Source organism: Pelagibaculum spongiae (assembly GCF_003097315.1).
Classification (GTDB): domain Bacteria; phylum Pseudomonadota; class Gammaproteobacteria; order Enterobacterales; family Pelagibaculaceae; genus Pelagibaculum; species Pelagibaculum spongiae.
In genome coordinates this window covers 1-57,671 of the sequence record NZ_QDDL01000003.1, presented here as the reverse complement: position 1 = coordinate 57,671, position 57,671 = coordinate 1, and the positions used below count along the sequence as shown (strand labels likewise).

Annotated in this window: 52 protein-coding genes and 12 tRNA genes (1 of these 64 running past the window's edge); 40 read left to right on the top strand and 24 right to left on the bottom strand. The window is 43.4% G+C overall.

The genetic code is table 11. The features are described 5' to 3' along the window. Positions 1–277 carry the 5' portion of an AraC family transcriptional regulator gene (locus DC094_RS09130; RefSeq protein ID WP_116686825.1) on the bottom strand. Its footprint begins 755 nt before the window's first position, so only the first 277 of its 1,032 coding nucleotides appear in the window; it begins with the start codon at positions 275–277; its stop codon lies off the left edge, out of view. A 376-nt stretch (positions 278–653) separates the two neighbouring features. On the opposite strand from DC094_RS09130, the gene DC094_RS09125 reads away from it, so the two are divergent. The 9 genes from DC094_RS09125 to DC094_RS09085 all read left to right on the top strand — a co-directional run bounded on the left by DC094_RS09125 (position 654) and on the right by DC094_RS09085 (position 10,506). After that, on the top strand, positions 654–1,544 hold the full coding sequence (locus tag DC094_RS09125; RefSeq protein ID WP_158527274.1) for a MaoC family dehydratase: 891 nt from the start codon (positions 654–656) through the stop codon (positions 1,542–1,544). Between the two features lie 329 nt (positions 1,545–1,873). Further along, on the top strand, positions 1,874–2,182 hold the full coding sequence (locus tag DC094_RS09120; RefSeq protein WP_116686823.1) for a hypothetical protein: 309 nt from the start codon (positions 1,874–1,876) through the stop codon (positions 2,180–2,182). A 356-nt stretch (positions 2,183–2,538) separates the two neighbouring features. Beyond that, positions 2,539–3,756, top strand: coding sequence for a 4-phosphoerythronate dehydrogenase (locus tag DC094_RS09115; RefSeq protein ID WP_116686822.1), 1,218 nt, complete (start codon positions 2,539–2,541; stop codon positions 3,754–3,756). 2 nt (positions 3,757–3,758) lie between these two features. Continuing rightward, positions 3,759–4,370 carry an elongation factor P hydroxylase gene (locus DC094_RS09110; protein WP_116686821.1) on the top strand — a complete coding sequence of 204 codons (612 nt, stop codon included), beginning with the start codon at positions 3,759–3,761 and terminating at the stop codon, positions 4,368–4,370. Between the two features lie 86 nt (positions 4,371–4,456). Then, a complete protein-coding gene (gene plsB / locus DC094_RS09105; protein WP_116686820.1) occupies positions 4,457–6,940 on the top strand; it encodes a glycerol-3-phosphate 1-O-acyltransferase PlsB in 2,484 nt (827 codons plus the stop codon). A gap of 249 nt (positions 6,941–7,189) precedes the next feature. Beyond that, entirely contained in the window at positions 7,190–7,975 is a 786-nt protein-coding gene (locus DC094_RS09100; RefSeq protein WP_116686819.1) for a substrate-binding periplasmic protein, read from the top strand. A gap of 134 nt (positions 7,976–8,109) precedes the next feature. Further along, positions 8,110–8,586, top strand: a complete 477-nt coding sequence (locus DC094_RS09095; protein WP_116686818.1) for a GNAT family N-acetyltransferase — start codon at positions 8,110–8,112, stop codon at positions 8,584–8,586. Positions 8,587–8,604: 18 nt separating this feature from the next. Beyond that, a complete protein-coding gene (gene cls / locus DC094_RS09090; RefSeq protein ID WP_116686817.1) occupies positions 8,605–10,032 on the top strand; it encodes a cardiolipin synthase in 1,428 nt (475 codons plus the stop codon). Between the two features lie 132 nt (positions 10,033–10,164). Beyond that, complete coding sequence (locus DC094_RS09085; protein ID WP_145959847.1) at positions 10,165–10,506, top strand: hypothetical protein; 342 nt, start codon at positions 10,165–10,167, stop codon at positions 10,504–10,506. Positions 10,507–10,627: 121 nt separating this feature from the next. Here DC094_RS09085 and DC094_RS09080 read toward each other — a convergent pair. The 7 genes from DC094_RS09080 to DC094_RS09050 all read right to left on the bottom strand — a co-directional run bounded on the left by DC094_RS09080 (position 10,628) and on the right by DC094_RS09050 (position 11,378). Further along, a tRNA-Asn gene (locus DC094_RS09080) sits at positions 10,628–10,703 on the bottom strand. Between the two features lie 65 nt (positions 10,704–10,768). Further along, a tRNA-Pro gene (locus tag DC094_RS09075) sits at positions 10,769–10,845 on the bottom strand. 4 nt (positions 10,846–10,849) lie between these two features. Beyond that, a tRNA-Asn gene (locus DC094_RS09070) sits at positions 10,850–10,925 on the bottom strand. Positions 10,926–10,995: 70 nt separating this feature from the next. Next, a tRNA-Pro gene (locus DC094_RS09065) sits at positions 10,996–11,072 on the bottom strand. Between the two features lie 4 nt (positions 11,073–11,076). Further along, positions 11,077–11,152, bottom strand: a tRNA-Asn gene (locus tag DC094_RS09060). Positions 11,153–11,221: 69 nt separating this feature from the next. Further along, positions 11,222–11,298, bottom strand: a tRNA-Pro gene (locus DC094_RS09055). A 4-nt stretch (positions 11,299–11,302) separates the two neighbouring features. Continuing rightward, positions 11,303–11,378: transfer RNA gene (locus DC094_RS09050), tRNA-Asn, on the bottom strand. 293 nt (positions 11,379–11,671) lie between these two features. Here DC094_RS09050 and DC094_RS09045 point away from each other — a divergent pair. Next, a complete protein-coding gene (locus DC094_RS09045; RefSeq protein ID WP_116686815.1) occupies positions 11,672–11,983 on the top strand; it encodes an Rdx family protein in 312 nt (103 codons plus the stop codon). Here DC094_RS09045 and DC094_RS09040 read toward each other — a convergent pair. After that, positions 11,886–12,752, bottom strand: a complete 867-nt coding sequence (locus tag DC094_RS09040; RefSeq protein WP_116686814.1) for an alpha/beta fold hydrolase — start codon at positions 12,750–12,752, stop codon at positions 11,886–11,888. The genes DC094_RS09045 and DC094_RS09040 overlap by 98 nt on opposite strands. A gap of 362 nt (positions 12,753–13,114) precedes the next feature. On the opposite strand from DC094_RS09040, the gene DC094_RS09035 reads away from it, so the two are divergent. Then, entirely contained in the window at positions 13,115–13,867 is a 753-nt protein-coding gene (locus DC094_RS09035) for a hypothetical protein (RefSeq protein WP_116686813.1), read from the top strand. 363 nt (positions 13,868–14,230) lie between these two features. Here DC094_RS09035 and DC094_RS09030 read toward each other — a convergent pair whose 3' ends face one another. After that, entirely contained in the window at positions 14,231–15,604 is a 1,374-nt protein-coding gene (locus tag DC094_RS09030; protein WP_116686812.1) for an MATE family efflux transporter, read from the bottom strand. Positions 15,605–15,927: 323 nt separating this feature from the next. On the opposite strand from DC094_RS09030, the gene DC094_RS09025 reads away from it, so the two are divergent. Together DC094_RS09025 and DC094_RS09020 are read left to right on the top strand one after the other, a co-directional pair. Next, a complete protein-coding gene (locus DC094_RS09025) occupies positions 15,928–19,245 on the top strand; it encodes a mechanosensitive ion channel domain-containing protein (protein ID WP_116686811.1) in 3,318 nt (1,105 codons plus the stop codon). A gap of 101 nt (positions 19,246–19,346) precedes the next feature. Continuing rightward, complete coding sequence (locus tag DC094_RS09020; protein WP_116686810.1) at positions 19,347–19,985, top strand: hypothetical protein; 639 nt, start codon at positions 19,347–19,349, stop codon at positions 19,983–19,985. A 332-nt stretch (positions 19,986–20,317) separates the two neighbouring features. Here the strand turns inward: DC094_RS09020 and DC094_RS09015 are convergent, their stop codons facing one another. The 10 genes from DC094_RS09015 to DC094_RS08970 all read right to left on the bottom strand — a co-directional run bounded on the left by DC094_RS09015 (position 20,318) and on the right by DC094_RS08970 (position 30,725). Beyond that, entirely contained in the window at positions 20,318–20,707 is a 390-nt protein-coding gene (locus tag DC094_RS09015) for a glutaredoxin family protein (protein ID WP_116686809.1), read from the bottom strand. A gap of 57 nt (positions 20,708–20,764) precedes the next feature. After that, positions 20,765–21,622 carry an SDR family NAD(P)-dependent oxidoreductase gene (locus tag DC094_RS09010; RefSeq protein WP_116686808.1) on the bottom strand — a complete coding sequence of 286 codons (858 nt, stop codon included), beginning with the start codon at positions 21,620–21,622 and terminating at the stop codon, positions 20,765–20,767. Between the two features lie 475 nt (positions 21,623–22,097). Then, a complete protein-coding gene (locus DC094_RS09005) occupies positions 22,098–23,210 on the bottom strand; it encodes a glutathione S-transferase family protein (RefSeq protein WP_116686807.1) in 1,113 nt (370 codons plus the stop codon). Between the two features lie 85 nt (positions 23,211–23,295). Next, entirely contained in the window at positions 23,296–24,321 is a 1,026-nt protein-coding gene (locus tag DC094_RS09000) for a TIGR00266 family protein (RefSeq protein WP_116686806.1), read from the bottom strand. A gap of 2 nt (positions 24,322–24,323) precedes the next feature. Further along, positions 24,324–25,007 carry a TIGR00266 family protein gene (locus DC094_RS08995; protein ID WP_116686805.1) on the bottom strand — a complete coding sequence of 228 codons (684 nt, stop codon included), beginning with the start codon at positions 25,005–25,007 and terminating at the stop codon, positions 24,324–24,326. Between the two features lie 18 nt (positions 25,008–25,025). Then, the gene (locus DC094_RS08990; protein ID WP_116686804.1) at positions 25,026–25,685 is read right to left on the bottom strand and encodes a TIGR00266 family protein; all 660 of its coding nucleotides are present in this window, start codon (positions 25,683–25,685) and stop codon (positions 25,026–25,028) included. Positions 25,686–25,742: 57 nt separating this feature from the next. Further along, positions 25,743–26,942: a M48 family metallopeptidase gene (locus tag DC094_RS08985; protein WP_116686803.1), complete on the bottom strand. Its 1,200-nt coding sequence runs from the start codon at positions 26,940–26,942 to the stop codon at positions 25,743–25,745. A gap of 214 nt (positions 26,943–27,156) precedes the next feature. Next, entirely contained in the window at positions 27,157–28,053 is an 897-nt protein-coding gene (locus DC094_RS08980) for a hypothetical protein (protein ID WP_116686802.1), read from the bottom strand. Positions 28,054–28,371: 318 nt separating this feature from the next. Next, on the bottom strand, positions 28,372–28,935 hold the full coding sequence (locus tag DC094_RS08975) for a hypothetical protein (RefSeq protein WP_116686801.1): 564 nt from the start codon (positions 28,933–28,935) through the stop codon (positions 28,372–28,374). Between the two features lie 194 nt (positions 28,936–29,129). After that, positions 29,130–30,725 carry an isocitrate lyase gene (locus tag DC094_RS08970; protein WP_116686800.1) on the bottom strand — a complete coding sequence of 532 codons (1,596 nt, stop codon included), beginning with the start codon at positions 30,723–30,725 and terminating at the stop codon, positions 29,130–29,132. Between the two features lie 1,056 nt (positions 30,726–31,781). Here DC094_RS08970 and DC094_RS22095 point away from each other — a divergent pair. Beyond that, on the top strand, positions 31,782–31,946 hold the full coding sequence (locus tag DC094_RS22095; RefSeq protein WP_158527273.1) for a hypothetical protein: 165 nt from the start codon (positions 31,782–31,784) through the stop codon (positions 31,944–31,946). A 690-nt stretch (positions 31,947–32,636) separates the two neighbouring features. On the opposite strand, the gene DC094_RS08965 is transcribed toward DC094_RS22095, so the two are convergent. Beyond that, a complete protein-coding gene (locus DC094_RS08965; protein ID WP_116686799.1) occupies positions 32,637–32,900 on the bottom strand; it encodes a hypothetical protein in 264 nt (87 codons plus the stop codon). Next, entirely contained in the window at positions 32,887–33,993 is a 1,107-nt protein-coding gene (locus tag DC094_RS08960; RefSeq protein WP_116686798.1) for a DMT family transporter, read from the bottom strand. Before DC094_RS08960 ends, DC094_RS08965 begins: the two co-directional genes overlap by 14 nt. A 1,174-nt stretch (positions 33,994–35,167) precedes the next feature. On the opposite strand from DC094_RS08960, the gene DC094_RS08955 reads away from it, so the two are divergent. The 5 genes from DC094_RS08955 (at position 35,168) to DC094_RS08935 (ending at position 40,398) form a co-directional block, all read left to right on the top strand. Further along, complete coding sequence (locus DC094_RS08955; protein ID WP_439650631.1) at positions 35,168–35,497, top strand: BMC domain-containing protein; 330 nt, start codon at positions 35,168–35,170, stop codon at positions 35,495–35,497. A gap of 3 nt (positions 35,498–35,500) precedes the next feature. Beyond that, entirely contained in the window at positions 35,501–35,806 is a 306-nt protein-coding gene (locus DC094_RS08950) for a BMC domain-containing protein (protein ID WP_116686796.1), read from the top strand. Positions 35,807–36,164: 358 nt separating this feature from the next. Further along, positions 36,165–38,735, top strand: a complete 2,571-nt coding sequence (gene cutC / locus DC094_RS08945; protein WP_206605619.1) for a choline trimethylamine-lyase — start codon at positions 36,165–36,167, stop codon at positions 38,733–38,735. 142 nt (positions 38,736–38,877) lie between these two features. Continuing rightward, on the top strand, positions 38,878–39,822 hold the full coding sequence (cutD, locus tag DC094_RS08940; RefSeq protein ID WP_178030889.1) for a choline TMA-lyase-activating enzyme: 945 nt from the start codon (positions 38,878–38,880) through the stop codon (positions 39,820–39,822). A gap of 288 nt (positions 39,823–40,110) precedes the next feature. Continuing rightward, positions 40,111–40,398, top strand: coding sequence for a BMC domain-containing protein (locus DC094_RS08935; protein ID WP_116686795.1), 288 nt, complete (start codon positions 40,111–40,113; stop codon positions 40,396–40,398). Positions 40,399–40,938: 540 nt separating this feature from the next. Here DC094_RS08935 and DC094_RS08930 read toward each other — a convergent pair. Continuing rightward, a complete protein-coding gene (locus tag DC094_RS08930; RefSeq protein WP_116686794.1) occupies positions 40,939–41,946 on the bottom strand; it encodes a receptor L domain-containing protein in 1,008 nt (335 codons plus the stop codon). Positions 41,947–43,043: 1,097 nt separating this feature from the next. Between DC094_RS08930 and DC094_RS08925 the strand changes: the two genes are divergently transcribed. The 3 genes from DC094_RS08925 (at position 43,044) to DC094_RS08915 (ending at position 44,683) form a co-directional block, all read left to right on the top strand. Further along, complete coding sequence (locus DC094_RS08925; protein WP_116686793.1) at positions 43,044–43,697, top strand: CDP-alcohol phosphatidyltransferase family protein; 654 nt, start codon at positions 43,044–43,046, stop codon at positions 43,695–43,697. An 81-nt stretch (positions 43,698–43,778) separates the two neighbouring features. Continuing rightward, the gene (locus tag DC094_RS08920; RefSeq protein ID WP_116686792.1) at positions 43,779–44,222 is read left to right on the top strand and encodes an FAD synthase family protein; all 444 of its coding nucleotides are present in this window, start codon (positions 43,779–43,781) and stop codon (positions 44,220–44,222) included. 83 nt (positions 44,223–44,305) lie between these two features. Then, positions 44,306–44,683 (top strand): hypothetical protein, encoded by a 378-nt coding sequence (locus DC094_RS08915; protein ID WP_116686791.1) that lies wholly within the window; start codon positions 44,306–44,308, stop codon positions 44,681–44,683. 166 nt (positions 44,684–44,849) lie between these two features. Here the strand turns inward: DC094_RS08915 and DC094_RS08910 are convergent, their stop codons facing one another. Continuing rightward, positions 44,850–45,491, bottom strand: coding sequence for a hypothetical protein (locus DC094_RS08910; protein ID WP_116686790.1), 642 nt, complete (start codon positions 45,489–45,491; stop codon positions 44,850–44,852). A gap of 217 nt (positions 45,492–45,708) precedes the next feature. Here DC094_RS08910 and DC094_RS08905 point away from each other — a divergent pair, with 217 nt between their 5' ends. The 18 genes from DC094_RS08905 to DC094_RS08820 all read left to right on the top strand — a co-directional run bounded on the left by DC094_RS08905 (position 45,709) and on the right by DC094_RS08820 (position 57,363). After that, complete coding sequence (locus DC094_RS08905) at positions 45,709–45,936, top strand: FmdB family zinc ribbon protein (protein WP_116686789.1); 228 nt, start codon at positions 45,709–45,711, stop codon at positions 45,934–45,936. Between the two features lie 56 nt (positions 45,937–45,992). Next, positions 45,993–47,774, top strand: a complete 1,782-nt coding sequence (gene aspS, locus DC094_RS08900) for an aspartate--tRNA ligase (protein ID WP_116686788.1) — start codon at positions 45,993–45,995, stop codon at positions 47,772–47,774. 253 nt (positions 47,775–48,027) lie between these two features. Beyond that, positions 48,028–48,768, top strand: a complete 741-nt coding sequence (locus tag DC094_RS08895) for a YebC/PmpR family DNA-binding transcriptional regulator (protein WP_116686787.1) — start codon at positions 48,028–48,030, stop codon at positions 48,766–48,768. Positions 48,769–48,841: 73 nt separating this feature from the next. Next, positions 48,842–49,396 carry a crossover junction endodeoxyribonuclease RuvC gene (ruvC, locus tag DC094_RS08890; RefSeq protein ID WP_116686786.1) on the top strand — a complete coding sequence of 185 codons (555 nt, stop codon included), beginning with the start codon at positions 48,842–48,844 and terminating at the stop codon, positions 49,394–49,396. After that, positions 49,393–50,031: a Holliday junction branch migration protein RuvA gene (gene ruvA / locus DC094_RS08885; RefSeq protein ID WP_116686785.1), complete on the top strand. Its 639-nt coding sequence runs from the start codon at positions 49,393–49,395 to the stop codon at positions 50,029–50,031. The genes ruvC and ruvA overlap by 4 nt, the downstream gene beginning before the upstream one ends. Position 50,032: 1 nt before the next feature. After that, positions 50,033–51,106, top strand: a complete 1,074-nt coding sequence (ruvB, locus tag DC094_RS08880; protein ID WP_116686784.1) for a Holliday junction branch migration DNA helicase RuvB — start codon at positions 50,033–50,035, stop codon at positions 51,104–51,106. Between the two features lie 2 nt (positions 51,107–51,108). Beyond that, complete coding sequence (gene ybgC / locus DC094_RS08875; RefSeq protein ID WP_116686783.1) at positions 51,109–51,534, top strand: tol-pal system-associated acyl-CoA thioesterase; 426 nt, start codon at positions 51,109–51,111, stop codon at positions 51,532–51,534. After that, positions 51,531–52,223 carry a protein TolQ gene (gene tolQ / locus DC094_RS08870; protein WP_116686782.1) on the top strand — a complete coding sequence of 231 codons (693 nt, stop codon included), beginning with the start codon at positions 51,531–51,533 and terminating at the stop codon, positions 52,221–52,223. The genes ybgC and tolQ overlap by 4 nt, the downstream gene beginning before the upstream one ends. Before the next feature lie 8 nt (positions 52,224–52,231). Then, positions 52,232–52,657 (top strand): protein TolR, encoded by a 426-nt coding sequence (gene tolR, locus DC094_RS08865; protein ID WP_116686781.1) that lies wholly within the window; start codon positions 52,232–52,234, stop codon positions 52,655–52,657. 7 nt (positions 52,658–52,664) lie between these two features. Continuing rightward, complete coding sequence (gene tolA, locus DC094_RS08860) at positions 52,665–53,702, top strand: cell envelope integrity protein TolA (protein ID WP_158527272.1); 1,038 nt, start codon at positions 52,665–52,667, stop codon at positions 53,700–53,702. A gap of 3 nt (positions 53,703–53,705) precedes the next feature. Continuing rightward, complete coding sequence (gene tolB / locus DC094_RS08855) at positions 53,706–55,067, top strand: Tol-Pal system beta propeller repeat protein TolB (protein WP_116686779.1); 1,362 nt, start codon at positions 53,706–53,708, stop codon at positions 55,065–55,067. 38 nt (positions 55,068–55,105) lie between these two features. Continuing rightward, positions 55,106–55,696, top strand: a complete 591-nt coding sequence (gene pal, locus DC094_RS08850; protein WP_116686778.1) for a peptidoglycan-associated lipoprotein Pal — start codon at positions 55,106–55,108, stop codon at positions 55,694–55,696. Beyond that, a complete protein-coding gene (gene ybgF, locus DC094_RS08845) occupies positions 55,696–56,625 on the top strand; it encodes a tol-pal system protein YbgF (protein ID WP_116686777.1) in 930 nt (309 codons plus the stop codon). The genes pal and ybgF overlap by 1 nt, the downstream gene beginning before the upstream one ends. 196 nt (positions 56,626–56,821) lie before the next feature. Beyond that, positions 56,822–56,897, top strand: a tRNA-Lys gene (locus tag DC094_RS08840). A gap of 40 nt (positions 56,898–56,937) precedes the next feature. Next, positions 56,938–57,013 (top strand) — tRNA-Lys (locus DC094_RS08835). A gap of 42 nt (positions 57,014–57,055) precedes the next feature. After that, positions 57,056–57,131: transfer RNA gene (locus DC094_RS08830), tRNA-Lys, on the top strand. A 40-nt stretch (positions 57,132–57,171) separates the two neighbouring features. After that, positions 57,172–57,247 (top strand) — tRNA-Lys (locus DC094_RS08825). A 40-nt stretch (positions 57,248–57,287) separates the two neighbouring features. After that, positions 57,288–57,363 (top strand) — tRNA-Lys (locus tag DC094_RS08820). Positions 57,364–57,671: the final 308 nt, after the last annotated feature.

Here is a 57,671-nt window from a genome sequence, read left to right as displayed (position 1 = left end):
AAGTGGGGCTAGATAGAAACAGGTATTGCAGAACATGACCTTTGTAGGCAGGCATATGCTCCGCCAAGTGCAAGCCAATAAAGGCATCTTGGCTGATTTCTTCTAAGGCTTGCCAGAATTTGCGCTGGGCACCATGAGGTGTGCGTAAATCTTTTTGTTTCAATAAGGCAGGATCAAGTCGACAAGCTTGATAGAGCTGCTCGGTATCTATGTCTAAAGCTGTACTGGCAGATAATGCCAGGCGAAGTAATACACCTGAATCGGTAAGTTCCGACATATGCTACTGACCCAACTGCGCCTGAAAACCCAACTGCACCTGATGACACAACTGCAAGAGAAGAGTCAGGATTGTGCCATATCTGCCGCCGTTGCGACAAACTCTTTTGTTAAGGTCATTGGCTGAGTTGACGGAGCATGTTGATTACACGGCCAATTGCCGCCAAAACCTCAGCCCATACACTTTGATGGTTATCATCAATACTTAATCGATAGCTATCCAAGCTGCATCTACACCTGATTCGAAAGCGTAACCCTATTTTTTGAATCGCCAGTTCAGTCATTTGGCGGTTGTTTACTATCTATCTGGTGACTAGATGTGATCAGATAGTAGATGGGGCGAACAGAGCAGGTTATTAATAATAATGAGGAAACCCATGAATCAAACCAGTTTTCAGGAGTTGGATCAGATCTCCGGCAAGTTACGCATGTATGGCCGAGTGATTACAGCGGGCAAGCGAGGGCTGAGTGAAGACGACTATCTGCCGCGCCTCGGTGTTTCGATTCATAAACAACAAGCAGATATTGCCAAGGCGGGCGATTATGCAAAAGTTTGTGGCTTTGAAGTCGATAGTAGTGCACTTCCGATGAGTTTCCCGCATGTGATGTCTTTTGGTTTGCAAATGGAATTAATGTTGCTGCCAGAATTTCCATTGCCTTTATTGGGTATTGTTCATTTGGGTAACCGAATTCGTAACTATCGAAAAATCCTGCCGCAAGAAAGCCTCGATATTACCGTTGAATTGGTCGGTGATCGGTTGGTTGAAAAAGGCCGGGAAATGGACCTAGAAGCCAAGGTTTATGCATCAGGCCAGCTAGTTTGGGAAGGTTTAAGTACTTACCTTAGCCGCTGCAAAGTTAAGCATGTAAAAGCCAAGGCGAAAAAATTGCCGGTATTTGCCGAGTTTGAAAACAAGCTTGAGTGGAAGTTAGCAGATGATTTGGGGCGTCAGTATGCTGCCGCATCGGGTGATTCCAACCCAATTCACTTATACCCATGGACTGCTAAGCTTTTAGGTTTTAAGCGTCATATTGCACATGGCATGTGGTCAAAAGCTCGAATTATTGCTGAATTACTGCCGAAATTAGAAGGTGATGCAGCAGAAGTTACGGTTGAATTTAAATTACCCATCTTCTTGCCTGGCAAGGTAGTTCTGCACAGTAATCAAGTTACTGCAAAAGGCTGTAATTTCGAGCTGCGCAATGATAAGAATGACAAAATTCATGTAGTGGGAAGTATTAAACCGCTGGTTTCTGTCGCGCATTAGACATTGACTATTTGATGCAATAGGAGCGGCAATCTGAGAAGTTTTGGTTTGCCGTTTTGTTGTCTGTAGGAAATTTGACTGGCTGTGAAGTTGGCTATACCCAAACTAATTCAAGCTGCATATCTTGAGCTGATTTGGGTATATATTTTTGAGCAGTATTTGAGATTGTATGAGTGCCAGTTTTGAAACAGAGAAATGATGTATGATTAATTCATGGCCAAACTACTTCAATTTACGAGTTTCAGGACTTATGAGTGAATTTTGAGGTGCTTTAGGCACAAGCTTCTACCGGTTTTGATCTCTAAATAGACGAGGTTTCAAAGAAAACTATGACGAAAGAAACTGCACCAGAGAACGTTGCACCTGAGACAACCGCTCCAGAGAAAGCCCCTGCAAAGAAGGCTACAGTAAAGAAGGCTGCAGTAAAGAAATCGGCTCCAAAGAAAGCGCCTGCCAAAAAAGCAGTAGTTAAGAAAGATAGAAAAAGACCAGAGTCAGTTCAACTGATGTCGGATTACTTTAGTGAAAATAGAAGTATCATGCCTCAAAACATTGGCGGTCATAGAGAAGAGATTATTGCGCTTATCATGCAAGGTCTTTCTCCAGAAGAAGCATTTTCTCAGTTTGTAAAAACCTAATAGTTGACAATCAAATGCAGTTTTAGCTCTAGCATTTGTTGCTTACACCTGTTTTGTAATTTCCGGCATTGAGGCTGCAGAGATCCCTTTCTGTGAGCTTAGTGTCGGCATTAAGATTAAATTTGGTCTCTTAATGCCTGTATACCCAAGCCACCACAAGATGTGCTGATTTCTGCACCTTGGAAGTGGCTTGGGCGTAATTCTTCCCACTCTCTTCTTTAACGCAAATCTGTGTGACTACTTTTGTCACAGCTAACTAGGAAAAATCATGGCAGGTCAATTTGTTTGACTAGACATGCTAACCCTCGGGGCAGTCATAGGTATAATGGCTGTCTATTGATTGAGCGGAGCCAGAGATGCGGATTGTTGCTGACGAGAATATTCCCTATGTAGAGCACTTTTTCGAAGCGATATGCTACGAAAAAGGGAGTAATGAATATGGCAGTCAGCCTAGCTTACTCGCGCAATCTGAGGCTAAACCGACAACTTTATTGCTACGAAGTGCTGGTCGCAATATGTCGCCTGACTTAGTTACCGATGCCGATTTGCTGTTGGTGCGTTCAATTACCCAAGTCAATCAGGCGTTAGTAGCAGGCTCGTCACTAAAGTTTGTTGGCAGCGCTACTATTGGTACCGATCATATTGACCAACCTTACCTAGCTGAAAACAACATTACTTTTAGCAACGCTCCCGGCTGCAACGCCGATTCAGTGGCTGAATATGTCACCGCGGCTTTGATCCAACTAAAGCAAAACACCGGTTGGGATTGGGTGGGTAAAACCGCATCGGTGATTGGTGTGGGCAATGTAGGCTCTCGAGTAGTGCAGCGACTGGAAGCTTTGGGCTTACGGGTATTGAAAAATGATCCGCCCCGCCAGCAAAAAGAACAGCGGCAAGGTACTTGTGATGACTTCGTTTCGCTAGAACAAGCGCTGAATGCTGATCTGATTTGTCTACATACGCCGCTAACTACAACCGGTGAACATGCGACAGAGGATTTAATTTCACGAGCGCAATTGGCACAAATTGCTGATGGAGCGGTATTGCTTAATGCAGGTCGCGGCCCAGTGATTAATGGCCCAGCGCTAATGCGGCATAAAGATCGACTGAAGTTGATTCTCGACGTTTGGCCAACCGAACCTGAAGTTAATCCAGAGCTATTGGCTAGCTGTTTTATTGCAACGCCACATATCGCAGGTTATAGCCTTGATGGCAAGGTACGTGGAACGGCGATGCTGGCCGATGCTGTTTTTCAGCAATTTGATTTAGGTAATGCGCCGCAATGGCCGCAATTACCTGGTGGTGGTGTGTTAACACCAAAGCCTGAGCAAAGCCCGCAGGATTTTTTGCAACAAGCGATTTTAACCAGTTATCAGCCGTTACATGATGACCAGATAATGCGCGAGGCGCTACAACAACAACCGGGCGCAGAAACTTTTGATTGGCTTCGTAAAAATTACCCAGTCAGAAGAGAATTTCGAGCTTTTTATCTGAACTTGCCGTTAGGGCCTCAATGGCAAGCATTGGCTAAAGTCGCCGCTAAGCTGGGGTTTCAGATTGACTATGAAGGTTGAGCATGAATAGCACAGTTGTAGCGGATGTTGTGGTCGTTGCTCCCAAGAAAAAACACCGACAACATTTGCCACAAGATATTATCGATATTTTTGATTCTTTATTTTCAGAATCAGAAAATACCCGGTTAATTTGCGGTGGCAACGAACCTTTGTATTTGCCTGCTAAAGGCTTATATAAAAACAAGCAAACCAATTACCATCAAGTGATTTTTGCCCATGGCTTTTATGCTAGTGCATTGCATGAAATAGCTCACTGGTTGGTTGCTGGGCCGCAGCGTCGGTTGCAGGAAGATTATGGCTACTGGTATTGCCCAGATGGGCGAACGGTTCAGCAACAAGCTGAATTTGAGAAAGTAGAAATCTACCCTCAGGCATTAGAGGCTATTTTGGCTCATGCTGCCGGGTTCAGGTTTCGAATAAGCGCTGATAACTTGAGTGGTAAGCCAGTAGACCGACCTGCATTTGCTCAAAAGGTGCATCAGCGAGCATGTGATAAATTGCAGCAGGGTTTATCTCCTCGAATGCAATTATTAGTTGATCACCTGCAAGATTTTTATCAAACATCTGAATGTTTCCCTCAGAATCTGAAGAATGCCAATATGGCAGATTGGTAATTTATTTTACTGATAAATCGTCAATTTAATGATTTTGACTGGCCTGCTTTAAGGTATATTGAGCGGGCTAAGGATAGCATTCATCAATGGAGTTGAACGTGCTAGATCAATTGCGTAAATCCCTTATTCGTTTAGTTCGCAAGCCATTAGCCTTTTGGGCTAACAGCCGAATTATGCCGGAAAAACTGCAAAACCTTGAATTGGATACAGACAAACCTGTTTGCTATGTGATGCGAGATGACTCTATCTCGAACCAGTTATTGCTGGAAGATTTCTGTCTGAGCAATAATTTACCATCGCCGCTGGCGCGTGTTTCTGATCAAGCGGGAACGGACGGTGTGCCGCCAATGGAGGCTTGTTTTTGCCTTGGCCAGCGCGGCAAAGGAACCCAGCCGGGTGTGCCAGATGATTTGATTAAGCTACAAGGCTGGTTAAGAGATCACCCAGAGCAAGATATCCAACTGGTTCCGGTTTCAGTGTTGTGGGGGCGAAATCCTGGACATGAAAAATCGATTATTAAATTAATACTGTCAGACCGGGTTGAGATGGGCTGGGGACGACGGCTATTAGTGATGCTGCTGCATATGCGTCAGTGTTTTATGTTTATTGGCAAGCCAGTTTCGTTGCGCTCTCAGCTGACAAGTGAAGATGATCGAAAAATTGCTCATAAGCTTTCCCGAGTTTTTCGGGTTCATTTCCATCGTCAACGCGTTTCAGTTTTAGGCCCAGCAGTGTTACATCGCCCAGCACTGGTAGCATCGGTGGTTCGCTCAGATGCAGTAGAGCAAGCGATTCAGTATGAAATCACCAACAAAAAGATTTCACGGGAAAAAGCCACAGCCAATGCTCGAAAGTATGTTGAAGAAGTTGCGGCTTCATATGAAAACTGGGTAGTTAAATTATTTGACCATTTTCTGCGCTGGTTGTGGAATCGACTTTATTCTGGTGTGAAAGTCGGCAATGTCGATCATTTGCGTGAAAAATCCCAAGGTCATGAGTTGGTTTATGTGCCAACCCACCGTAGTCATATGGACTACTTGTTGTTGTCTTATGTTCTGTTTTATCAAGGTTTAGCAACGCCTTACATTGCAGCCGGTATTAATTTAAATATTTGGCCGGTAGGTGGGTTGCTTCGTCGTGGTGGTGCTTTCTTTATTCGCCGTAGTTTCCGTGGCAATCAGCTGTATACCACGGTATTTAAAGAATATGTTCACACTATGTTGAAGGGTGGCTACGCAATGGAATATTTCATTGAAGGCGGTCGTTCAAGAACCGGTCGTTTATTGCCACCAAAAACTGGCATGCTAGCAATGACGGTACAAAGTTATTTACGAAACTCCCGAAAGCCAATCATGATGGTGCCGGTATATTTTGGTTATGAGCGGGTGGTGGAAGGTCGTACATATATTAAAGAATTATCGGGTGCGGCAAAGCAGCCAGAATCGGTTAAGCAGCTATTAAAAGCCAGTAAAGCGCTTAAAACTTCTTGGGGTGAAGTGCAGGTTAACTTTGGTGATCCGATACCTCTGACAGATTATCTCGAGCAACAGAAACCTGGCTGGAGAAATGAAGATTACGGTAATGACCCACGTCCCGAGTGGCTGTCTAAGGCGACTGATGGCTTGGCCGGTGAAATTATGGAGCGAATTAATGCAGCGGCTGGCATTAATGGGGTTGCGTTATCATCATTGGCTTTATTAGCAACCGACCGTAATGCCATGTCGGAGCATGATTTACTTGCCCAGCTTGGTTTGTACCAGCGCTTTTTAAAGCAGGTTGGTTACAGTGAAATGCAGGTGAATTGTGATGACAGCGAAACAGAGTTACTGGGAGCTTTGATTGCACAGAAAGGGGTGGGGCGTTTCCGTCACCCTCAAGGTGATTTGATTTATCTAGACTCGCAAGCCGCAGTATTAATGACCTATTACCGAAATAATATTTTACATATGTTTGCGGTTCCAGCATTAGTTGCAGCTTGTTTTAGTCATGGTAAGCCAATGAGTCGACAGCAATTGTTGGCGACCAGTAAATCGCTTTATCCATTCTTAAAAGCAGAGTTATTTATTAGTTGGAGTGATGCTCAACTGAAGCAAAAATTGCTACAGATTGCTGATTTCCTAGTGACAGAAAAGCTATTAATTGAACAAGCTGATGGATTGTTGATTGCTCCAGAACAAGAGACGGTTAACTATTACCGTTTGATGGTGCTGGCTCAGGCGTTGGCACCAACATTGGAGCGTTTTTATCTGGTGTTGTTGCTATTGAATCGCTCAGCTGAGGGTAGCGGCTGTAAGCAGCTGGAAGATATCTGTCAGAAGTCGGCACAGAGACTATCGGTTCTAATCGACCTACGTTCACCTGAGTTCTTCGACAAGGCGTTATTCCGCCAGATGTTTAGAACTTTGAGAGAGCAGGGGTACCTCCAAGAAACCGGAGGTCAGATAGTTGCCAGTCACGGGCTTGATGAATTGCATCAATTATTGGCTCAGATGGTCAGTCCAGCTGCTGCTAGAAGTATTCGACAAGTTGCTGCGGTAGGCAGTGAACCGGCTAAACAGCTCGCAGCGTAACCCAAATTAAATTATACCTTTCATAAGTTTATTTAATGACAAAAGGTGGTAGTCAGTGATTATCTGGCTGCCATCTTAGCTCTAAGTCGCTATCTTTATTGGCAATCTATAGCTAAATTGGTTAGGTATCTGGTATTAAGTAGATATCTGCTGTTAACAGATTGCCTGCTCTTATTTGGTATTACCTATTTATTTTTCACAGGCAATTACTGATTAACAAGTTTCTTTGACGTTTGTAGTAGGTTGCTTGTGCATCGTTATTTTGCTTTCTTATTTGTGATTTTATCTAGTCTATTTTCTTCTGCTCAAGCTTTAGAAGTTTGCTACGAAGATCGCCCTAATCCACCTGATTATTATGGTTCTGGAGCCAAAGTTCCTGAGCATCCGGGTGCCAATATTGAATTAATGCAGCAGTTAGGGCAGCAGCTTAATTTAAACATTAAGTTTCGCCGATTGCCTTGGCGCCGTTGTATGTTGCTACTCAAGCAGGGGCGAGTCGATGTTATTCCTGGTATGGGTTATTTAGAATCACGTGAAAATTTTGCGGTTTATCCAATGCAAGGATCTGGGATAGATGCAAGCTATAGGCTAGGCAATGGTGCTTTTTATTTTTACCGTCGCAAAAATAGCCAAGTAGAATGGAATGGTCGAAAATTAAAAAAATTGAAAGGCAAGGTTGGTTTTGTTTCGGGTTATTCTGTTGAAAAGGCTTTAAATAATGATGACTTAGCAGCAGAAGGCGCCCGTCATCAGCAGCAAAATTTGGAAAAGCTATTACGTGGCCATATAGGCTTAATGGTGGGTTACAACAGTATGGTTGATGTTGTTATGCGTCAAAAGCCTGAATTAATGGATCAAATTGAAAAAGTATATCCCGCTTATCAAACTTATAATTACTACCTCGTCTTTTCTCACCAATATGCTTCAGCAAAGCCTTTGATGCATAAGAAAATTTGGGCTGCATTGGAAAAAATTAGAGAATCTACTCGTCATCAGTCGATTTTGCATCAATACCAAACTGGGGTGCTGCCTTAGTGCTTCTTAATTAGCTAGAAAGTCTAAAGCGAGTCAGTTAAAAGTCATTTTCAATTCTATCCTTTGGTGTTTGATTTCACCTGCACCGCTTTAACGTTAATATTAAACCTTCTGTGCTTATTTGTAGTTTTGATATGACGCCTGAAACTTCCCTCCTTCAATGGCCTGAAACCGGTTTGTTTGAACGTTTTCTAAAGGCTAATGGTCAGTCTGAATCTTGTGGTCGTAAGGAAAAACACTTGGTGCTTCGCCTTGATAGTGAGCGTCTCAAAGGTGAAATAGTTGCCGGTTTTCGTCTCTGTCCTTTTGCCAATAGAAATCCAGATGGATCGATTGAATCGTCATGCTGGTTAATTCGTAATATGTTGGTAGCTGAGGCTCACCGAGGTTCTGGTTACGGACATTTGCTGTTGCAGCATCTTATCAAGCAGCAAACTACCTTGTTAGAAAATCAAGCTTGCTATGCCTTTCCTTGGCAGTGGTTGCATGATTTTTATGGACAAAACCGATTTGTTGATTGCCAAACTGTACCCAAGCCATTGCAGCAAGTATGGAAAGGGCTGCAGAATGCCTCTAAGCAAGTTGATGCGATGATGTTATTGACTGATTAACTCATATGAGAAAACACTGTGGCTGAGTGGTTGGGTTGGATAGGTGGTGCGCTGTCTCTAGTCTATCTGGGGGCATTTTTTGCTATTTATGATGCTTTGATGACTAACCGAACCTCCCAAGGCACCATTGCTTGGGTAATCATGTTGGTGATGTTTCCATTGGCGACTTTACCGGTGTATTTGGTTTTAGGGCGGCAGAGATTTGTTGGTTATGTTAGGGCGCGCCGCAAGGGTGAGCGTCGAATCAATCTGGTTTCTCAGCAGTTAGAGCAAGGCTTGCGACCTTATCGGTTGGATGAAAACTGCCAACTAGCTGCAGGCAGTGAAGTATTGCAGCAGTTAGTCAGAATGCCGTTTACTCGTTGTAATAAGGCGTCATTACTGATTGATGGTGAAGCAACATTTTCTGAAATCTTTCGGGTAATCGACAGTGCCAGCGATTATTTGCTGCTGCAGTTTTATATTGTTCGTGCCGATGCGATTGGCCAGCTACTGCAGCAAAAATTAATTGCAGCCGCTGAAAGAGGGGTTCGGGTGATGTTCCTCTACGATGCTTTCGGTAGCTTTTCTACGCCAGACACCTATTGGTCGACCATGAAACAACAGGGTGTAGATGTTGTGCCCTTTAGTAGTGGCCGAAAACACCGCTTTCAGATTAATTTCCGTAATCATCGAAAGTTGGTGTTGGCAGATGGTTGTCAGGCTTTAGTGGGAGGACATAATTTCGGTGATGAGTATCTAGGCAAAGATCCTAACATTGGCCGCTGGCGTGATACCCATTTGTTGCTAGAAGGGCCGTCAGTGCAAAGTCTTCAGTTAGCGTTTGTCGAAGATTGGTTGTATGCCGAAGGAAAAGTGGTGCAGTTGAACTGGCAGCCTCAAGCCGCTTGTGATGCGAATCAACAAATTCTGGTGTTGCCGACAGGCCCTGCCGATGAACTGGAAACTTGTGGCCTATTCTTTTTGCAATTAATTAATGGTGCAAAAAAACGCTTGTGGATTTCCAGCCCCTATTTCGTTCCGGATGATCAAATTGTTTCGGCGCTTCAGTTGGCAGCCTTACGTGGGGTTGATGTCAGAATTCTTTTGCCACAGCGCCCAGACCACTGGCTAGTTTATTTATCCAGTTTTGCTTATTTGAAAGATGCTTTAAAGGCAGGGATCAATGTTTATCGCTACTTGCCAGGGTTTTTGCATCAAAAAGCGATTCTGGTGGATGATCAATTAGCAGCAGTCGGTACGGCCAATTTAGATAACCGTTCCTTTAGACTGAATTTTGAAGTGATGGTGTTAGTCGAAAATCACAGTTTTGCTGAAGAAGTGTCGCAAATGCTCACTCAAGATTTTTCTAATAGTCGCAAGGTTAAACTCACCGATTTATATCATCGTCCGCTGTGGTTTCGAATTGCAGTGCGCCTTTCTCGGCTTTTATCACCGGTTCAATAGTTTTTACTGGTGACCATTCTTGTTTTTCAGATTAAATTTAGCTTCTGTGATCCAGCGTCAATACCAATCCGTGTTTCCCGTCTAGTCGGCTTCTATAGTGTTAATAACTAAAGGATAAAAGGGTTTTATCTTATGAAGTTCCGATTGATGCGTTGGCTAGCCTTGTGGCCGCTGATTATCATGTCAGGTTCAGTGGCTGCAGCACCGGCCAATTATGACGCCTTGCCAGGCATTGCATATTTATCGACATTCAAAGCACCACCCAAAGATTTTTGTGAGCTGCGAGACTGGTATGCCAAAGCGCAATGGAGTTTACGCAGAGCGCATAAGGTGAGGGTGCAGGCCTGCATTAGTAAGCACATGTTTATTCGATCTGCTGGCAAGAAACATTGTAAGCAACTGGTTAGTGATGATTATCAGTTTGCTCGACAAATGCTAGATCAGCGTTGTGTGATTGGAGAAGAGAATCAGTAGGCTTCTGAGCCTTGATTTGATTTCGAATGTTTACTTTCGAACAATAAACTTTAGACACAAAAAAAGCCGCATTTAGCGGCTTTTTCGGTCACAACGAGCAAAACTCAAATTGTGATCTGTTTGGCTCCTCGAACTGGACTCGAACCAGTGACCCAATGATTAACAGTCATTTGCTCTACCAACTGAGCTATCAAGGAATAAAACTTTTACTTGATTTGATCAAGTAATAAAAAAGAGCGCAAAAAGCGATCTCTTTATGAATTGGTCGGGGTAGAGAGATTCGAACTCCCGACATCCTGCTCCCAAAGCAGGCGCGCTACCAGGCTGCGCTATACCCCGTAATTGGCTCCCCGAACTGGACTCGAACCAGTGACCCAATGATTAACAGTCATTTGCTCTACCAACTGAGCTATCAGGGAACGAAACTTGCTTTTGCCCGATCGAATCGAGCAATAAAAAAGACCGCAAAAAGCGATCTTTTTTAAAAATTGGTCGGGGTAGAGAGATTCGAACTCCCGACATCCTGCTCCCAAAGCAGGCGCGCTACCAGGCTGCGCTATACCCCGTAATTGGCTCCCCGAACTGGACTCGAACCAGTGACCCAATGATTAACAGTCATTTGCTCTACCAACTGAGCTATCAGGGAACGAAACTTGCATTCTCTATAAAGAAAAGAGAATAAAAAAGATCGCTAACAGCGATCTTTTAAAAAATTTGGTCGGGGTAGAGAGATTCGAACTCCCGACATCCTGCTCCCAAAGCAGGCGCGCTACCAGGCTGCGCTATACCCCGTAATTGGCTCCCCGAACTGGACTCGAACCAGTGACCCAATGATTAACAGTCATTTGCTCTACCAACTGAGCTATCAGGGAACAATCTTTATCGCTTGAAAGACACTTGTAATGTCCTCTAGAAGCGGGGTGCAATCATACCTAAATCTACTTCTTGGTCAAGGGGTGATTTCACTTATTAGCTTCCGCTTTATAGGAATGGACATCATATTAAGACCGCCAGCTGACTGCGCTGTCGGCGTCATTAGATGGTACTGTTTTAATTAGGCGTTTTTATTATGGTTTTCAGCCAGATTGGAGGGTCGACCAGCTGGAGCATTCAATGGCTATTTGGTTAGAATGACTTCAAGCTGATTCATATAAAGGATATTGCGATGTCTCAACCGATGGTACGAATTCGCTATTGCCCACGCTGTCGTTGGTTAATGCGAGCTGGCTGGATGGCCCAGGAATTATTAAACAGCTTCGAAGAACATCTTTCAGAGGTAGCAATTGGCCCGGGTGAAAAGGGACAATTCGATATTTGGCTAGATGATCAATTAATCTGGAGCCGACATGAAGCCGGCCGTTTTCCAGAGTTAAGAGAAATTAAGCAAAAGCTAAGAGATCTGGTTGATCCTGAACGCGACCTCGGTCATTCCGATCGGCCTGTGGTGACTGACAGTCAAGCTGCTGATCCTTCTTAATCACACTGTTTTGTTCGATAAAATCGATCAGCAAAGGATTGACTAGACCAGGCCGGGTTACTGGAGCCAGATGGCCGCCGGTGACTTGAGCTTTGCTGCAGTTGCTAAAAGTGTCGGCTAATAATTCAATAATCGCGCTGGCTAGTAATGGGCTTTCTGGCGTGCCAATTAACTGAATGGGCATCGTAAGCTGGCGTAAATCATTTAAAGTAGCGTGATGGGTGCAAGCGGCACGATTGTCTAAAGGATATTTCACCTGGGGCACATCGAGTGTTCTGGCTAGCGATGGCGCAAGCGCTTTGCTGGTTGGGCAATGGTTCCAGTATTGAATAAACATTTCGGCAGCATTCAAAGTATTGCCTTCAGCAATTCTTTTCGCCATTAAATCCATCATAGTTCGGCTATCAACTCGCCCAGGGTGTTGTTCATCAAGTAGCCAAATCGCCATAGGTTCAAACAAGCTCATGCTCAAAACCCGCTGCGGGTATCGCAAAGCCAAACCAATGGCGACTGCACCACCAAACGAATGGCCAATCAAATGAAATTTCTCTGGTAGTCCATTTGCTATGAGCTGATCTAATTCAAAATCCAGATCATATTGCTTAGGGTTTGCAGGAAATTCACTTTGACCGTAGCCGGTTAAATCTGGAGTGATCGCATTATAAGAAGCCGGCAGTTGCTGGCTCAGCATGGCCCATTGACGAGATGAACTCAGAGAACCGTGAATACATAAAACCGCGGTTGGTTTATTCAATGTTGAATCTGACATAAGTTGCAGCTTTTCTATTTTTCTTGATATGGCTTTGCGCCAGATTGCTGTTTGAGTGCCGGACTGTCAAAGACATGATCGTTCTATCGGTTATTACGGGTTGTTATATGGCAGCTCAATTTTAACCCAACAAGCCGACATTAATGATCATGAATTATGCTTTGCGCTGGGCTTAAAGTTGGCCAATCAGCTGGTGAATAAACTTAAATGGAATTTCTAAGGCTACTGACATCAACCTGGTGGATTGACGAATGTAATTTGGCTTGAGGCGGATTGTAATAAGCAGTACGGTGCGTCATTTATCTGCTAGCATAGTAATATTTAAAGCAGGTACTTGAAATAATGCCGAAATAGGTAAAGAAATGCTGACGAAGAAAACCGTTCAGGATATGCTTAGGCTCCGTTCTGCAGAATTAAAAATATGGACTCGGAAAAAATCATTTGTACCAATAGAAAAATATCGCAAAATGGCTGCTGCAGACCTGTTTTTTTGTATTCAATTTATGCTTTATTTTCCAGATCTGGAAGATTATCAGGTGGCCTTTTCTATAAGGCAGGATATTTGGGATGAAGAGTTTTTTTTCTGGAATGAAAAAATTTCTGACCAGATTTCCTGTCGATTCTGGAAATCCAAATTGTTAAGTGAAAAATTTGATCCGACAAATCTGGCACGCTTTGATATAGCTTTGCTGCAAAGTAAAGTGGTCGCTGATGAGTCTCATGTATTTGGTATCGAATTTCCCTCTGGTGTGTCAGTGCTTCCAATAGCACAGCTGATTGACTTTATGAGACGAAGCAGTAAGCATCAATTATTTTTTTGTGGACTGCATAGAAAAACAAGAAATCAATATTTCTTATTAACCTGTGAAAAACAGTCTTCAGGTGTTTCGTACGGAGCGTTTATTCCAGAGATTGGTTATTTAAAAACGATTACCATGAGTGACGGGATGGCAGCGGAAAAATTTTCCACGATTATGCAAACAATTTTTATGCGTTATATGAATTATTCACTGATTCGAACTTTTGATATTTTTCCAATAGATTCGGGGATAGGAATAATTAATGATACTGGGGATGACTCTTTATCGTCTACTCCTGAGCCTAATGCAACGTGATCTCTAGTAGTTACTCTGATTGTTTTGTTATGAAATAATGTTTAGGGAGTGGCTGCACAACAGACTCTTAAAAAGACTGATTGAAGGTTCAATCAGTCTTTTTAAGAGTCTGTTGAAGATCTAAAATTAAAACTCCACTTCCATGTAACTGGATCCCGTCACTCCCTGATGGGATGGCAGTTCCAGCGGCAACCTCAGAACCTCGTCATTCCGAGCATGGATGCCAGAATCCAGATGCCAAAGATAGAGGTTCGCCTGCAAGCAATTGTTTTATATGAGATAGCTTAAATTACTTGCTTGTAAAAATAGATTTTAAACGCGCCCTAATAAGTTAGTAATGGATTTCTCTACCTTTTAAAATAATTAAACTGACTGATTTTCTGCTTTTAACAAGTACTGACTAGAAACTTTCTTCACCCGATAAAGCAGCAAACAAGCAGCCACGGTTAATCCAGCAATTAGTCCATACCAGAAGCCCACGGCTAAATAACCTTGTTTAAATGCCAACCAATAACCGAGTGGCAAACCAATCACCCAATAAGCCAGCATGGTCGCTTTCATGGTGAAGGCGGTATCTTTATATCCGCGTAATACGCCGGCGCTGGCGACTTGAATACCATCAGACAACTGGAACATGGCGGCATACAGCAATAAGCTGGAAGCCAGTGCGATTACTTGGATATCTTCACTGTAAAACTGTGCGATGTTTTCGGAAAAAACAACAATCAATAAGATCGATGCCATCATCCAGCAGGCTGTGGTCATAATGCCTTGCCAGCCCAGCTTATAAGCCACTTGTTGTTTGCCTTGGCCGAGTAAATGACCAATGCGAATGGTCAAGGCCATTGATAAACTCAGCGGAATCATAAACAGCGTGCCAGTAGCAGAAAAAGCAATCTGGTTGGCGGCAACGGTAATCGCACCTAATCGGCCCAGTAATAATGTGACTAATGAAAAAATACTGATTTCAAAAAAAATTGAACTGCCGATAGGAAAACCTACCTGAAATTGATGCTTGATTTGCGGCCAGTCAGGCGCAGGAAGCTTCAAACTGAAATTTAATGGTGCCAAGTTGTGGTGGCGATAAATATTTCTTAGCCATAATGCGGCACTGAAAGTCATTAAAATACTGGTTGCCCACCCGCAACCCGGTCCACCCATACCTTCAATATCAGCAAAGCCAAATACAAACAGGTAATCCAGAGGGATGTTGATTAAAAATGCCAGCAGGCTTGCCTGCATAATTGGCCGAATTACACCCATGCCTTCAGATAAGAAACGTAATGGCTGCGCGGCAATCGTAATCGGCACACCAAAAGCCACCGCTTGCATATATTGTCCGGCGGGTGCGGCAATTTCCGGTGAAACACCGAGTAAATTCATAATCGGCTGATTAAGAAAATAAAGAATTAACCCAGATAAAATGCCTAGTGGAATAGAAATCCACAGCATTTGCTGCACTAGTGGGGCAATTTCGCCACGTTTGTTGGCGCCATTTAATTGAGCAACTGAGGGAGTGGTTGCCATACAAATGCCCATCACTAATAGCCATAATGGCACCCAAATTCCAGCACCGGTTGCAATACCTGCTAGGTCTTGGGCGCTGAATCGCCCGGCCATAATGGTATCGACCAAAGCCATACCTTGTTGTGCTAACTGAGTAATCAGAATCGGTAAGGTTAATTTGAGTAATATACTCAGCTCGTGGGTTGGTTTTTTTGTTTTACTGGAGGGCATAAGTACTTCTTAAACGAGAAAAATGGATTTAGCTTTTGGCTAGTTAGTAGTCAATCATGTTGTGATCGGCGCTGTAACCAAGATTAGCTTGAGTGGTGCAGGTAAGCTATTGGCAAAAGCAGGGTGCACAGCTGTGAAAAAGATAGCAGATCAGCTGTGCAGAATACCTGTTTAAAAAAATTACGGCTAGCATCTGTTGCATTTGCTGTTTGTCACTTGTCAATAAACAGTGATCATCACCATATATTTGCTGCGATTGCGATGCTATACCTGTAACTTAGTTACGTATTCTAACCTGATGGTTTTTCAAGGTTGTCAGTCTGATGTCTCGCTTTTTTTCTCGTCTTGAGTCGTATTTCATGCCTCGTTTATTACTCTCCCTGCTATTGCTGGCTTTCAGTGTTTGCTCCTATGCCGATGAACTAGATACTGCACTGGGAACAGCCAATCGTTATTTACAAGAGCTTGAATTAAGCAACCCTACTGAGCAGCAGCGGCAACAACGAATGCAGTGGCTAGATGTGCAACAAAAGCTTCAGTCAGCGAAAGGTTATCAAGAGCAGCTTTCACGATTGGCGGAACAGGTGCGCCAAGCACCAGATGAAATAAAGCGCATTCGTTCGCGGTTAAAAACTGCCTTGCCGGTGAATCAATTGAGCGCTCAACAACGGCGAGACTTAAGTTCGTTAGAGCAGCGGTTAATTCGAGAAACTGCCAGTAGCAATGGTTTGGGTTTAACCCTTTCTGAGCTGGATAATCGAATTGAAACCTTGCAAGGTAATCCGGGTTCGCTGCAGCAAAGTTTGGCGCAAAGTCGGCTGCAGTTAGAAGATATTCCTGAAATTGATGCACTGCCAACAAATACGGATGAGCTTGAACGATTGCAAATGCTGGCAATCCGAATGGAGCTTCAAGCTCGGGTGCGATTATTTGAGCAACAGTTGGCTAGTTACGAAACGCGTCTTGAGCTAAATCGTGCTAGGCGAGATGAAACCAATCGTAGTTATAAACATCAACGATCGCTGGTGACTATTATTCAGCAACAGGTTGCAGAGTCGCGCCGAAGACAAGCTGAAACGGCAAAAAATCAAACAGAAAAAGCTAGCCAAGCAGCCAGTGGTAAACATCCCGTTATTGCTGAAGCCGCTGAAATTAATGCCGGTTATTCTAATCAATTAGAGCAATTAGTTGCAGAACTAGAAACATCGGCGAACCGCAAGAAATCCCTCGAACAATCGCGGCAGCTATTGGAAGAAACCAATAAAATTTTGCGTCAACAGTTGCAGTTATCTGAGTTGGGTGAAGTGGTTGGTGAGGTGCTGCGCTCATACCAAGATCGGGTTCCAGATGTTTATCAGTTGAGGCGAGAGCTATTACAGCTAGAGCGTAATCTGATAGCCGCTCGCTTAGAACAAAGCCGAAGTAAAGTGATTTATCGTAACCTATCAGATTTAGATTCATCAGCTCGTTTATTGCTGATTGGTATAGAGAAAGAGCAGCAAGCAGATTTGTTTAAATCGCTAAAACCATTGTTAGATGACAGAAGGGAGTTGCTGCAGCAAATTAATAAGCGGCGTGATGCTTATTTGACTAACGTGCTCTCAGAAGATTTATTGCTACGGGAGTTGCTTGGTCAATCAGAGCGTTTTTCAGATGCGCTGGGACGACAATTATTATGGACTGCCAATGCTGAGCCAGTCGATGGCTATTTTCTAGCACAACTCACCCAGGTATTACAGCAACTGTTTAAAGATGTCTCGGTTGAATCGCTTAAAAAAAGTGTTGCCGATTTACCGCAAGAAAAAATCACTGGTTATTTAATTTTATTATTATTGCCTTTGGGCTTATGGCTAGCTCGCAAGCCAATGCAGCAAGCGCTGTCTCGCCATGAATCAGCAATAGGTAATGTTCGAGAAGATCGATTTAGCTACACGCTAGAAGCGTTGTTTTTCCCTTTTTTAATTGAAATGCCCATTCCGCTGACCATGCTCTGTGGCGCGTTAATTTTAAAGCGGGTTGAAGAACCTGCGGTTATTAGCCAGCTGGGCAGTGCTTTAATCGAAATTTCAGTGCTTTTACTGTTCATGCGATGGGCGTTAAAACTGGTGAACTTAGGCGGTTTAGTAGATTTACATTTCCGCTGGCCAGAACCTGCTCGACTGAAACTTCTTTACCAGCTACGAGCATTACTGGTTCCAGCTATTTTGCTAGTCGGCTTGCTGGTATTGGCTGAAGATGGCCCTGATCAGCTAGTGCGTAACACTCTAGGCCGTATAGTATTTATTATTTTATGTGTCGTCAGTTCAGCATTTATTTGGCGGTTGTTATCGCCAAAATTGGGTGTGCTGTCCCATTGGGCTGAAAGAATTGGGCAAGCTAGTCGAGGATATTTACGCTATTTGATAAAACCAGTGCTGCTGACGACACCGATTGTCTTAGCGCTGCTATCGATTGCTGGTTACCACTTTACAGCTTTGCAATTAAGTCGCCATCTATTATTGAGTTTGGCTGCGGTAGTGGTGATCACACTGGTTTATAACACCATATTGCGTTGGTTAATGGTTGCCGAGCGGCGATTGCGCTTAAACCAGGCGCTAGCACGCCGAGCTGCAGTTTTAGCGGCTCGAGAAAATGATGACACGGATGAAGAGCCTTCTGAAGTAGATGAGCAGCAGCTTGTTGATGTGGCTCGGGTTAGTGACCAAACTCGCGGAATCATGAAGTTAATTGCCGCTCTGGCATTGTTATTATTAGCCAGTTTAATCTGGTTGCCTTTGTGGCCAGCACTCGGGGTTTTAGAGCAACAGTCCTTATGGGAAATTGCCGATAACACGGTAACCACTGCCGATATTTTGGGTATGGTGCTAATGATTTTGGTGACCTGGGCGCTGGTACGAAACCTGCCAGGTTTGCTAGAAATTTTGATTTTACAACGCAAGGGAGTAAAGCAGGGTACGCGTTATGCGGTGGTGGCGTTATCTCGTTATGCTGTTATCGCAATTGGTTTTGTGCTGACGCTGGGTGCATTGGGTGTTGGCTGGGGGCAAGTTCAATGGCTGGTGGCAGCATTGGGTGTTGGCTTGGGTTTTGGTCTTCAGGAAATTTTTGCCAATTTTATCTCGGGTTTAATTTTATTATTTGAACGGCCAATTCGAGTGGGTGATACCGTCACTGTTGGTGATATGACGGGCACAGTCAGTAAAATCCGGATTCGGGCTACTACGGTGGTTGATTATGACCGGCGAGAAATTGTTATTCCCAATAAGCTTTTTGTGACGGAGCGGCTGATTAACTGGACTTTGAGCGACAATATTGTGCGTTTACAGTTGCGATTGACTTTGGCACACGGACAGTCAGTAACACACATTACTCAGACCATGTTACAAGTTGGCCAGTCTCATCCATTAGTAATGAAAGAGCCTGAACCTATGGTGATCATGCTGGAATCAAATGAAGTGGGGCGACAATTTGAGCTACGGATATTTATTGAAGATTTGATGCATAAGGTACAAGTAACTAATGAAACTTACGATATGTTGTTCAGGGCGTTAGAGCGAGAAGGCTTGCAATTGGCAACGCCTAAGCGGCAAATTGAAATTTCACAGCAGCAGCTAAATCACCATCCAAATTTGGGTCATTAGTAAGTTACCGGCTTTGCTTTGTAACAAGAAAACAATATGCTTGTTTCATCTAAATTGAGCACTCAGAGGAAAAGGCGCGCTTTAGTCAGCCATAACGCAACATGTTCTTACTTATTTTATCGCTGCTTTTTGTCTGGATGCTCTATCGTGATTTCAAAGCTAAAAAAGCCAACATCAAGGGCTTTGAAAGTTTTGACCGTTATTATCGACTCTCGTTACTTGCTTTGATTCTTATCTGCTGGTGGTTTCCCTTTAATCAATGGCAGTTTAATCGCTATTTAACTGATAAAGCGACAGAATTAGCAGGCGGAGAGCCAGTCAGTATTCACTGTGATTCAGCAATTGATGCCATTTTTGAAGATGGCGTTGGCCGTGCCGGCTCGGCTTATATTGAAGAGCGTCGAATCGTTTTTCATTACAGCTGGTGCGGAAAATTAAAGAACTTTCTCGATAATCCTCAAGAAAAACTCACCCGAGAAGAGCGGTTCAGTATGCATGTGTTCACCCATGAAGTGATGCACATTCGCGGTGAATACAACGAACAAAAAACAGACTGTCAGGCAATTCAACGAGATTATCAAGCGGCACTTTTGTTAGGTGTTCCAGAGTATGTAGCTCGTGAAAATGCGCTGGATTACTATCAGACAGAATATCCACGTCATCCTTATTATTCATCGCAATGCCACCCAGGTGGGCCAATGGATGAAAAATTGCCAAACTCTGTGTGGAAGTTTTTGTAAGTAAAATATTTAATCAGAACAAGACATCTATTCAATGCATTGAATTGTTGGGTGCCTGTCATTTCTAGCAAGGATGCTGGAACCCAGTAGCCATAGAAGGCAAAGGTTAAACTTGGTATACCATTTTTAGTGAAACCTACCTGTGACTGGATTCATCGCCAATCTCGGCTTTAGCATGACCTCCAAGGATGGAGGTCATGCAGAACAAATGTCTGGAACATTTATTGCCTGCGTCGCCCTAATCTGTGCATCCATGCACTTCCTAGCGAGAATGACCGGTGTTAACAAACCAGTGAGCAGTTTTTTAACTGGCTTGTTAACACAATATGTTTTTAAGCGGCGCTAGCTTCAGCATTGTCAGAATTAAAACGTTTTTCTAAATACGCAATAATATCCTTAGATTCATACATCCAGCGCACATCACCATTGTCTTCTTCAATTCGTAAGCAAGGGACTTTTAGTTTTCCACCGCCAGCGAGTAGGTCTGCTTTGGCCTGTTCACTACGTTTTGCATCATGCGTTGCAATATTTAGCCCATTGCGTTTCATGGATCGTTGAACCTTGACGCAAAATGGACAAGCTTTGTAATGGTACAAGGCTAGCTTCGCAGACTGGGCATCAATGGCAGCTTGTTCATCGGCTTTACGTTTAATGCTTTTTGGGGTGAAAACCCAATTTAAAAATATAATTAATGCGCCTAGTATCGCTCGAACAATCGCCATCTTTCTCTCCTGTACTTCATTAATAAATATCATTGTCTAGCATAATAAAAAACTAGCTTATCCAGCTTCTTTTCTACCGACCCAGCTAGCAAGTCGGTCAAAACCACGGTGGCTTAAAATGCGTTTGGCTATTGCATAAATCCAAGTTAATTGCGTCACGTAATAGCGAGGCTTTGGATTACGGCTTTCTAATGCATGCATCATGCTTTCAACTACTGAGTCGGGCTCAAGTGTGAAAGGAATTCTACCGGTCATGGCTAATGCCTGATCCATTTTCAGATAAGTATCCTTGTAATGGCTTTGTTCGATACCGGGTTTAATGTATTTCTCGAAATAGATTTTTTTGTTTTGCCGTACCCGACTAACAATTGGGCCTGGCTCTACCAGTGTGACAAAAATATTTGGGCAGCTACGTTTGAGCTCTAAACGTAAAGCATCTGACCAGGCTTCTAATGCATATTTACTGGCGCTATAGGCACCGCGAAAAGAAGAAGAGGCTAAACCAAATACTGAACTGTTTTGAATGATTCGCCCTTCACCGGCTTGACGCATTAAAGGCAATACTTTTTTGGTTAGCTCGACCAGACCAAAAAAATTAGTTTCAAACTGTGCTTTTAGCGCTTCATCTGATAAATCTTCAACTGCACCGACCTGGCTATAACCAGCATTATTAAACAGGGCACCCAACCGACCGTTGTTATCTTTGCAGATAAATTCTATCGCTTGATCCATTTGCTGGTGGCTGGTTACATCTAACTGTAGGGCGATAAAGCCTTGCTCTTGAAGCTTGGCGACATCTTCAGCTTTGCGGGCGCTAGCGTAAACCTTATAGCCACGTTGCTTTAAAAGCTGCGCAGCTCTGAGCCCAATCCCTGAAGAGCATCCGGTAATCAGAATGGATTTATCTTGTAGCATGGTTGTTGATCTCCGGATTGAAGCATTCGGCTCAGTCGTTGCTGAGTTGTTGGATCTGCTGTTGCAGTAAATTACCTGAGTTATCGCAATTCGGCTAGTCTGAAGCAACAGTCAAAGCTACTTGATAAGCGTCTTTCTGTGACGAGCAGGATCAATTAGAATTTATTCGGTTCTGAGTTCGGGCTTAAATATAGAAATTTGAATAAATTGTAATCATTGATCAAGCAAATATTACAACTGCTGTAATGTTATTTTGGTTGAGCCTTTTGAATATCCGTCTAGTCTTTGTGTTATTGATTCTTTTGCCTGCGTAGTGCGGCAGCTTTGAAAAGTGTCGAAAGATCTTTGCATTTACCGCTAATCAAAAAAGGATGTTTGAATGGTGTCGCTTAGAATATTGAAAGCCATAAAAAAACACGCACTTTTATAGTGCAGCCATTTTAGGCGTTTTAGAATTGTTAATTTATAATGTTTTTTAAGCCAATACTTCTTTGAAATCTCTGCGTATGACTTGTCGTTTGATATTCATTTGTTTGAACCCTTCACCATTGACTAATCTCAGCCATGCATCAACCGGTGCTTTATCTGTATCTGATAGTGATTGATATCCTTCTAGCGCACGCTGTAACTTCCATTGGCTGAAGGTAAACTGTTGCCTTTTACTAGCGATATTTCCGATAGTAAAAGAGGATTCACCAATCACTCGCGGTAATCGATTGGCTGTTGGATTAGCTTGTAAATATTGGTCAATTGATTGCATTAATTGCTGAATATAAGGAAATTGTTCAGCAAAAAATACTTTGAATATTGGGGTAAGTGTTTCAGGGATTTGGTCATTTTCTAAGAAAGTCGATGTCTGGATTAAGTGCTGCCCAGGATCAAGCATTCTATTGATCCACAATACCAAATTGGGTGCATTATCAAATAATGGCTTAGAACCAGGATCTCGATATAAATGCGCGTACATAGAACCGAAAATCGCAAAGTCACCCACACAAGGCCGATTACCTAATAAATAGGGGTGCTGCTGAAAATGCAGTTCTAGATTTTCAATTAGTTGGGTAGTGTAATTTCTTACTCCCTGACCCGCGCTGCCGTTAATACCAAATCGTGGCATATACTGCATCATCATTTTTTTAATGCGTGCGCCAATCAATCGATTGATAAATTTAGGTAGCCAAGGTGCTGCCAATCGACCGAATTCACTGACAATAAATTGATCGCTTTTAGGTTCTGTCCAGCGGTAATGCAACGCTGAAAGAATCAGCCATTCATCGCCATGTAGTTCTAACAAATAGGCTGCTAGTTTTTGTTTTGGAGTCGGTGGTACTACTGGTTTTTCACGAAACTGTAATTCTAGTTTATCGATGATTTCGCTGGAGTCCTGCCACCATTCACCTTCCGGTGTCACCATGGTTGGCATGACCGGGCGACCAACATTTTTCTTTACCTTGCCGATCAACTCTAATGCGCTGGGTGCTTTTTCTCGATGTGGAATTCCCTTGAACCTTAAATAAGATAAGGTCTTTTGGGTGTATGGAGAGACAATCCAGCCATTGAGGGTGAAGATAGTATTTAGGTGATTCATGATCTGCTACTGCGGTGTCAGAGCCTGAGTGCAGCATATAAAAAAGGCTGGTAGCGAGCTACCAGCCAATGCTTTAAGCGATTAATTAATTCTTACTTGGGCGATACCAATGTGCCCATGATGTGAACGCAGGAACACTCCGGGTTTGAATCCATACTTTTCCTTTACCGGAAAAACGACAAACAAAACCTTCACCTGAAAAGAATAAAGACTTATAGCCACCAACTTTGGTGATGTTGTAATCAAGCCCATCGGTGAACGCGACAATATTACCGGTATCGACGACATAGTTCTGTTCAACGTCTATCTCGATAATCGCGCCGTAGGTGTTAAACCATAAATCACCTTGGCCACTACAGCGGATCAGAAATAAACTTTCACCAGAGAAAAAGCCTTTGGTTAAGCCCTGCCATTTGGTCTCGGTTGCTACGCCCATGGTTGAAGCAACAAATGCTGAGTTTTGCAGGTAAATTGTCTGGTTATCTAGATAGACATGTTTAATATCACCTGGTGCACCCGGTGCAATCCCAATTTCACCTTGGCCATTTTCTGCGGTGAATTCATTAATAAATAATGATTCACCAGTGAACATACGACCAATGCCACCTTTAGCTTTGGTCTTCATCAAGATATTGGTGTCCATGGTTGCCATTGCTGAAGCTTCAACTTTCAGCGTTTCACCGGCAGGAATTTGTACCGTAGCAAAACCATAATCTGGCTGACCATCTAGCTTGAACTCCAAACCTTGGAAATGCTCTGGAGTAGATTGATTGATATCTTTAGGCTCAGAGAATGGCTGCTTGCTTGAAGGTGTTGAGGCTGACTCAGCTTCAGGTTCCGATGGCTCGCTAGATGCAGATTCGGTCTCAGTGACCGGTGATTCAGTGTTTACTACCGCTTCAATCGCAGTTTCCAGACCGATGCTTTGTAAAGCTGCTTGATATTTTTCAGCGACTTCCATTGGCACTTTTTTCTTTACTGCCATCGGTGCTTTTTCTAATACGCCAGCGGCTTTTTCAGTAGATAATTTAAACAACTTTGCCAAGGCAGGGATTACTTGCTCAGCCGTTTGTTGATTCAATAAGTTGCCAGTAACAATAATATTAAACATGATTATGCGCTCCTGACTCTTAGGCTAGGTGTGAGGCTGGAGCCAAAGCTGCCAGGATTATGCGATTGACACCAGACCGTACCTTTACCATGGAATTTACACACCAAGCCTTCACCACCAAGATAAGAATGCAGCCAGCTTTTTCCGGCTTTGGTGATGGTGAAATTCAAACTCTCGTTAAATGCCACGATATGTCCACTATCGACGATATATTCTCCGTCGACCTCAACTGGATAAATCGCACCAAAGGAATTTAATACGACTTTCCCGCTGCCTTTTAAATTAACCCAGAAAATACTTTCGCCAGACAAAATGGTTTTAAAACCTTGCCAGCCAGTATCTAAGTCGATGCCGTGTTCACAGGCTAAAAAAGAACTGCCTTGAACAATCAGATTTTCATTATCAAGCTGGTATTCCATCATATCGCCCGCTAAAGCGGTGCCCAACCATAACTCACCCGAGCCATCTTTTGGCTGAAAATGGTTCATAAACAGTGATTCACCAGAGAACATCCGTTTAACCGCTTTTAATAAACCACGTTTACCTTTTTGGTGGGTGGTGGTCTCGATATCCATATTGCCGCTCATGGCAATCATGGCACCAGACTCAGTAGTGCAGGCTTCGCCTTCAGCTAAGGTGATTTTAGCGGCGGTATTACCCGGGCGATGAATTAATTCGACTTGCATTGTTTTATCTCCCGAGCATTAAAATTTTGGGTTCAACCAGCTAGACAGGCCATCAAGGCTACGACTTTGAATGGTAATTTTTCCCTTGCCGACTACCCGAGTCACTAGACCTTCGCCGCCAAACATTGAAGAAAAAATACCACCGGCTAATTGCAGTTTTAATTTAATTCCAGGTTGATAAGCCACTAGGTGAGATGTGTCGACAATATATTCGCCATCGATTTCTTTTTCGATTAAGGCACCATAGGCGCCATACCACAGCTTTCCATCACCGGTGACATGTAATTTAAACAAACCTTCTTTGGCAATCCACGAAGTGAAACCGGCCCATGCTAGGCCGAGCTTTACCTTGTTGGTACAGGCTAAAAATGCGCCAGGTTGTAAATAGATGCCTTGCTGATCTACCTCAACGCATTTAATTTCACCGGGCGTTGGCTGAACCAGTTTTAAATCGGCTGGCTTTTGCCCATTATTGCTAAAGCGGCTAATAAATAATGTTTCGCCACCAAGATATTTTCGTAGCAGGCCTTTGATTAAACCACCGTTAAAGCTGGCGGTTAAATCTAATGTTGCATCCATGCTGGACATAGCGTCCGATTCAGTGATGATGGTCTCTCCCGGATCTAATGTGACATCTAGATAGGAGAAGGCCTGTCCGCCTTGTATATCAACTTTCATCCTGACATTCCTTTTTTAAGCGATTATTTAATAATCTTAAAATGACCTGTTATAAATTTATTGTTCATCTGCTGCTTGGCTGTTGCTGGTAACAAAATTAGCAACTGCGGCTTGTAATTTTTCAAATGGTTGCTGCAATTGCAAATATGGAGTCGATCTATCGCTTTTTTCAGCAATCAGCTGGCCAATGGTTGCAATTCGCTCATCGGTTGCTGGGTGAGTGCTGATAATAGAGCTAGCCGCTTCAATCAATTCTGCATTTTCTTCTAGCGGAGATTTTTCCAATCGCTTTTGCTGTTCAGCTTTAATTTTGGCAAAGAAACCTTGCAATCCGATTGGGTTAATTCGAGCTTTTTCTAGCAACTCAAAGCCTTTCAGGTCAGCCTCCCGTTCGAAGTCTCTGGAATAGCTCTGATTGATAATCAAAGGAGCTGCTTCGGCAGCTGTTGCAATTAACCCGGAAGCATCGCCAATGATTAAGTCGATCACTAGGTAAGTGCCCAATACGCCAAATATATTCTTCATGCTGTGCTTTTCTGTCACATGTGAAATTTCATGCGCTAACACGCCGAGCATCTGTTCTGGGTTATCTGCCTTAAGGATTAAGCCAGAATTAATCACTATGTAGCCGCCGGGAAGTGCGAAGGCATTAATTGCTTCATCATTGACGATGTAAATTTTGAAAGGGTAGGGCTTGTTCTCGATCGCATTAAGTAATGGCGAAGTAAGTGCTGGCAGAAGTTGTTCAGCTTGTTGTTGATCCATCAGCTCGATATCTGCCTGGTATTGGGCAAATATAGTTTTACCCATCGTCTCTTCCCATTCGGCAGGCACTTGTTCTGCGGCATAGCCAGTAATACTGCCCATCGACATGTAAAGCAAAATGGGTGCTGCAATAATTAGCATCAATGCAAAGGCTGTGATTAACCAACCAGAGCGGCGTTTATTTTTTATTAAAGAGAGCTGCTCAGATATTTCAGGTCGTGTTTGCAAGGACGGGTGTTTGAGAATGTTCAAATCGCTGGTGTAAAGCACCCAATCTGGCTGAGCTTGGGACTTGAAATAAGCCAGCCGATTGCTGGCGCCCCCCAACGTTAGTTCAATGGTATCCATCGGAAAACTGACGCGCTTCCCACTGCCGATAAACTCAATCGAATTTTGGGTAACTTCCAGAGTTCCTGAGCTTTTTCCTTTTGGCAGGTCATCGTGAAAGGCTTGGGCATCAAAAGAAAAGTCAGACTGATTGGTTGGCGTCATAGGACTCTGGTGCAGCAAGGAATCAATTGCTTGTCAGCATACCTCAGATCTAGCAAAAAAGAATAGTCTTAAGCGGTGTTGTGGTTGGTTTATGGGTTGATTTCATTGTTGATGGTGAAGTTTTTTTTGATAGTACTATTTTAATTAAACTAATTTTCCAAGATAGAATGAGACTTCAATAGAGATATTTGTTTTAAATAAGTATTGTTAAAAATTAAATAATAACATCTTCTTCTCCCATCATTACTTTGGTCGAAACTATAGAGTTAGATGTAGCTTCATCTTTTGAGTTTAATGGTTTATAAGCAAAAACCGAGTACTTTATAAATTTATAATTAGTAAAGCAATTATAGGTAATTTGTCCGAGTGTAATTCCTAGTTGTTGTACTTGCGATCCGTCTTTATGTTTTATATAAAATCCGGTGTTTGAATCGTATAAGGAGATTGAGTCGTTGTTATGAAATACAGATATGGCATGTTTCGATCTATCGGAAACTTTTTCATTCTTTCCTTTTTTTGTTGTGTTCCATAATGAAATTATGATCATGAAGCAATGATTTGGTAGTGAGTCTACAAAATTAAATGCTCCATGTTCATTGCAATCTCGAATTGAGCTTACTTGTTTGTACTGATTTTTTAATGTATACGATAGAAAAGGGATATTGAATGCATCATTAATACGATATTGACCTGTAATAATGAATTGATCTTTTGAGTGATAATTTCTATAGAGATCTTGTTTTTTCTGTAGTTCTACGACGCGCTGAATTCCGAATGTGTTTGTGCGAATTAGGCTGAAAACAAATGCTTGGAAGTCACCTCGCAGAATCATCAAATAGGCTGAAAGACCGAAGCACTGCCCTTCTTTAAATTCATTATCACTCCCACCGATTAATTGACAGAGATGCGATGTAATATCGCGGACAGTGTAAGCACTATCAACAGAAGATACATGAGTGATTATGCGACAATTGTACCGTGCGCTTGTTTTTATTGACAGTATTTCTAACCAATCGATGTTGCAAGTTGTTTTTAATGTGTAAGCAAATGCTCTTACATTTTCTATTCTCCATAGTGCTTCTTGGGGCGGTAGATTGGAAGATTGATCCATTTTTTATTCCATGTGTTTATTTTAATCGAATTTTTTTTGTAATTTTAAATAAAAAAAGATGCACGTGTTTAAGCCGCTTTCAATTTGATGCTTCTGTGAGCTTTCTTAGTGTAGGTAATACGGAGACAAAGATAAAATAGTAGGCTGTGAGTAAGCATGAAGAGGTTTCTGTTTATATCTAGCAAAAAAAACGCCGACCTAATCCAGGTCGGCGTTTCCGCTGCAGATGACTCGGGACTCGCGACAACTGACCAAGGTGAGTTGGGAACGAGCGCTCTATCATGTGCAACTTATTCTATTCTAGCGAGGATAATGCAATTAGCCAGTAATTAGATCTAAGCACGAAGCATCAATATCAGCATCGAAATAAGCCATACCTAACTTGTTTAAATATTCCATGCGGCCGGCTTTCATTAAATCTATTTCAGGAGAACCAAAGCCGTTCTCTTGATAAATGCCCGCCAGATAGGCCATAAAGTTTTCGCCCTCTTTAACCAACAATAAGCTTGCTGCTCCGACATCGGGTTTGACTTGGCTATTCAATGTTTCTGGAAGAGTTACGCTAAATACCGCTGGCTGCTCATTACCTTCAATTCGCACGCTGCGATTTCTCACCGCTTGTTGCGCCCAGTAAAAAGCCAGTTCTCTACTTTGAGTTAAAAAAATCGGTTCAATTGACTCAGTATAGCTATTGCCGATAGTGGCCATGGTTTTTTTAGCAGCATCTTTCAGTGCTTGGTCGCCAGAGCGCTTTAAACCTTGTGCTTTGATCGATGCTACCAGCGCAGATGAGGTGCCGTGATACCAAGTGTTGCTGGTAATGAACCCTTTTGCGGTTAACAAATCTTTCGCATCTTTAACAACAGCAGGTGTATCAGTCATATTCGAAGTCACCTAAATAAATTTGCAGCTGAGATTGGTCTGAAATTCTATCGTAAAAAAATATACGATTCTTTCATAGGGGGCTGCCAGAAAGAATATAAAAAAGGCGACACCTTATGCAGGGCGTCGCCTTTAATTAGTGCTTAGATTTGCCGAGGCAATCTAGGTCACTTCACTTTTAAAACCAATTCAATTTAGCTGAATTGGTTAGAAGTGTTTTTAGCGCCGCCTGCTTTCAGAGCGTTTTCACCAGCAAAGTATTCTTTGTGGTCGTCGCCCATGTCAGAACCAGACATATTTTGGTGCTTAACACACGCGATGCCTTGACGGATTTCTTTACGCTGAACGCCTTCAACATAACCGAGCATACCCGCATCACCGAAGTACTCTTTAGCCAGGTTATCAACTGACAATGCAGTGGTGTGATAAGTCGGCAAAGTGATCAGATGATGGAAGATGTTAGCTTCGCGAGCAGTATCTGACTGGAAAGTACGAACCTTGTCGTCTGCATCTGCAGCAAGTTCAGTTTCGTCATATTTAACATTCATCAGATCAGCACGGTCGTAGGCCGATACATCTTTACCAGCTTCAACCCAACGGTCGAAAGCTTGCTGGCGGAAGTTTAAAGTCCAGTTGAAAGATGGAGAGTTGTTATAAACCAACTTGGCATCTGGAATTTCTTTACGAACTTCGTTCATCATGCCAGCGATGTCGGCAACGCTTGGTGTAGCGGTTTCGATCCACAACAGGTCGGCGCCCGCTTTGATCGCTTCGATGCTGTCGAATACGCAACGCTCTTCACCAGTACCTTGGCGGAACTGATATAAGCCAGAAGGTAAACGCTTAGGACGAACCAGTTTGCCGTTGCGGTTAAAGCATACGTCGCCTTCAGCCATTTCAGATACGTCGATTTCTTCAACGTCGAGGAAAGAGTTGTAGCGATCGCCTTGATCGCCAGGCTCTTTAACAACAGCGATTTCTTTAGTCAGGCCAGCACCTTCAGAGTCGGTACGAGAAACGATAATACCGTTGTCGATACCTAGTTCTAAGAATGCATAACGCAGTGCGCGAATCTTGGAATGAAAGTCAGCGTGAGGCACGGTTACTTTACCGTCCTGGTGACCACATTGCTTTTCATCGGCAACTTGGTTTTCAATTTGAAGAGCACAAGCACCTGCTTCGATCATTTGCTTAGCCATCAAATAAGTCGCTTCAGCGTTACCGAAACCGGCATCGATATCAGCAATGATTGGCACAACGTGTGTCTGATGGTTATCGATTTGGCTTTGAACATCAGCTTCTAAAGCAGCGTTTCCTGCTTCACGCGCTTTGTCTAATTCACGGAATAAACCGCCCAGCTCACGTGCATCTGCTTGACGCAAGAAGGTGTATAGCTCTTCAACCAAAGAAGCAACGGTGGTTTTTTCATGCATTGACTGGTCAGGCAAAGGACCGAAGTCAGAGCGCAGTGCAGCAACCATCCAACCAGACAGGTACAAATATTTACGTTCAGTGGTACCGAAGTGCTTCTTAATAGAGATCAGCTTTTGCTGACCTACAAAACCGTGCCAGCAACCCAAAGATTGAGTGTACTGGGTCTTGTCAGCATCAAAAGCAGCCATGTCGGCACGCATGATGTCAGCAGTGTATTGAGCAACGTCCAAACCAGTTTTGAATTTGTTTTGAGCACGCATGCGAGCTACAGATTCTGGGTTGATCGTATCCCATGGATTACCGGCTACTTCTTTTACCGCAGCAACGGCTTGGATCTCGTTTTGATAAGCTGACATGAGTGAATCCTCAAGTTGTTGTTGTCTGATACGCATCTGCTACGACTGGCGTTAGAGAGCTAACGTTTATAGTCTGTGCGTTTGCTACATCCGTATACTAATGACAAAAACGGCTTTGCTGAAATCAACTCAATATATACTTGCTATTCACAGCGTGAATAGAGCTTGAAACCATGACTGGATGTGGCTTCTGTATCTTTGGGTGCAATAAACATGTTTATGAAATGTTGCTTGTTGACTGGGCTGAGCGGTTGGTGTTTGTAAAACAATACAATATTTTACCGCTGGTGAGTCATTTGAAGTTGCAGGTTTTTGGTGAAAGCTTCACCTCAATTTCATCTTTATATATGCGGCGAATTTAGTGTAATGAATAAGTTTTTTTCAGCTGTTGCCAAATTGTAATTCGACTGTGAATTGCTTCCTTGTTTGGCTATATTTTATTGCACTTTTTTATTGCAATCTTAGGTCATCGAAGCAGCAGCAAGTGACTTGCTAGCCGTTCTGTCAGAAGACAAACCTGATAGATATCTAGCTAGATTGCTAATGTTTGATCAGTAAAATTTCATAGAGCAAAGTGTTTCCATCAGTCAGTTTGCCAGTCCATCTGCAGATATCAGTTGGTTGAGTAGTTGCGTCACAAAGTCAGGTCATTTAATTACCTATATCTTGGATTTGAATTTGCACTCAAGATAGGTAACCAGTCCCCCCTTGAGCAGAAGTTTTCTGCTTATATTTTGCCAGAGACTGAAAAGCCTCTGGTTTTTTTTGCTTGTAATATCTTGTCTGAGTATATGCTTGTTGTTGGTTGCTCAAAAAACACGAAAGATAACAATGAAAATTAATTATGCGCAATCAGTTTGTTAAGATTGCTAAACAGTCGGAGGTAGATTTTTTACCGATGAGTGCTTGTGCTGAAGAAATGACAAGAACAGTTATTCCTAGACTTCTTGACCAGCGATTTGCGATACCTATTTAAGAAATATCATTTCTTCAGATTATCTGATATTGCCTAAAAAAATAAAAATATTTCTATACTCGCTATTTATCGATCGTTATATGAATCAAGCAATATCTGCTTTATCAGATATTAGTATTGAAAGCGATAGTGATCATGAAAATACAAATAAAGTAAGCATGCTGCCTGCTAAAAGAGCCAAAATTAACGAAGCAAAAGATGCTGGTTATATATTGGACTCATCGCACTCGCAGCATCAGATGTAAAAGGCGAGGGGCGTTGGCTGGTGAATATCGCCATTCAAGGAAGAAAAGATCGATACGTCGTGATTGATGTTAGGGTCGAAGAAATTTTAAATTGCTTAAACGGTTTCAGTTTTTAAAATAATTTTTCTGGAGCGGAGCTACCATCCCTGGCACATAGATTCCGGCTTCTCGGCTTTGGCATCCATGCACTTCCTTTCCGGAATGACGGCTCGGAGTATGTTGTAAACTACAGCGCTTCATTAGCCACTCCGTCATGCTCGCCATGGAAGGCGGGTATCCATAAGCAGGGAGAGCAAAACGCTAAAATTTTCCCACATCTTCACAGGTAAAGCTGAATAATTAGCAGCCGGTGTATTATTTAATTCCGCAGCCCTTACTGCTAACGTGGTTCGATTGTTAATTCCTGATTGTGGATTGCTGAGCAGGAAGTATTTAAATTTAGAATACTGGTCGACTCTAGCAAGTTTGATTACAGCATTTGAAGCGATTTGATATTTTATTGATTCGAGCGTGATTGATCGTGCTAGTCGATATGCATTATTAAAAGTGAAATCAGTAAATCAATACTTAAGATTTGCTGCCGTAGTAGGCGATTTAGATCAAAAGATTACCTTTAACGCAGATGTTTCACTCCAATAAAAAAGGCCCTGCCAAAGCAGAGCCTTTATAGCGACTAACAATTTATATCAATTACTTAATGTAATGATTAATCGTTGCTGCGCCTTCTTCATGGGCACGGTAATAAACCCGTAGCTCATTGTTCTTATCTAAATCAAAACGAGTTTCTTCCAGCAGACCATTCGCCTCAGCAGTCATTAAAGCTGCGATGATTGAGTCTTTCTTGAAAGCCTTAAACTCGCTGTATTCAGCGCGTAACACTTCCATAACATCTGCTGCACAAGCTTCAGGAACCGTGGTGAAGTGCTTTAATAATGCGTAATTAAGCGGTTTCATGAGGCTGTAACTCCTTTTTCTTTAACAGATCCAGTGGGTTCATTGCGATGATGAAGATACCGATAATCATCACCACAGCAGCCAACCATGCGATAGGAGGCATTTCCCAGCCTTCCTGACCGAACACAACACCCAGAATAATCCAGCAGCAGAAAGGGCCCCAGAAAGAGAATGTGCCGTTACAAGACATACCCAGCGCTGCGCCGCACATGCCAGTACCGCGATACCAGAACATAAAGGTCAGGTATGCACAGCCGCCAGCAACGATAAACCAAATAATAGATTCGCCGTTGGCGAAAGACTGAGTCACCATGTCAAAGGCACTAATACCGTCGCCAGACATCAAGGTGAAAATTGGCACCAAGATGATCAGGTTAGACAAGCCAGAAGTAACCTGACGAATAGTGATACCGATTTCATAATCGATCATTGAAGTGCCGTAACCACATACGCAGCCTTCAAAGCCCCAACCGATTGCAGCAATAAAGCCAAACAAAATACCAATCGCCATACCTTCAGGTGCTTCGCCAGTCAGGCTGCTCCAGGCAATCATCACACTGGCAGCAAAGCAGATAGCAATACCTAGTAGCATGCGCGCATTCAATGCTTGCTTGAAGATGAATTGGCCCAAGATTGCGCCGATAGCAGGGCATAATGCGCTGATTGGCACTACGATTGATCCCGCTTTTTGTAAGCCAATTACATAAGCTGTGCTGGCAATAGGGCCACCGAAAATTGCTGCAACAATCATTACATGGCCAGGCCTAGTTTTAATAGTACGGAAGAAATCTCCCATACGACCACGCGCACTTGCAATGCTCAGAGCAAAAATTGCACTACAAGTATCAGTAGTGGCTGCACCTAATGCACCTACTAGATAAGTCACAGCAAAAGCTGATAAGCCCGCAGTGTTTGCGCCATACCAATCAACATAAGCACCTTTTGACATAGCTAATGTCATAAATGCGGTATAAAAGCCGTACAACAGACCCGATGCCAAGGCGATTAAGATGCCTTTTTTACGGAATGCTGTTGATAGTTTGGCTTTCGCAGTAATCGCTGCAAAATCTGCAGAAGCTGCTACTCCACTCATAAGTAAACGTTCCTCTCCATAACGAACCTTTAAAAAATTCAAATAGACATGCCATTTAAAATGGTCATATCTGAATTAGTACAAACTTGATTTACCGATGAAAAATGAAAAGAGCAGCCAAATTTGGTGAATTACCAGACTTAGGGGTTGGTGAAGCAACATTCACCGCTTGTCTCATTCCATCATCGAGTAAATTGAAAAAAACTTTCTTGCCAGCTTCCCTGTGCCTGCAGATCGATTGATTCGAGCTGTTCTTTACAAACTAAATAGCTAGAACTGTTGAAAGAGCCGGGAATGTTCCTTCCGAAATAAACCCATTTAAAGATTCATTTTAAATTCCAGAAACAAAGCTTACGATTTAGCTAATTTCGAGCTGTAGCTGAGCTGCGGTAGTGGCATTCAGATATAGTGAAAAATCATTGAATCTTTTAAATTTCTTCCTGTACAAGTTTCATTTCTTTAGCGGGAAAAGTCTTGAGAAGAAATAATGAATGTTGCGAAGCCATTTTCTGCAGATCCTGTAATTTCTGGATAATTACAGATTTTAATTTTTGGATCGGTGATCTACATCAGTAATTTTGAGTGATTGTAATCTTGGTTAAAATATTGCTGCTCATTATTGAAGGTTTTAATCAATTTGTAGTGATGACGATATTTGTAGGTTGCTGTAATTGTTGAGGTGCTGGATGTTTAATTGATTTATGACAAAAGCTGTCGTGTTTTTAGCTGCTGAAGTTTAACTATCACCTGCAGTTGTTAGTTTTTTTAGAGTGTCAAAAATAAGAAACATCGCCGGTAGAATAATTGACGTGAGTAGATGTTTTGTTTGCAACTTGTTGTTTTGATGATAAAAGAAGTCGATCAATATAAGTGGTTGTAATTTGTTGTAGTAACAAACTTTGGCCGAGATCAAGGGGCGCTTAAATAAATTAACGTCATTTAAGTAATCTCAGTGATGCGGGTCAGTAAAAAAACAAAGCTGATAAAGGAAACTAGCGGCCTATTTTTCGCATTGATACGCCCCTTCGTCATTTGTTGACGAATCGGGGGATTTAAATGAAGTGTTGGGCGCACATTTGATGCTTTTCAAATTCATTTTTAATTTTAATATCACGAGAAAAAATTTCAATTGATGTTGTTCCCAACCTTTCACGATCGCTGCGTGGAAATAAAGGTGAGTCAGCAGTTCAAGGAGAATATGCGCATGCGTTATTACGGCGAAAATGCACTTGGTCTTATCGAAACAGTAGGGATGGTGCCTGCGCTGTATGCGAGCGACATGATGCTAAAAGCTGCTGATGTAGAGCTTATTTCATATGAAAACATTGGTTCTACCCTAGTGACCGTGATGGTGAAAGGGGATGTAGCCGCAGTGAGCGCAGCTGTTGAAGTGGGTGCGAAAGCCGCCGCTTCTATTGGCACACTTACCGCCCAGAATGTGATGGCACGTCCAATCCCCGGTGTTGGCGATATTGTGTCCTGTCACGACATCGATGTGGAGTAGATCATGTCTAGAGCTCGCGCGTTAGGATTATTAGAAGCCTTTGGCCTTGTTTATGTGCTTGAAGCAGCGGACGCCATGATGAAAACAGCCGATGTTGAATTGGTTGGGTACGAGAACGTGGCTTCTGGCTATATCTCGGTATTAATTCAAGGCGACGTATCTGCATGTCAGGCAGCGGTTGAATCGGGTGTTGCAGCAATAAAAGCAATGGGTGGCGAAGTTTACAGTTCGGTCGTTATTCCGTCTCCGCATCCAGATTTAGCCAAAATTACAAAGCGCTATGCGCTGAAGAGTCTTTTACCTGCATAAACCATATCTTTTCTTTGGATAGCTGAAAACCAGTTAAGAGCGGGCTGCAATTCAAGCAGCCAAAACTTAGAGCAGATCGTTCCCCAATATTAATGGGTGAAAAAAAGTAATTTTTAATCTTTGTCTGTCGCTATCAGATGTTGGGTTAAAGAAAAATTCAGACAGTTGATATCGCCGCTGATTAAATTCTAGTTTTCACTAGTTGTCGGCAATAGGCGTTATCTTCAGGTCGGGGAGTGTGGCTTTAAAAGTGCGTTACACACTTTTCAAATAGCACCATTAAAAATGTTATTTGAAAAGAACACATTAAAAGTCATGCATCTGATGAATCGAATACATTTAACGGGCTACATTTCACATGAGCACTACAAATAATTCCAGCATTTTCGATGATCAGCGTTTTGGCGCTGACGCTAAAACTGAGTCTTCAACTGGCGGCGTTAGTGAAGCTGACATTAAACGGATTATTCAAGAAGTATTGAATGGTCTGCCTGAAGCTGATCGCCAGAAAATGGCACCTTCGGCCAAAGCAGTTGAGACTGGCGAAGTAATGGAAGGTCTGACGCCACGTATGCAGCGTCTGCGTAACCATTATTTGACGATTCGCCCAAGCGTATCTACTTATCGCGCACGTACTGTAACGGAAGTGACTAAGGCAAATCCTGGTCTGCCGACTATTTTATTACGTGCCAAAGCTTTCCGCGCTTGCTGCGAATCTGCACCTTTGTTGATTCAAGATGACGAATTAATTGTTGGTCATCCATGTGGTCGTCCTCGTGCCGGTGCATTCTCTCCAGACATCGCATGGCGCTGGGTAGAAGAAGAATTGGATACTATGAGCACCCGTGCTCAAGACCCGTTTGAAATTTCTGAAGAAGATAAAAAAATCATCCGTGAAGAATTAGTACCTTTTTGGAAAGGCCGTTCTTTGGATGAAGTTTGTGAAGCGCAATATCGTGAAGCAGGTTTATGGGAATTCAGCGGTGAAACCTATGTAAGTGATTTGTCTTATCACCAAGTTAATGGTGGTGGCGATACTTGCCCAGGTTATGACGTATTACTGTTCACCAAAGGCTTTAATGGTATTAAGCAAGATGCATTGGATCACTTGTCCAAGCTGAGCATGCAAAATCCTGGCGACATCGATAAAATCTACTTCTATAAAGCAGCAGTAGAAACTTGCGAAGGTGTTATGGCCTATGCGCGCCGTATTGGTGAGCATGCGAGAACTTTGGCCAGCCGTGAAAATGATCCAGTACGTCGTGCTGAATTAATCACTATCGCTGAGACCAATGAATACTCGCCAGCCAATCCACCAAAAACTTTCCAACAAGCACTGCAGGCTATTTGGACTGTTCAGTCTTTGTTTGAAGTTGAAGAAAACCAAACCGGTTTATCTTTAGGTCGTGTTGACCAATATTGTTTGCCAATGTTTAAGGCAGATATTGATTCTGGCCGAATTTCTAACGATCAAGCATTAGAATTAATGCAGGCATTTATTATTAAGTGTGCTGAATTAATGTGGATGTCTAGTGAGTTAGGTGCAAAATACTTTGCCGGTTACCAGCCATTTATTAACCTGACCATTGGTGGCCAGAAGCGTGAAGGCGGTGATGCTTGTAACGATCTGACTTACATGATTATGGACGCAGTGCGTTTTGTGAAGGTTTATCAACCATCACTGGCATGTCGAATTCATAACCAATCGCCACAAAAATACTTAGAAAAAATCGTTGATGTTGTTAAAGCCGGTATGGGTTTCCCAGCTTGTCACTTTGACGACTCTCACATCAAAATGATGTTGAGAAAAGGTTTTGATTTTGAAGATGCGCGCGATTACGCATTAATGGGCTGTGTTGAACCACAAAAATCAGGCCGTATTTATCAGTGGACTTCTACCGGTTACACCCAGTGGCCAATCGTGTTCGAATTTATTTTGAACCGTGGTCGTATGCTGTGCTTTGACAGCTACCAGGGTATTGATACTGGCCCATTAGATGAAATTCGCACTTTTGAAGATTTTGACAAAGCGGTTAAAACCCAAGTAGCGCACATTGTTAAAATGTCTGCGGTGGGTACCGTTATTAGTCAACGCGTCCACCGTGACGTTGCACCTAAACCTTTAATGTCATTACTGGTTGAAGGCTGCATGGATCAGGGTAAAGACGTATCTGCAGGTGGCGCAATGATTAACTGCGGCCCTGGTTTGATCTTCTCTGGTTTGGCAACTTACGCTGACTCAATGGCCGCTATTCGTAAGCTGGTATTTGAAGACAAGCGCTACACCTTAGAGCAGATGCGCGACGCATTATTAGCCAACTTCGAAGGCTATGATGAGCTAAAACGTGATTGTATGAATGCGCCTAAGTACGGTAATGACGATAATTACGCCGATGATTTCGCATTAGATATTACCGAGTGGACTGAAAAAGAATGCCGTAAATACGACATGCTTTATTCGAAGATGAGTCACGGTACTTTATCAATTTCCAACAACACGCCAATCGGTGAAATTACCGGTGCGACACCAAATGGTCGTGAAGCTTGGAAGCCATTATCTGACGGTATCAGCCCAACTCAGGGTGCTGATAAACATGGTCCAACTTCGGTGATTAAATCAGTCAGTAAAATGAACGTTGAAACCATGAACATTGGTATGGTTCACAACTTCAAATTCCTGAAGGGCTTGCTAGATACGCCTGAAGGAAGAAATGGTCTGATTACCCTGCTAAGAACTGCTTCGATGATGGGTAATGGTCAAATGCAGTTCAGCTACATCGATAACGAAGTGCTGAAACTTGCCCAGGCCGAGCCAGAAAAATATCGTGATCTGATTGTTCGAGTAGCGGGTTACAGCGCTTATTTCGTAGAACTATGTAAAGAAGTTCAGGATGAAATCATCAGCCGTACCGTTATTGACGGTTTCTAAATAAACCTGAAAGTAGGTTTGATAAGCCGAAGGCGTAATCAGACAGGCAGGTAAATGTCTGATTACGCAAAAAGCGCATCAAACCTACGATTTGAATTTTTGTTCTGAATTTTAAAAATACCGTAAAAGGATTGGATATCGAATGGATATCAATGTAGTAGATAAGATGGAGCCAACTGGGCGTATTTTTAACGTTCAGAAATACTCTATTTATGACGGTGACGGCATTCGTACCCTGGTATTTTTAAAAGGGTGTAATTTACGTTGCCAATGGTGCTCCAATCCAGAAAGTATTAGCGGCGCTTATCAGGTGATGTTTAATGCCGATAAGTGTGTTCAGTGCAAGCGTTGCGTTGAAGTTTGCCCAGTGGGTATTCACACAGCCAATGGTATTGACCGCAGCATTGAATGTATTGGATGTCGCAAGTGTGAAGAAGTCTGTATTTCTGGTGCCTTGAAAATCATGGGTCAGGAAATGACGGTATCTGAATTGATGGAAACCATCATGCAAGATTATGACTTCTATTTAGCATCGGGTGGCGGCGTGACTTTAAGTGGTGGTGAAGCGACGTTACAGGCAGACTTTGCAGCCAGCTTACTTGCAGAATGCAAGCGTAATATGATCAATACAGCGATTGAAACCAATGGCTCTACTGATTTAACGAATTATGAAATACTGGCACCGCATACCGATTTATTCCTGTTCGATTTAAAGCATATCGATACAGTGAAATACAAAGAATTGTTTGGTATTGGCAATGAAGCAGTTAAACGCAACCTAGAAAGACTGGTTGAGTTGAACGCCAATATTGCAATACGTATGCCGTTAATTCGTGGCCATAACGATTCCTATGACGCGATTACCGGCGCCATTGAATATGTAATGGATTTGGCCAAGCGCTCTGGCAATGGCAGCATTCGCCGTATTGATGTTTTGCCTTATCACCAGATGGGTAAAGCCAAGTACGAAATGCTGGGTTGGGATTATCCAATTATCGATAACCCAGGCTATAGCGATCAAGAATTAGATCAGTTAGATAAGTTTTTCGGAACGTTTGATTTCGAAATACGGGTGGTTCGCAATTAATTAGCGAATGCCAATGAATAAAAAGGTATTAGATTTAATTTAAATGCCTTAATTGAACACCGAGCGGGCAAGTGGCTGGATGTGTGTTGGATGTAGTGCTGGTTTGAATAAACCGATGCATTCGACGCACAGCAAAGATCGAGCAAATGCACGCAGACCGGCTGGTAGGCCGAAAGGCAAGCCAGCAAACTGAAAGCAGGATTTCACCTCGCTTTCTTTTAACTATCGTTACATTAAACCAAAAGTGGCTCATGCTGGTCACACTGAATAGGTTCAGGAGTAATAAAAATGTCGATCTCCAACGCTCTGGGTATGATTGAAACCAAAGGTCTGGTAGGCGCAATTGAAGCTGCCGATGCAATGGTTAAAGCAGCTAACGTCACTCTGGTAGGTAAAGAGATGGTTGGCGGCGGTCTGGTAACCGTAATGGTTCGTGGCGACGTAGGTGCAGTTAAAGCAGCAACCGACGCTGGCGCAGCAGCAGCTGAGCACGTAGGTGAACTGGTATCTGTACACGTAATTCCTCGCCCACATAGCGAAGTTGAAGTGATTTTACCCGCGTCAAAAACTGTGTAATTTCTCTTGAGTGATTCATTCACTCTTGAAGATGCTTGTTTAAATACAAGCAAAAAAAACCGTCAATATCTGAAAAGGTATTGGCGGTTTTTTTGTAATTTTGAGTCGTCAGTGATTGAATCCCTCTCAAAAAAGCGCTAACAGATTGCTCCGAATCTCGTCATTTCAAGCAGGGCTATGAGATCCATTTTCTGTGGATGGTCATGGCTGTAGAATATTCGGTTTCCTGCTCTGCTCAGTGCAATCTTCGACAAGTCTGCATGGTTTTGTTTCGATTAATCAAGTGCATGAAAGATTTATTATATGTTTTGAGGTGTTTAGTTTAATCTAAAAAATTAAAGTCATGTAGGTGAATTTAATAAGATTTCATTGGATGTTGCAAGCATTAAGAATGAACAAAGGCCTCTGGCTAACCTGATAGTATTTCAGTAGAAGTATTATGAATGAATTCAATGCATTATATTTCTTTTAAAAGCATTAAATATTCAATTTACAATGAGCGAAAGTTACACCTTTGATTAATGATATTGATGTTAAAAGTTAACGTAACGCCTCATCAGCGCAAAACGAAAGCACGCTTTGTCTGTCTTTGCAAATACCGCTATTACGGTAAATTATGACATTGCTGTTTTCGGTGTCATTATCTATTAATGGGCAAAGCTGAGGGCAGTCATTCAACGTATCATTACTAAATACACTTATTTTTGATCTATCGATTGGGTCATATATATGTTTAACATTCAATCCATCTAAATTATAAAGCTGCGGATTTCCGAATATTGTAAGGCTGTTAAATATAGTTCGAACTTTAGAAATTCCTTTGATATCAGTTAATAAAAGGTTCTCTCCAATGGTAAGTGAACCATGGATAGACTCTAAATTACCAAGGCCATTTACATTTGTTAAATTATGGTTGTATCTGATATCAAGGTTACCTCCAACAGATACGAGATTCGACAAAGCATCAATGTTTGTTAAGTTCCTAATATTTATAATAGATAAATTCTCTGCAACAGATTTTATCATTTTCAGCCCATTCAAGTTACTTAAAATGTTGCCTTCACTTAAATGACTATAGGAGCCTATAGTCAATGAACCTTGGATTTTATTGCAATAATATTGGCCGAAGTTATCGACATCATCTTGGGTCGTGAAAGTATATGATGTATTTTCAGGGCAAGGTACATCATCCTCTACGTCATTTGATATGTTAATACTGTTAGAGGTGTCAGTAACTCCCGTCACTTTAAAAAAATCAATTAAATCATATGCTGATGTGCTGGCATCTGAAATGCTTATAATTAAATCTTGTGGGATTGCTAACACCTCACCGAACATGGTTCGTATGCGATTTACTGTAGAGATAGATCCTGTATAGCTGGCACCATTCGAATCATTACCAGTAAATTGTGAGTTATATACATTGCCAGCCGCTATAGATTGTAATTTTGATAAGCTCAAAGGGTCACTACCACCACCACATGATAAAAGTGCTAGAGTGCATAATCCGATTACTAGGTTCTTAAGCATAACATTTCCTTTTTTCATATTTGTGCCTTCAGTTCAGCTAGATGAAATGGAGGGAGGTGGGGTAAAAATCCAATCTTTGTAAAATAAATACTTAAAATTTTAATTAAATAAAAATAAGTGGTTCATAAATAAAATTCTAGATTAGAGTGGTGTAAAGATCTCAATGCTTACCGATTGGTTTGTTTTTCTCTTCGTTGTTAGATATTAAAATTAAAAAACATAGTTGATTATAGTGCTGGGTATCATCTATGTTATGATATTTTCGATGTTAATAGGTTATAGTCGTTATTTTATTTTTCATTCGGTTTTTTTGATTGACGGATCTGTTTTCTGACAATTGGGCTGTGGTAAAGTTATTGAAATCGTGCGAGGTAGCTGCTTTGATTGCTGGTTTTTCTGGTTGCAAAGAGGCCTTAAAACTTGCTATTTTAAATAAAAACATGATTGTCAGATAACCTCCTTTCAGTACGCTTTTTATTTTTGCAATAGCTGATAATTCAAAACACTTTGCTTTTAATTTTGGCCATTCCCTAATGCCTCATATCTATCAAAAGTCAGAATAAGCTGAAGTTTCAGAAGAAAAAACACGCGCCCAATCTGCGAGGCTTGCTGGACGGCTCGCCCAAAATCCAACCCTATGTCTGTTGTTAAAAAGCAATCTATTTTGTAGGAAAACGCATTACTATACAGTTGGTTACGTTTCAAAGAACAAACGACGGTGTGCTTGACATAAATAACGTGTATAGTCAGTCGGCTAGTCTCCCTCTATCGAGCCTATTGGCTAAAGCGCCGTTATCCTCCTTATTGGACCCTGTTTGCTTATACCTTCCATGCTTGAAAATGCCGGAATATTACTGTTCTCGTTCAGCCTAATCAGTTACCACGGTAGGCTGGTGGGGCTTCGCTCGTTTGTCGTCTGCCCGCACTTTCAATGGCTTCGAATAGTAAGCAAATAGAGTAGATCCATACACTTGCTGTTTGCGTTTTTCAATCTTGTTAATAGAACCATATTTTAGCGAAACTCTGCCCTATTGGGCGGTGCGATGCTGTGTGCAATATTTTCCAGCGTGACACAGGTGTACCTTTAATTTGTACTTATTCCTTCTAGGAGCACCATGACCACAGCGAGTGAACCCGCACAAACGTTACAACCCACCATTATTTCCTTTGTAAAAGATCTGCCGAATATGTGTTCGCTTGCTGGGCTGGCTTGCACGATATTGGCGATTTACTTCAGTATTACCGGCGTTTATTACGCGGCAATGATCGGCATGATTTGGGCGGTGGCCTTTGATTGGGCTGATGGGCTAGTTGCACGAAGAATGAAAGGGCGTACCGGTAGCGACCGGGTGTTTGGTGGTCAGCTCGACTTGGTTATTGATATTGTAAGTTATGGTGTAACACCGGCAGTGCTTTTGTTGAGCTTTGGAAAGTTTGATCCAATATTTTTGCCGGTTGCTTTTGTAGTGCTTGCTGCCAGTGCAATACGTTTAAGTTATTTCAGCACTTTTGGTTTGTCTGATGAAGCCAAATATACCGGGTTAGCATTGGATAATAATAATATATTGTTGGTTTTTATCTTTTTGTTAGAAGGTATTCTACCGGTTGGAATCTTCTCGATTATTCTCTACGTCAGTGCGATCACGCTAGCTGCGCTGAATGTGTCTCAAATTAAAACACCGAAACTTTCAGGTAATTCACGAAATGTTTATCTGTTGGCGTTTTATACTCTTGTAATAACGGGCGTTTATGCCTGGAAGCTTCTGTAATTAGCTGTGTAATCAATCTGTATTTAATAAAAATATCGAAAAAAATAACAGTAATAATCATTTTATAAGGATAAATAACATATGATCGTTTATACCGTAGGTACTTTTGATTTGTTGCATGTTGGGCACTTGGCTCTGTTGGAATACTGTAAATCATTGGGTGGTGTGCTAGCTGTTGGTGTTGCTTCAGATCGTGTGGTGAATTCTTACAAACCTAATGTGCCAGTGATTCCGCTAGAGCAGCGAATGGAAATGTTAAGAGCATTACGCTGTGTTGATATTGTGCGCCCTTATGATGAACTGGAATATGTATCGGGTTGCAAAGAGCTGAATGCTGATATTTTTGTAATAGGTGAAGACTGGGGTAAGCAGCCGCATAACCTTGCGGTAGAGTCTTATCTAAGGTCGGCAGGTAAGCAGATAAAGCAAGTGCTTTATAATCCCCGTACATCATCGACAACTATCAAACAAAATGTTCGGGCGCAATCTTCTAATATGGGTAATTTTAAAGTAGTTAACGGTTAATTGTGTTAATAGAAATCGGGTGTTGGATTCAATTGCGGAAAAGATCAATAATAACGCCACGCCAACTTACAACAATAAAAGCAATGGCTCGTAATTCAAAGGTTCGTAATTCAAAGCTGAACAGCCAGTGCCCCGCATGCAACCAGCAATTCAAGCCAGATGACTTGCTAAATATTGCTTATCCAAAGCAGCAACCTTGGTATAAATTTCAACGTTTTCGTAAAGCATGTCCGCATTGCAAGGTATTGCTTTCTGAAGTGCCTTCCATGTGGAAAAAGGTGCATATCTGGCTTGTTAATGTAACGACGTTATTGTCGGTTGATTTAGTTATCTGGGTGATACCGCTAGATCGGCAGGTGATCAAGGGTGCAATTATCATGAATCTAGTATTAATGGCTGTTGTTATGTATTTCGAGCATGATTATGAAACACATCACGCGATTAAATACCGAAAGTTGTAGTTTTTCGTGATGGATTAAACTTGGGGTTTTGACGTTAGAGGCGTTTAATAAAAAAATTTCTACTAGCGACTAATAACTAAGTGGTATTTTCACTATTTATAAAATCAACACATTTTCGCACTATGTGCTGAGGGTGTTCACGCCGAATGTTTGACGTCGCACAAACTTACGGCTGCTGCAGTCGAAACAATTCTTGCTTGAGCTCGCTTTCTTGAATCCAATAACTGCTGCCGCCATCGGTAAAACCGTTATCGCCATCATCATCGCTGGGCAGTAAATGCAGGTCGAGCCGTTGGTGAGTTGAGCCGTGCAGGCCGTCAACAATTACAATGGTGCTGCGCTTTAAGCTGAACGGGGTGACGATGTTAATGCTAATTCTGGGCCATGCTGCTTGCCCACCTGACATAACGGCCATCGAAAGGCTGCTTTTGCATTCCGGTGTTGCGTCACTTTTCCCTAGAAAAATGTAGTATTGATTGCCCTCCATCAGGGGGCGACTGCTGCGAAACCGTATCTTTGAGCCAATCGTGCCTTTTAGTGGATCAACTAACCGACCGCTGAACTGATAATCGCAACTAGTCTCGATGTCATCTTCTTGATGGAACATGGTATCGACTTCGATCAGTGCGACTTGCTCTGCTAGCGCAAACAGCCGGTTAATTGGTGGCTGTTGAATTAGCTGATGGCTTTTAGCATGGCTGGTCGCGCTGTATAAAAATGCAGCAGACAGCAGCAGCAAACTGACAATGAAAACCAATTGGGGTAAGGGTTTGCGCTGGGTTAGGCGGCGAGTTTCAGATTGGGGCATAACTGCCTTCCTTTATTAGCTCTCCTTTAAAGCTAGCCAAGCAAAAAGTGTTCATTACAACCTTCTGAACCGAGGGTTAAATTGTGTGAACCAGAGCTCAATATTGCCCGATAGGCGGAAACCGTTGGCGCTATCGCGCCAAGTCTTTATAATTCCCGCCCTTGTATTTGATTGGCTGGCTGATTTGCACCATCTGCGACTCAGTTGGGAGAGATGAATGCCGATATATGAATACGGCTGCAATTCTTGCGGCCATGACTTTGAAGCCATGCAGAAGATGTCAGATCCTAAGCTGACTGACTGCCCTGAATGTGGCAAGCCAGAGCTGCGAAAGAAAATTTCCGCTTCAGGCTTTCGCCTAAGTGGCAGTGGCTGGTACGAGACTGACTTTAAAAGCGGCAAGAAGAAGAATCTTGCCGGCGATTCGCCATCTGGCGCCGAGTAATTAAAAGTGGTGCACGTTGCGCCCAGTAATAAATAGTTTTTGAGACGGGACAAATCATGCGAAGTGTTTATTGTGGAGCGCTCGACGCTTCCAACGACGGTCAAACTGTCAAATTGTGCGGCTGGGTTCATCGTCGCCGTGATCACGGTGGTGTTATTTTTGTTGATCTGCGCGACCGAGATGGCATCGTTCAGGTGGTATTCGATCCAGATCGCGCCGAGATCTTTAATTTGGCAGAAAGCCTTCGCAATGAATTTGTAATTCAAGTGGAAGGCCGGGTGCGACTGCGTGGTGCGGCTGCAATTAACCCAAAAATGGCTACCGGTGAAGTCGAAGTGTTAGGCACTGGCTTGACGGTTCTTAATAAATCTAAAACGCCTCCATTCCCGTTAGATAATTACTCAGAAGTGGGTGAAGACACTCGTCTGCGTTATCGCTATATGGACCTGCGTCGTCCGGAAATGCAGCAAAAGCTGGTATTCCGCTCCAAGATCACCGGTTACATGCGCCGGTATATGGAAGACAACGGTTTCCTGGATATCGAAACTCCAGTTCTGACCCGTGCAACGCCTGAAGGTGCGCGTGATTATTTGGTACCTAGCCGTACCCACGCCGGTAGCTTCTTTGCATTGCCTCAGTCACCTCAGCTGTTCAAGCAGTTGTTGATGGTTTCTGGTTTTGACCGTTATTACCAAATCGTTAAGTGCTTCCGCGATGAAGACTTGCGTGCGGATCGTCAGCCAGAATTCACCCAACTGGATATTGAGACTTCATTTATGTCTCAAGACCAGATTATGGAAGTGACCGAGAATTTGATTCGTGGCATGTTCAAGGATTTAATGGGCGTTGAAATGCCTGAGAAATTCCAGCAAATGCCATACGCTGAAGCGATGCGTCGTTTTGGTTCTGATAAGCCGGACATGCGAATCAGCATGGAATTGGTCGACATTGACGACCTGCTGAAAGACGTAGACTTTAAAGTATTCTCTGGCCCTGCTAACGATCCTAAGGGTCGCGTTGCAGCACTGAAAGTACCTGGCGCTAACGACAAAATTTCCCGTAAGCAAATTGATGCCTACACCAAGTTTGTTGGTATCTACGGCGCAAAGGGTCTGGCGTACATTAAGGTTAACGACAAGTCGGATTTGGAAAAAGGTCTGCAGTCGCCAATCGTTAAGTTCCTGCCAGAAACTGTTCGCCAGAGCATTTTGGATCGTACCGGTGCTGAAAACGGCGATATGATTTTCTTCGGCGCAGACAGCTTTAGTGTGGTTTGCGAAGCTTTAGGCGCATTGCGTTGCAAGCTGGGCGAAGATCTAGACATGTTGGAAAAAGAGTGGGCACCTTTATGGGTGGTCGACTTCCCAATGTTTGAAGAAACGGATGCTGGCTGGCATGCAATTCACCATCCATTCACTGCGCCAGTTAATACCGATCCTGCGGCATTGACTGCAAACCCTGGTGAAGCGATTTCTAACGCTTACGACATGGTTCTAAACGGTGTTGAGTTGGGTGGCGGTTCCATCCGTATTCACGATCAGCAGCTGCAGGAATGTGTATTCCGTCTGTTGGGCATTTCTGAAGAAGAAGCTCAAGAGAAGTTTGGCTTCCTGTTGGACGCATTGCAGTTCGGTGCGCCACCGCATGGTGGTTTGGCATTCGGTCTGGATCGACTGGTAATGCTGATGACCAAGTCAGACTCAATCCGTGAAGTGATGGCCTTCCCTAAAACTCAGTCTGCTGCTTGTCCTATGACAGCTGCACCGGGTGTTGTGGATACTCGCCAATTGCGTGAATTGAATATTCGTCTGCGTAAGAAAGAAAGCGATCAAGCCTGATCAAAATGAGGCTCTGCAGCTGACTTGTAATGAGTCGGCTGTGGAGCCTTTTTCTTGGTAGGTTGCGAAAATTTGCTAGAGGTAGGTTTGATGAGCTGTAAGCGAAATCAGACATAAACTGTAAATAAAATTGACTGGTTGCGCCTTTGGCTTACCAAACCTACTTCAATACAGCTTTACTGCTAAAGCTGATTTAATTTGAGATTCAATAAAATTTTACCGTGTTTTTGTCCGGTAAAAAGAGGATTGCGATATGGCAGGTCACAGTAAGTGGGCCAATATCAAACATCGCAAGGCGTCTCAAGATGCCAAGCGCGGTAAGATCTTTACCAAACTGATTCGTGAAATCACCGTTGCAGCCCAAATGGGCGGCGATGATGTTGATGCAAATCCTCGCTTGCGCGATGTGGTGCAAAAAGCGCTGGGTGCCAACATGACTCGCGATACCGTCAATCGTGCCGTAGCACGTGGTGTCGGTGGTAATGATGGCAAAGACATGGAAACCATCATTTATGAAGGTTACGGCGTAAAAGGCATTGCCGTTTATGTGGAATGCTTGAGCGACAACCGTAATCGTACCGTGGCCGAAATTCGCACTACTTTTTCTAAAGCGGGTGGCAATTTAGGTACTGAAGGCTCGGTCGCTTATTTGTTTGATCGCAAAGGAATGATCGTAATTGAAAACGGTGATGAAGATGCGATTATGGATATCGCTTTGGAAGCCGGTGCCGATGACGTAGAAACCCAGGATGATGGCACCGTGATGGTGACCACCGACCGGGAAAATTTCCACGCGACACAAGATGCGTTAAAAGCAGCGGGTATTGAATATCAGCAAGCTGAGCTAACTATGGTGGCTTCAATGCAAACCACACTGGACGCAGAAGCAGCAGAAAAATTAATGCGAATGGTCGATCGTCTTGAAGATCTTGATGATGTTCAAGAGGTTTACACCAACGCAGACATCCCCGATGAGGTGATGGAAAACCTGTGATGTTTTTTATTCACTACCTAACAGCCGGGAAGGCTGACAATCTTGGGCAATGGAACGGCTGTGGAGGTAGTGAATGAAAAAAATACGTATTCTCGGAATTGATCCGGGATCTCGGATTACGGGTTATGGAATCGTCGATATGACTGGCAGCCGCTTTGCATATGTTGCAAGCGGCTGCATTCGTATTGGGCAGTTGCCTTTGCCCTTACGCATAAAAGAAATTGCCGAATCATTGGCTGAGTTGGTGGACACTTACCAACCCGATGAAATGGCGATTGAACAAGTATTTATGCACGCTTCGGCAGGCTCGGCATTGAAGCTTGGCCAAGCACGAGGTGCAGCGATTGCCGCAGTCGTCACCAAAGGTGTCGATGTTTCAGAATACTCGGCACGCCAGGTTAAGCAGTCTGTAGTAGGTTACGGCGCGGCTGATAAAATTCAGGTGCAGCATATGGTGTGCCGATTGTTGACGTTAAATGGCACACCGCAAGAAGATGCAGCCGATGCATTAGCCGTGGCAATTTGCCATGGTCATGCCAGAGGTTCGGCAGGTACAGGCCCAGCGGGAACATCCAAAGGATATCGCCGTGGCAGAATGGGCTGGAGAAAATTGGAGAAGCCTCTTTGATAGGAAGAATTCGCGGCGTTTTATTAATCAATCGCCCACCGATGATCATGCTCGAAGCAGCCGGTATCGGTTATGAAATTCAAGCGCCTTTAGGTACCTGTGCAGGTATGCCAAAGCTGGGTCAGGAAGTTATTTTATGGACCCATATGTCGGTGCGTGAAGATGACCAGTCACTGTTTGGGTTTTTAAAAGAAAAAGATCGCCAGTTGTTTCGCACTCTGATTAAAGTCAGCGGTGTAGGGCCAAAATTAGGCTTAGCGATTTTATCTGCATTAGATGGCGACGATTTTGTTCGCTCGGTGCGTAATAACGATATTGCGATGCTGGAGCGAGTTCCCGGCATTGGCAAGAAAACTGCCCAACGCTTAATGGTTGAGATGGTTGACCGGCTTAAGGCTTGGCAAATTAACTCAAGTGCTGATGACTTGTTGCCGCTACATGATGGTGTTGGCAAGGGAGCAGATAACCTAGCGTTTGCAACGCAAGAAGCGATTAGCGGACTAATTGCGTTGGGTTATAAAGAAAAAGACGCAGATAAATCGATTCGTGCCGCAGCTAGTCAGATTGATATTACAGATGATCTAGATAGCGCCGCGCTGATTAAATTAGCGCTTAAGCAAATGATGAGAAGATAATATGGCGATCGAGCAGGATCAGCTATCGGTAAAGATTCAGCCAGAACCTCGCACTCAATCAGGGGCTGAACCAAGAATCATTACTGCTGAAACACTGGGGCCAGAAGAAGCTCAAGATCGTGCGATTCGTCCCAAACTATTAGCAGACTATGTCGGCCAGCCCTCGGCCAGTGAGCAGCTAGGTATTTTTGTTCAGGCGGCTCGCGCCAGAAATGAACCACTGGATCACACGCTAATCTTTGGGCCGCCGGGTTTGGGCAAGACCACTTTGGCCAATATTCTGGCTAATGAGATGGGGGTGGAGATGAAACAAACCTCCGGCCCAGTATTGGAAAAGGCCGGTGATGTTGCAGCAATTCTGACCAATCTTGAGCCAAATTCGGTGCTGTTTATCGATGAAATTCATCGATTAAGTCCGGTGGTGGAAGAAGTGCTTTATCCGGCGATGGAAGATTACCAGATCGATATTATGATCGGTGAAGGCCCGGCTGCCCGTTCGATAAAACTCGATTTACCACCATTTACCCTAGTAGGTGCAACAACTCGAGCAGGCTTGCTGACTTCGCCATTACGTGACCGATTTGGCATTGTTCAGCGGCTGGAGTTTTATAATGTTGCTGATTTATCCTCAATCGTGACACGTTCCGCTGGTATTTTAGGCTTGCCGATGGACGCTGAGGGCGCAAATGAAATTGCCCGCCGTTCACGGGGAACGCCGCGTATTGCCAATCGTTTGTTACGCCGGGTACGAGATTATGCCGAAGTAAAAAGTGATGGCAGAATTACTGGAGAAATAGCGGATGCGGCACTTAAAATGTTAGATGTCGACCGTTGTGGTTTTGATCAGCAAGATCGTCGACTACTGAAAACGATCATTGAAAAATTCGATGGTGGTCCAGTGGGATTAGATAATTTGGCTGCAGCGATTGGTGAAGAAAGAGATACCATCGAAGATGTGCTCGAACCTTATTTAATTCAGCAAGGTTACATAATGAGAACCCCACGTGGCAGGATGGCGACTCGCCATGCTTGGCAATATTTGGGGCTGGACCAACCGAATGATGGAGATGCGTAATTATGTCTGCTGCAGTATTTAGCTGGCCGGTTCGTGTGTATTACGAAGATACCGATGCGGGTGGTGTGGTTTATCACGCCAATTATCTCAAGTTTATGGAACGTGCGCGCAGCGAATGGATCAGAGATCTTGGCTTTTGCTTAGAACAAGTGTCTGCTGATCTTGGCGTAGTGTTTGTAGTGCGCAGTTCTAATTTAGAATATTTACGCCCGGCGCGCTTAAGTGAAATGTTGCGAGTTGAAGTATCTCCGGCAGCTGTAGGCAGAGCCAGTTTAACGCTAGATCAGGTAGTTCGTGCTGAAGGTGGCCAGGCTTGCGTAACGGCAACTATTGGTCTGGTATGTGTCGATGCGATCACGTTTCGTCCGGCTGCTTTGCCACAACAAATTCGTGATGCCTTTAATCAATATGGAGAAGATGTAAGGTGAACTCAGAGATTTCAATTCTCAGCTTGTTTATAGATGCTAGTTTGCTGGTTCAAGCAATTATGCTGTTGTTGGCAATTGCTTCGCTAGTTTGTTGGAGCATGATTTTTGCCCGCTTTAGTTATTTCAGAAAAACCATCTCAGGGATGGAGCAGTTCGAAGATAAATTTTGGTCAGGCATCGATCTCAGTCGTTTATACACCGAAGTTAATGGCCGGATTGCTGACGCTAGTGGTGTCGAGAAAATTTTTCATTCTGGTTTTAAAGAATTTATTCGGTTACGTAAGCAAGCCAATATGGATTCATCGATGGTCATGGAAGGCACCCATCGAGCGATGCGAGTAACACTTAACCGAGAAAATGAAAAACTTGAAAATCATTTAAATTTTCTAGCAACTGTGGGTTCTACCAGTCCTTATGTTGGGCTTTTTGGCACGGTGTGGGGAATTATGCATTCCTTTATTGCACTGGGGTCAGTCCAGCAGGCAACGCTAGCGATGGTTGCACCAGGTATTGCAGAGGCGCTAGTTGCTACGGCGATGGGTCTATTTGCGGCAATTCCTGCGGTGGTGGCTTATAACCGCTTTGCTAATAACGCCAATAAAGTGGCTGGTCGCTATGACACTTTTATGGAAGAGTTTTCCGGTATTTTGCATCGTCAGGCGCATGCGCGCCCTGAAACTGCGGCCTGAGGTTAGCTATGGCACAACCGAATAAAAGCTTTCGCCCGGTGGCAGAAATCAATGTGGTTCCCTACATAGATGTCATGCTGGTATTGCTTATTATCTTTATGGTGACTGCACCATTATTGACTCAAGGTGTAATGGTCGAGCTTCCTTCAGCCGATGCCGAGGCACTAGATTCTGATTCTGAGAATCCGATTATTGCTACTGTGGATGCTGATGGTACTTACTACCTGAATTTTTGGCAGGATGGCAAGGCGCCGATTAAGGAAATTGATATTCCAACGTATGTTAATGCAGAACTTTCGATTAATCCTCTGCGGCCAGTAATGGTCCGTGGTGACGAGTCAGTTGGCTATGGACAGGTGGTTCGCTTAATGACTTTGTTGCAGGCCGGTGGTGCTAAGTCGGTGGGGTTAATGACTGAGTCGCAGGAAAATTGAGGTCGTAGTGAATTCGAATTATCTGTTATCAATTATTGGTTCCGTTTTATTGCATCTGGGTTTGGGCACGCTGGTTTTCTGGCAAACCGATTTTTCAATTGAGACGCTGGCGCAACCAAAGGCAAAGAAAGTTGAAGTCGTTCAGGCGGTAGTTGTTGATGCCAGTAAGGTTGATGCCATCAGGCAGCAGTTGTTAGATCAAGCTGCCAAAAAACGACAGCAAGAAGTCGACAGGCAAAAAAAATTAGATGATAGCGCACGCAAAGCATCTGAAAATCGCAAGCGTGAAGAGCGCCGTTTAAAAGAAGCCGAGAAAAAACGCAAAGTAGAAGAAAAGCGTAAGGCGACTGCTGAAAAAGAACGCAAGCTTGAAGATAAAAAGCGTTTGCAGGCTCAAGAGCAACGCAAGCTGGCTGAAAAGAAACAAGCCCAAGCAGATGTAAAACGCAAAGAAGCCGAGAAGCAGCGCAAGGTTGAAGAAAAACGTAAAGCGGTCGCTGAACAAAAACGTGCTGAAGCTGAAAAACAACGTAAAGCTGAAGAAGTTAAAAAAGCCGAGGCTGAACGTCAACGGATAGCCGAAGAAAAGCGCAAACTTGAAGCTGAAAAGAAGCGTAAAGAAGCTGAAGATCGCCAAAAAGAGTTAGAACAAGATCGGATTAAGCAGCAAATCCAGCAAGATCTTGATCTTGAGCGCAAACAGCGAGAAGAAGAGCAAGCTAAACTAAAAAATCGCCAAAGGCAGCGTGAAGTCGCTGCTGCCGTCGATTTCACAACCGATAAAATTCGCGCCAGAATGCAGAAACTCTGGGTTAAGCCTCCAGATTGGCCGGAGGATGGTGAAGTACACCTGAAAATACGTGCTTCGGCCAATGGAACGATCCTGTCCGTGGAAGTGATTCAGTCGATTGGTGTTGCAGCCTATGACCTTTCAGCAGAAATCGCTGTGCGTAAAATGGGGGACCTTCCCTTGCCAGAAGATGAAGATGTAGCGGAACAGTTTCGAGAATTTACTTTTGTCTTTAATCCAAATGGAAAGCAATAGCATATGAGATTACTAAAAGGCTTTTTGCTTGCCTTGAGCTTTTTACCCTCGGTAGTGTTTTCACAAGGATTGGTAATTGAAATCACCCAGGGTGTTGATGGTGCATTTCCAATTGCGGTGGTGCCGTTCAAATGGCAAGGGCCAACTTTAACGCCGCCTGAAGATCTATCGAAAATTGTGGCCGCAGATTTGCATCGTAGTGGTCGTTTTCGAGTGATACAGGACAATCTGCCAGAGCTGCCAAGCGATGTTCGTCAAGTCAACTTTGAAAAGTGGCGTAAATTTGGTGTCGATGCAGTGGTCACCGGTGTCATTAGCCAATCTCCCGATCTGACATACCAAGTTTCTTACCAGCTGATTGATGTTTATCGAGGTTCCGACCAATCCAAGCAAGAAGTTACTAATGGTGAATTGGTTGAGGTAGAGAGCCGCAAGGCTTTGTTGGACGCACAAACACCAACCATTACTATTCGCGATCAAGATTTGCGTAATGTGGCGCATTATTTTTCTGATCGGATTTATCAACAATTGATTGGTGAGCAGGGCGCATTCCAGACCAAGCTTGCTTATATTAATGTCAGAACCAGCGCGTTAAATGAACAAGAGTTTACTCTTGTTATGTCAGACGCTGATGGTGAGCGTGCGCTGGATTTATGGAAGAGTGATTTGCCGCTAATGTCGCCTTCCTGGTCGCCTGACGGAGAAAAGCTTGCATATGTCTCGTTTGACGGTCATCGTGCTTCAGTTATTGTGCAAGAGATTTATACCGGAAAACGCCGTAAGGTCAGTGCAACTCCAGGTATCAATGGTGCACCATCCTGGTCACCTGATGGTAAGTTTTTAGCACTTACCCTTTCAAAGGATGGTAATCCTGAAATCTATATTTTAGAGTTGACAACCGGTAAGTTGAAGCGAATCACCCGCCATTGGGGGATTGATACTGAAGCGAAGTGGGCGCCTGACGGTCGTTCGATTATTTTTACTTCAGATCGAGGTGGTGGGCCGCAAATATACCGTTACAGTCTTGATACTCGTCAAGTCAAAAGACTGACATTTGAAGGACGGTATAATGCGCGAGCAAGTTTCACTTCAGATGGCAAAAGACTGATCATGGTCCATCGCCATAAGCAAGACTTTAACATTGCAACTTTGGATCTTCGGACAGGTTATCTAGATATTCTGACCGAGACATTGTTGGATGAATCACCGAGTTTGGCGCCAAATAATAGCATGGTCATTTACGCGGCGCAGGATGGTGATCAGGGGGTTTTGGGGGCTGTATCCATTGACGGCAGGGTGAAGTTAAAACTTCCTGCAGCCAGTGGTGAGGTAAGAGATCCCGCCTGGTCTCCTTTTTTGAATTGATGAATGATTACTAGACCAAGTAGAAGGAGTTCTCTGAAATGGCAATGAACTGGAAAACGGCATTGATTTGTTTGCCGCTGTTCACTTTGGCTGCATGTACTGGCACCAAAGACAACATCCAAACCGCTGATAGCGGGCAGGAAATTGTAAGCGGTACCACGTCATCTGAAACCGTTTCTTCAGGTGAGCAAACGCCAGGCGCAGATCAGGGTGATAGTGCCCAGGTTGCACAGGCAAATGCTGCACAGCGTGAAGCACAGCTTCAGGCGCAACAACAATTTGAAGAAGAAAAAGCATTACGCCAACGTCGCGTTTATTATTTCAGCTTTGATGGCTACGACGTTTCTGATGAAGACGTAGCTGCTTTGGCTGCACACGGTCGGTTTTTAGTTAATAACCCAAATGCGCACATGCGCGTTGAAGGCTATGCCGATGAACGTGGTACTCGCGAATACAATATTGGTTTGGGTGAGCGTCGTGCCAAAGCAGTTAAGCAAGTGCTGCAGCTATATGGTGCAGGCGCAGGTCAGTTGGATTTAGTAAGTTTTGGTGAAGAAAGACCGGCGACTCGTGGTCACGATGCATCTGCATGGGCTAAGAATCGTCGCGTAGAGCTGGTTTACGAATAATGAATCGGGCTCTTCTTCCGCTTGTTCTGTTAGTTGCCAGTAGTTCGCTACTGGCGCAGCAGAATTATCCAACGCCACCTTCAGGTAAGGGTTTTCCTATTTACCCTGATGGCAAGGTGATTCAATCTGGATCTCAATCATCAGCTAACCGGACCGAGGTAACGCCGCCAGTACAAGCTGCTGTGCCAGTTCGCCAGCCGGTTGTTGTATTGACGCTCGAAGATCGTATCGGCAACGTCGAGCGCCAGCTGCAAGCCAGAGGGCAGTTAGATCTATTGCGTCAGGTTTCTGCAATTCGTAATGAAGTTTCTCAGCTACAAGGTGCTTTGGATGAGCAGCAGTACAAGGTTCAGCGGTTAGAGCAACGCCAGCGGGATCTATTTAAAGATCTTGATCAGCGATTGACGCAGCTGCGAGGACAGGTCTCAGGTGGTCATGTTGCGACATCATCAGGCACTTTATCTCCAGTAGAGATTCCATCGACTGCGGTATCGCCGTTAGCACCAATAGCCAATCCGATAGCAACTATTGTATCGCCGTCAGTTGCGGCGACGGGTGATCGCGCGGCTTACGATAAAGCCTATCAGTTGGTCAATGATGGCAAGTATGGCGAAGCGCTGAGTGCTCTCGATAGTTATTTGCAGCAATTTCCGCTCGGTGAGTTTCGTGCTAATGCCTATTATTGGCAGGGGCAGATTTTTTACCTTAATCGGCAGTTGTCTGAAGCAGAAGTGGCTTATCAGTCTGTGCTAACGCAGCACGCTGATCATCCCAAGGCTGCCGACTCAATGTTGAAACTTGCGATTGTTAAGATCGACCTGAAGCAAACCGACCAGGCAGCAAAATTATTTAATCAAGTTGTTGCCCGTTATCCGGAATCTTCGGCGGCTCGACTCGCCAAGCAACATCTTCGAAAGCTGCCTCGTTAATCGAGGCAGTTTCGTATCTAAAAAGTGAATCTTTTATCTGATCATGAGGTTAGGTGCTTGTCACTGCTGTGTGTTGCTATATGCAATCAACTGCTGATGATCTGCCGATAGTGTATTAGATCAAAAAATCAATTCTCCCGCACTTTGCCTATTGCTATTTGAAGTAATGCGGATAATATATGCCCCCGCTGTTTCGGGGTCGTTAGCTCAGTTGGTAGAGCAGTTGGCTTTTAACCAATTGGTCGAAGGTTCGAATCCTTCACGACCCACCAGTTACCAAAAAACTAGATCTATTTATGATCTGGTTTTTTTGGGGCGTTAGCTCAGTTGGTAGAGCAGTTGGCTTTTAACCAATTGGTCGAAGGTTCGAATCCTTCACGCCCCACCAGTTTGAAGATAAGCAAGGCCGTTTGCCTCGCTTGTGTTAGTAGGGTCGTTAGCTCAGTTGGTAGAGCAGTTGGCTTTTAACCAATTGGTCGAAGGTTCGAATCCTTCACGACCCACCAGTTTACAGCAAGTTGAGTTTTCTCGCTTGTCAGTGAGTGCGGGGCGTTAGCTCAGTTGGTAGAGCAGTTGGCTTTTAACCAATTGGTCGAAGGTTCGAATCCTTCACGCCCCACCAGTTTAAAGCAAGTTGAGTTTACTCTCTTGTTAAAAAGTATGGGTCGTTAGCTCAGTTGGTAGAGCAGTTGGCTTTTAACCAATTGGTCGAAGGTTCGAATCCTTCACGACCCACCACTTTATCATGTAGCAGCTACATAAAATTAGTTGTTGACATTACGGAGCAGCGCAGTAGAATGCGCAGCCTACTCGCTCAGCGCAGCCCGCTGAGTTGGCTCTTTAACAACTTATCATTCATGCAATTTGTGTGGACACTTGCAGGTGACGGTCGACAATCAAAAGTCGATTTGATGCTTCCCTTAAGAATTTATTCTTACGGGATTTATCTAGCGCACCGATCAAGTGACCATGAAAGAATATCAAGCTTATGCTTGTGTTCAAGATTGGCCAGATTGATCACCTCAATTTTTAAATTGAAGAGTTTG

Excerpts from the sequence above, each read along its gene's own strand:
- DC094_RS08975 (WP_116686801.1), bottom strand. The coding sequence starts at position 28,935 with ATGACTGATACACCTGCTGTTGTTAAAGATGCGAAAGATTTGTTAACC.
- aspS (WP_116686788.1), top strand. The coding sequence starts at position 45,993 with ATGCGAAGTGTTTATTGTGGAGCGCTCGACGCTTCCAACGACGGTCAA.
- DC094_RS08980 (WP_116686802.1), bottom strand. The coding sequence starts at position 28,053 with ATGGATCAATCTTCCAATCTACCGCCCCAAGAAGCACTATGGAGAATA.
- ruvB (WP_116686784.1), top strand. The coding sequence starts at position 50,033 with ATGGCGATCGAGCAGGATCAGCTATCGGTAAAGATTCAGCCAGAACCT.
- DC094_RS09025 (WP_116686811.1), top strand. The coding sequence starts at position 15,928 with ATGTCTCGCTTTTTTTCTCGTCTTGAGTCGTATTTCATGCCTCGTTTA.
- ybgF (WP_116686777.1), top strand. The coding sequence starts at position 55,696 with ATGAATCGGGCTCTTCTTCCGCTTGTTCTGTTAGTTGCCAGTAGTTCG.
- DC094_RS08910 (WP_116686790.1), bottom strand. The coding sequence starts at position 45,491 with ATGCCCCAATCTGAAACTCGCCGCCTAACCCAGCGCAAACCCTTACCC.
- DC094_RS09045 (WP_116686815.1), top strand. The coding sequence starts at position 11,672 with ATGTCTCAACCGATGGTACGAATTCGCTATTGCCCACGCTGTCGTTGG.
- DC094_RS08990 (WP_116686804.1), bottom strand. The coding sequence starts at position 25,685 with ATGAAAGTTGATATACAAGGCGGACAGGCCTTCTCCTATCTAGATGTC.
- DC094_RS09120 (WP_116686823.1), top strand. The coding sequence starts at position 1,874 with ATGACGAAAGAAACTGCACCAGAGAACGTTGCACCTGAGACAACCGCT.
- DC094_RS09015 (WP_116686809.1), bottom strand. The coding sequence starts at position 20,707 with ATGGCGATTGTTCGAGCGATACTAGGCGCATTAATTATATTTTTAAAT.
- plsB (WP_116686820.1), top strand. The coding sequence starts at position 4,457 with ATGGAGTTGAACGTGCTAGATCAATTGCGTAAATCCCTTATTCGTTTA.
- DC094_RS09005 (WP_116686807.1), bottom strand. The coding sequence starts at position 23,210 with ATGAATCACCTAAATACTATCTTCACCCTCAATGGCTGGATTGTCTCT.
- DC094_RS09110 (WP_116686821.1), top strand. The coding sequence starts at position 3,759 with ATGAATAGCACAGTTGTAGCGGATGTTGTGGTCGTTGCTCCCAAGAAA.
- DC094_RS09085 (WP_145959847.1), top strand. The coding sequence starts at position 10,165 with ATGAAGTTCCGATTGATGCGTTGGCTAGCCTTGTGGCCGCTGATTATC.
- DC094_RS08995 (WP_116686805.1), bottom strand. The coding sequence starts at position 25,007 with ATGCAAGTCGAATTAATTCATCGCCCGGGTAATACCGCCGCTAAAATC.
- DC094_RS08925 (WP_116686793.1), top strand. The coding sequence starts at position 43,044 with ATGACCACAGCGAGTGAACCCGCACAAACGTTACAACCCACCATTATT.
- DC094_RS08930 (WP_116686794.1), bottom strand. The coding sequence starts at position 41,946 with ATGAAAAAAGGAAATGTTATGCTTAAGAACCTAGTAATCGGATTATGC.
- DC094_RS09000 (WP_116686806.1), bottom strand. The coding sequence starts at position 24,321 with ATGTTTAATATTATTGTTACTGGCAACTTATTGAATCAACAAACGGCT.
- DC094_RS08920 (WP_116686792.1), top strand. The coding sequence starts at position 43,779 with ATGATCGTTTATACCGTAGGTACTTTTGATTTGTTGCATGTTGGGCAC.
- DC094_RS08950 (WP_116686796.1), top strand. The coding sequence starts at position 35,501 with ATGTCTAGAGCTCGCGCGTTAGGATTATTAGAAGCCTTTGGCCTTGTT.
- tolB (WP_116686779.1), top strand. The coding sequence starts at position 53,706 with ATGAGATTACTAAAAGGCTTTTTGCTTGCCTTGAGCTTTTTACCCTCG.
- DC094_RS09125 (WP_158527274.1), top strand. The coding sequence starts at position 654 with ATGAATCAAACCAGTTTTCAGGAGTTGGATCAGATCTCCGGCAAGTTA.
- DC094_RS08985 (WP_116686803.1), bottom strand. The coding sequence starts at position 26,942 with ATGACGCCAACCAATCAGTCTGACTTTTCTTTTGATGCCCAAGCCTTT.
- DC094_RS08935 (WP_116686795.1), top strand. The coding sequence starts at position 40,111 with ATGTCGATCTCCAACGCTCTGGGTATGATTGAAACCAAAGGTCTGGTA.
- cutC (WP_206605619.1), top strand. The coding sequence starts at position 36,165 with ATGAGCACTACAAATAATTCCAGCATTTTCGATGATCAGCGTTTTGGC.
- DC094_RS09095 (WP_116686818.1), top strand. The coding sequence starts at position 8,110 with ATGACGCCTGAAACTTCCCTCCTTCAATGGCCTGAAACCGGTTTGTTT.
- DC094_RS09010 (WP_116686808.1), bottom strand. The coding sequence starts at position 21,622 with ATGCTACAAGATAAATCCATTCTGATTACCGGATGCTCTTCAGGGATT.
- DC094_RS08905 (WP_116686789.1), top strand. The coding sequence starts at position 45,709 with ATGCCGATATATGAATACGGCTGCAATTCTTGCGGCCATGACTTTGAA.
- DC094_RS22095 (WP_158527273.1), top strand. The coding sequence starts at position 31,782 with ATGAATCAAGCAATATCTGCTTTATCAGATATTAGTATTGAAAGCGAT.
- DC094_RS09040 (WP_116686814.1), bottom strand. The coding sequence starts at position 12,752 with ATGTCAGATTCAACATTGAATAAACCAACCGCGGTTTTATGTATTCAC.
- DC094_RS08960 (WP_116686798.1), bottom strand. The coding sequence starts at position 33,993 with ATGAGTGGAGTAGCAGCTTCTGCAGATTTTGCAGCGATTACTGCGAAA.
- DC094_RS09115 (WP_116686822.1), top strand. The coding sequence starts at position 2,539 with ATGCGGATTGTTGCTGACGAGAATATTCCCTATGTAGAGCACTTTTTC.
- DC094_RS08970 (WP_116686800.1), bottom strand. The coding sequence starts at position 30,725 with ATGTCAGCTTATCAAAACGAGATCCAAGCCGTTGCTGCGGTAAAAGAA.
- DC094_RS08965 (WP_116686799.1), bottom strand. The coding sequence starts at position 32,900 with ATGAAACCGCTTAATTACGCATTATTAAAGCACTTCACCACGGTTCCT.
- ybgC (WP_116686783.1), top strand. The coding sequence starts at position 51,109 with ATGTCTGCTGCAGTATTTAGCTGGCCGGTTCGTGTGTATTACGAAGAT.
- DC094_RS08895 (WP_116686787.1), top strand. The coding sequence starts at position 48,028 with ATGGCAGGTCACAGTAAGTGGGCCAATATCAAACATCGCAAGGCGTCT.
- cutD (WP_178030889.1), top strand. The coding sequence starts at position 38,878 with ATGGATATCAATGTAGTAGATAAGATGGAGCCAACTGGGCGTATTTTT.
- DC094_RS09020 (WP_116686810.1), top strand. The coding sequence starts at position 19,347 with ATGTTCTTACTTATTTTATCGCTGCTTTTTGTCTGGATGCTCTATCGT.
- ruvC (WP_116686786.1), top strand. The coding sequence starts at position 48,842 with ATGAAAAAAATACGTATTCTCGGAATTGATCCGGGATCTCGGATTACG.
- DC094_RS09035 (WP_116686813.1), top strand. The coding sequence starts at position 13,115 with ATGCTGACGAAGAAAACCGTTCAGGATATGCTTAGGCTCCGTTCTGCA.
- pal (WP_116686778.1), top strand. The coding sequence starts at position 55,106 with ATGGCAATGAACTGGAAAACGGCATTGATTTGTTTGCCGCTGTTCACT.
- DC094_RS09030 (WP_116686812.1), bottom strand. The coding sequence starts at position 15,604 with ATGCCCTCCAGTAAAACAAAAAAACCAACCCACGAGCTGAGTATATTA.
- DC094_RS08915 (WP_116686791.1), top strand. The coding sequence starts at position 44,306 with ATGGCTCGTAATTCAAAGGTTCGTAATTCAAAGCTGAACAGCCAGTGC.
- tolR (WP_116686781.1), top strand. The coding sequence starts at position 52,232 with ATGGCACAACCGAATAAAAGCTTTCGCCCGGTGGCAGAAATCAATGTG.